Genomic DNA, 57,671 nt, shown 5'->3' with positions numbered 1-57,671 from the left:
TTGGCTTTATTCCGACGGCTCTTGCGTACATCTTCTATATGCAGGGCCTCTCTATGGACCTCGAGACGTCGAAGGTGCCGGTCGTGGCTTCGTTCGAAACCGTGGCGACCGTTCTGGTCGGTATTGGCATCTATGCCGAGTCCGCCGGCGCAATCAAGGTCCTGGGCATTGTGCTGGTGCTCGCGTCCATCCTGATTATGAACACCGACTTCTCCAAGCTGCGCAACAGTGTATTTGTCGGTCATGTCGCTGAGAGCATGACCTTTAAGCCCAACGCGTGGTGGACGGAGAAAACGCAGGACATGGATCTGTTTAAGGAACGCACCGGCATCGCGCTGGAGCCCACCGTGCAGGAAAGCCCCTGGTACTTCGTGCGATAGGGGATTGCGCGCAGGGTCCGACTTGGGGTTATCCCGCCAGTGCCGGCCTGCCCAGCCCCAACGTTTCAAGTACGTTAAACCCGTCAACGGTCGATTTTCACCCGCGAACGGTCTTTATACTAATTAGCAATATCCGCAACGTATAAGACGTTATAATGACCATAACGAAAAGGAGGAGGCAAGATGAATCAGATCATTCTCGCATCTCATGGCGGCCTGGCCGCAGGCGCCAAAGACACGCTCGAGATGGTTCTCGGCGACGTGTCGAACGTCCACGTCGTGTCGCTTGCTCGTGACGACAAGGAGCCCATCACCAATAAGGTGGACGCCATGATCGCCACGTTCAACGCGGACGACACCGTCTATGTGCTGACCGATATGCTCGGCAGCTCGGTCAACAACAGCATGGTCGAGCTTTCCAAGAACGGCACGAAGTTCACGGTTGTCAGCGGTTTCAACATCCCGCTGGCGCTCACGCTCGCTATGAGCCCCGTCCCCGTCAAGGGCGCCGAGCTCGCGGCCCTCATCAACGAGGCCCGCACCGGTCTGACCAACCCCAACGCACCGGTCGAGGTCGCCGCGGCTCCCGCCAAGAAGGCCAAGGCGTCCCGTCACAGCTCCGGTCCCGCCAAGATTGTCCTCGCGCGTCTTGACTACCGTCTGCTGCACGGCCAGGTCGTCTTTACCTGGACCACCAAGGTCCAGGCCGAGCGCATCATCGTCGTCGACAACGCTGCCGCCAACGATGACATCAAGAAGGGCGCTCTTAAGCTGGCCAAGCCCCAGGGCGTGCGCCTGAACGTCTTCACCGTCGAGCGTGCCCTCGCCAAGATGGACAAGCTCAACACCCTCGGCGAGCGCGTCATGTTCGTCTTTGGCAACACTGCCGAGATGCTGCAGTTCTGCCAGGGCTACAAGCTCGACGCCATCAACCTGGGCGCCACCGCCAACCACGACGGTGCCGAACAGGTCGGCGGCAAGGACAGCTCCGTCTTCTTCGACGCCACCCAGAAGGCCGACGTCAACCAGCTGCTCGACATGGGCATCAAGCTCTACGTCCAGCAGACCCCTACGTATCAGAGCGTCGACATCGACGCCAAGCTGTAATCAACCAGGCTTTTGCCTGACTGAAAGGAGAAGGGTATGAATACGTTCATCAGTGCGGTGCTCGTCGGCCTCGTCGGCGTGTTCTGCATGTGGGACTCCCGCCTGCTCGGTCGTCTTAACTTCGAGCAGCCCCTCGTTGGCGCTACGCTCGTCGGTCTGCTGCTGGGCGATGTGCCCACCGGCCTTGCCGTCGGTGCCGCCGTCGAGCTCGTGTCCATGGGCCTGGTGCAGGTCGGCGCCGCCGTTCCGCCCGATATGGTCCTGGGCGGCATCGTGGCAGCTGCCTTCGCGTGCCTGACCGATGCTTCTGCTGAGACCGCCATGACGATCGCCATCCCGGTCGCCGTCCTGGGTCAGCTCCTCGGCATCGTGTTCCGTTCCATCATCGCCGCCCTCACCCATGTGGCCGATAGCGCGATCGATAACGGTAACTTCAAGACCGCCTACCGTATGCACATCTGCGCCGGCTCCGGTCTGTACGCCATCATGTACTTCCTGCCGATCTTCCTGGCCGTCTTTGTTGGCACCGACCTGGTTCAGGCCATCGTCAACATGGTTCCCGAGTGGCTGTCCGTTGGTCTGAACGTTTCGACCAAGATCATGACCGCCTACGGTCTGGCTCTGCTGCTCACCATGATGATCAAGAAGGGTATGACCCCGTTCCTGTTCATCGGTTTCCTGCTCGCCGCCTACCTCAACCTGTCCGTCATCGCGGTCGCTCTGATCGGTGTGTGCCTGGCTATCGTCTTCATGGGCTTCAAGTTCAATGGCTCCCATGCAACCGCCGGTGTCGATTCCGACTACGATCCGCTCGAAGACGACGAAGACTAAGGAGGAACACACTATGGCAACCGCAACCAAGGACGTGTCCCTGAACAAGAAGGTCAGCCAGTTCTTCTGGCGCTCCTGGGCCATCCAGGCCTCTTGGAACTACGAGCGTCAGATGAACATGGGCTTCCTCTACGGCATGGTTCCTACGCTCGACCGCCTCTATCCGGACGAGTCCGACCCCAAGCAGCTCGCTGCTAAGAAAGAGGCTTACCACCGTCACATGGCGTTCTACAACTGCACCCCGCAGACGAGCGCTTTTGTCCTAGGTCTCGCCGCCTCCATGGAGGAGGAGTACGCCAAGGATCCCGAGAACTTCGATCCCGATTCGATCAACGCGGTCAAGACCTCCCTCATGGGTCCGCTTTCCGGCATCGGTGACTCCCTCTTCCAGGGCACCATCCGCGTTATCGCCTTTGGCCTGGGCGTTCAGCTGGCTCAGCAGGGCTCCATCATGGGCCCGATCCTGGCCATGCTCATCTCCATCGTCCCCTCTGTGCTGATCACTTGGTTCGCAGCCAAGATGGGCTATCAGGGCGGCCACGAGTGCCTGAGCAAGCTTCAGGGCGGCGACCTCATGGAAAAGCTCATGTATGTCTGCGGCATCGTAGGTCTTATGTCCGTGGGCGGCATGATCGCTACGCTGATCGGCGCCACCACCCCGCTGCAGTTCGCTGAGGGCACCGTCGTTATCCAGGACATCCTGGACGGTATGATGCCCCAGATGATCTCCCTTGGCCTCACTGGCCTTATGTACTGGCTCATCAAGAAGAACGTCAACACCGGTTGGCTTCTCGTGATCGCCATCGTGGGCGGCATCGCCCTCTCCGCGGCCGGCATCCTGGCCTAGTCGCGACCAAGCGCCTAACCGCTTTCCCCCGGGGGCCTGCCTGGCATCCCATACCCCAGGCAGGCTTCCATCCCTAGATGTGTCAAAGGGACAGTTCCTTTGACACATCCTCAACGGGCCGGCGACTCGGTCCAAACCACGGTAACCCTGCGAGCGCCCGGCAATGTGGCGCCGCAAAAAATCGAAAGGAATGTGTCAGATGTACGAGATCGACCTTAACCTCCCTAAGCAGATCGTCGCTGACGTCCTGTCCAACCACGAGATCCACAGCGTCGCCTTCGTCGGCTGCGGTGCTTCCATGTCCGACCTTTACCCTGCCAAGTACTTCCTGGCCAACAACACGGACAAGCTGAACGTTCAGATTTTCACCGCTAACGAGTTCAACTACGACACGCCTTCCTGGGTCAACGAGCACACCTTCGTGATCACCTGCTCCCTCGGTGGCTCCACGCCCGAGACCGTCGAGGCCAACAAGACCGCCAAGAAGCACAACTGCCCGGTCGTCTCCCTCACCAACAAGGCCGGCTCCGCTCTGACCGTCGACGCCGACCACGTCATCGTTCACGGCTTCCATGCCAACTACGCTGCCAAGTGCGAGAAGCCCGGCTACGCCATCGCTCTTGCTCTCGAGATCCTTCAGCAGACCGAGGGCTATGACCACTACGAGGACATGATCACCGGCCTCACCAACGTCTTCGAGCTCTGCGAGAACGCCGCTCAGTCCGCCAAGGGCCTCGCCAAGCAGTTCGCCCAGGACTTCAAGGACGACAAGATGATCTACTTCATGGCCTCTGGTGCCTCCGAGAAGATGGCTTATTCTCACGCCGCCTTCCTGTTCACCGAGATGCAGTGGATCGACGCCGCCGCCTACAACACCGGCGAGTACTTCCACGGCCCGTTCGAGGTTTCCACCGAGGGTAAGCCCTACGTCTTCTTCATGTCCGATGGTGCCACCCGTCCGATGGACGCCCGCGCCCTCACCTTCCTTAAGCGCATGGGCGCCAAGGTCGCTCTGATCGACTCCAAGGACTACGGTCTGGCCGACGCCGTGCCGGCAAGCGTCGTCACCTACTTCAACCCGCTGCTGCACCTCGCCGTTATGCGCGAGTACGGCAACCAGATCGCCGAGGCCCGTCAGCACCCGCTGACCATGCGTCGCTACATGTGGAAGCTTTCCTACTAATCACAAGTAAGTAGACCTTACGGGTTGATTGAGAGGGGATGGGGTTTTGCCCCGTCCCCTTTTTTGCTTTGGGGAGGGCGTGTCTGTCGCGTCGCAAAACACCAGATAAAACCTACCAAAATAAACCTGTCCCTTTTTGGCAGGTGGGAGGAGATGCGTATGATCAAGGCAGTGCTGTTTGATATGGACGGCGTGCTGGTCGATACCGAGTGGTTCTATAACCGTCGCCGCGTGGCGTTTATGGAGGAGAAGGGGTTCCACTTTGACGAGATCCCCGATCTTTCGGGGTCTAACGAGCCTGCCATTTGGAAGTCGCTGGTGCCCGACGATATTGAGCTGCGCGAGCGCCTGCGCGTGGAGTACAAGCAGGTCTACAGCCCGGTTCACCCCGTTCCGTATGCCGAGCTGCTCAACGAGCAGACGGAGCCGGTGATGCGCGAGCTGCACGAGCGCGGCGTGAAGTGCGCCATCGCAAGCTCGTCCTATCGTGAGCTCATTGACGAGCTGGTTGAGATTGCCGGTATCGCCGACGTGCTGGACTACACCATCAGCGGTCACGAGTGCAGTGCGTTTAAGCCCGACCCCGAGATCTACCTGCGTGCCATGAAGGCGCTGGATGTTGAGCCGTCCGAGTGTCTGGTTATCGAGGACTCGCCGTTGGGCATCGAGGCCGGCAAGCGCTCCGGCGCCCGCGTCCTGGCACTGCGTCCGCATGAGGGCGTCAACCTGGACCAGTCCGCCGCCGACGTCGTCATCGACAACCTGAGCGACATTTTGGCCGCTCTGTAGTGTCAATCCACCGCGAGAAGCACTGGTTCACGCGTCATTTGCTGCGGATTGGCTTAATTTGTCATCTATTTGGATCCGTTTGGCTTCGATTCGGACTAAGTGAGTAGACTTTTTGGTGCAGGACGAGCACAAAGCGCATCTGCTCTAGTAAAACCGCAGGTCACAGGGGTGGCGGTTTTGGGTGTGCTCTGCAGATCGCGTAAAGTCTACTCACTTGTAATTTGGGCCTTTGGTCGTGGGGTTGCTGGTCCCGCTTTGGTTGTCGAGAGAGGGTGAATTGAAGCGCCCCCGCATGCTCCATGCTACAATCGCGGCCACGCCCCACAACTACATCTGCCTTCGAAAGGAGCCTACGTGGCGAACGCCATCGATCAGCTCACGGACCGCGTGCTCGTGCTCGGCCGCCTCACCATCGTTCGCCGCGCCATTACTGCCGTGGCGGTCACCATTTCTGCCGTTCTCCAGACATTCCTGATCCAGGCGTTCATTCAACCCGCCGACCTGCTTCCGAGCGGCCTTACCGGCGTCGCGGTCCTGCTCGATCGCGTTACCTCGCTCGGTGGCGTTCACATCGACATCTCGCTCGGTATGCTCGCGCTCAACATCCCCGTGGCGCTCCTATGCTGGAGCGGCATTAGCAAGCGTTTCGTCATCTTCTCGATGACGCAGGTCGTGCTCTCGTCGCTGTTCCTCAACGTCTTTCACTTCGCGCCGTTTTTGGGCGACAAGATCATGCTAATCATTTTTGGCGGCGTGGTCTCGGGTCTGGGCGCTGCCATCGCGCTTAAGTCCGGCGCATCTACCGGCGGCACCGACTTTATCGCGCTGTGGGTCTCCAACCACACGGGTAAGACCATCTGGGGTGTCATCTTTGGTTTCAACTGCTTTATCCTGGCGATCTTTGGCTTTATGTTTGGCTGGGATAACGCGGCGTACTCCATAGTGTTCCAGTTTATTTCGACCAAGACCATCGACAGCTTCTATCATCGCTACGACCGTGTGACGCTGCAGATCACAACGCGCAAGGCAGACGAGGTCATGACCGCCTATGTTGACCATTTTCAGCATGGTATTAGCTGCGCCGAGGTCATCGGCGGATACAGCCGTGAAAAGATGTACCTGCTGCACACCGTTGTCTCGACCTACGAGAGCCAGGACATTATCAAGCTAGTGTGCGACATTGATCCCGGTGCCGTGATCAACGTGTTCCACACGCTCAGCTTTGTGGGCGGCTGGTGGGGTGGTCATGTCGACGAGCCCATGCCCACGGCCGTTCCCGATCCCGACAAGCCCGCACGCATGGCCAGCAGGCAGGCGCGCCTCAGCGAGCAGGACAGTCTGCAACAGGACGACGGCAAGTAAGGTTTTGCTGTATGTGGTGTATCGTTTTATCCAACTGAGGTAACATATAAAAAGACGTTATATACGTATTAGTTATTTTAATATTTCGATAAGAGTGATTAGATATGCCTGCGCCCAAAAATGCACCGCTTTACCAGCAGATTTACGACGAAATCAAGGATGCGATCGAGAAAGGTGTTTATGCACCCAAGGAGCGTATTCCGTCCGAGCTCGAGCTAGCCGAGCAGTACGAGGTGAGCCGAATTACGGTGCGCCGCGCCGTCGAGGAGTTGTGCTCCGATGGCTACCTGGTTAAGCAGCAGGGCCGCGGCACCTTTGTTTCCACGCCGCACATCAATCGCCAGTTTCACGCCTCGACGCTGCAGACGTTTACCGCGCTGTGTGCCGACAACGGCATGAAGGCGGGCGCACATGTGATCGATCGTCAGATTGTTCCGGCGCGCCAAAACGAGATGGAGTTCTTTGGCCTGCAGAAGGATGCGCTGCTGCTGCATATCAAGCGCGTGCGTACGGCCGACGGTGAGCCCATCTTTGAGGAGAACATCTTTGTGCCGTTTGACGCCTACCGTGAGCTGTTGACGGCCGATCTTGAGGACAAGTCGATTTTTGCCGAGGTCGAGCGTGTTGGCGGAACGCCGATTGTCTCGGTTGGCTACCGCACGGTCGAGGCCGTTCGCGCCAATGCCGAGCAGGCGGCTGAGCTGGGCATTGCTCCGCACGATCCGCTGCTCAACCTGCGTGCCGGCTTTATCGGCCCCAATGGCGAGCCGGTCCTGATGGGTAAGCAGTACTACGTGGGATCGCGCTACGTTATGGTCATGTAAGTTACGCGGTTTTACCAAACCGCGTAACGGGCCGACGCTGCGCCCTTGGTTCCGCCGTTCTAGCGAACGGCGGACCGGTCGACGCTGCAAACGCCCCTAAGCGGCAATCTGACGTTCAATCGTCGGTCGCGTACCGAAGTACGCTTCCCTCCTCTTTCACGTCACCTTGCTCGCTTAGGGGCGTTTTCGCTGACTTATGCTCAACCTGAGACGTTTCCACGCCTGTCAAGAGCTTAGCCGTTGGGGACGTTCTTAAACGACTAGTCATTCAAGAACGTCCCCAATGACTACCCGCAGAATGAGCGTGGCTGACAGCCGTACGGCAGCGGTCCGCGTGGCGGCGTATAATCGGCGGCAGATGACTTGGACGTTAGGAAACCATGACCGATAGCATGCAGCAGATGGCGCTCGACACGCTCGGCGCCTATTTTGGCTACACCTCGTTTCGCCCGGGACAGGACCGCATGGTCGATGCGATCCTTGCCGGTCGCGATGCGCTGGGTGTTATGCCCACAGGCGCCGGCAAGTCCATTTGCTACCAGGTGCCCGCGCTCATGCTGCCCGGCATCACCTTTGTGGTGAGTCCGCTGCTGTCGCTTATGGAGGATCAGACCCGCGCATTGCTCGCGGCGGGTGCGCGGCCCAGCTATCTCAACTCCAGCCTTACTCCGGCCCAGCAAAACACCGTGCTCAAGCGGGCGCGCGAGGGCCGCTACCAGCTTATGTACGTGGCGCCCGAGCGCCTGCTCGAGCCGCGCTTTTTAGCCTTTGCGCAGGAGGCCGCGGCGGACGGCGGCATCGGCGTGCCGCTCGTGGCCATTGACGAGGCCCACTGCGTGAGCCAATGGGGCCAGGATTTTCGCCCCGCTTACCTGCAGATTCGCGAGTTTATCGATTCGCTGCCGCAGCGCCCCATCGTGGCTGCCTTTACCGCTACGGCGACCGAGCGCGTGCGTGCGGACATTCAGCAGATGCTCGGCTTGCAAAACCCCGCGACGGTGGTGACGGGCTTCGATCGCAAGAACCTCTACTTTGGTTGCGAGGAGATGGGCGACAAGGCCAAGACTGCCTGGGTGCGCGACTACGTGATCGCGCATTCGAGCGAGAGCGGCATCGTGTATTGCTCCACCCGCAAGACGGTCGATGCGCTGGCAGGCGAGCTTGCCGAGGCGCTGGGACCCAGCGGCATTCGCGTTGGCCGCTACCATGCCGGCATGGGTAACGACGCCCGCCGCCAAAGCCAGCGTGCCTTTATCGACGACGATATCCAGGTGATGGTTGCCACCAACGCCTTTGGCATGGGCATCGACAAGCCCAACGTGCGCTACGTGATTCACAACAACGTGCCCGAGAGCATCGAGGCATACTACCAAGAGGCGGGTCGAGCCGGCCGCGATGGCGACCCGGCCAGCTGCCATCTGCTGTGGAACGGTAACGATTTTCGCATGCGTCGCTTTTTGATCGACCGCGGCGATGCTGCCGATGAGGCGCTCGACGACGAGCAGCGCGCGTGGGCGCTCCAGAATCGATATCGCCTGCTCAGCCAGATGGAGGGCTACTGCAATACCACCGGCTGCCTGCGCGAATACATGCTGCGCTACTTTGGCGACGAGGCCGCGGCCGAGCATGCTGCCGCGGCTGGTGCGGGCAGCACCGCCACGGACGACGCCGAGGGCTGCGGCAACTGCAGCAACTGCCTCACGAAGTTCGAGGTCGAGGACGTCACCGATATGGCCCGCGCCGCCGTGCGCTATGTGGCCACGCGTCCCATGCGCTTTGGCAAATCGCTGGTCGCCGATGTGCTCCACGGCGGCAACACCGAGCGCATTCGCCAGATGCATCTGGACGAGGACCGCGGCTACGGTGAGCTGTCGAGCGAATCGGTCGGGCGCATCAAGGATATCATCGGCCAGCTGTGCGGCCGCGGTTATTTGGCCACCTCGCAGGGGCAGTACCCGGTCGTGGGGCTGGGCCCGCGTGCCGGCGAGGTCGAGAACGAGGCGTTCGCCTTTACCGTTAAGCGTCGCGCGTCCAAGCGCAAGGCCTCGGCCCGCGCCCGCCGTGCGGTGGATCTGCTGCGCGAGGAGGCCGAGCTGGATCAGCGCCCGCGCGTGGGCGACGATGCCGAGCTGTTCGAGCGCCTGCGCGCCCTGCGCAAGGAAATCTCGACCGAGCTCGAGATGGCGCCGTATATGGTCTTCTCCGACAAGGCCCTGCGCGGCCTGTGCCGCCTGCGCCCGCAGACGCGCGACGAGCTTATCCAGGTCAACGGCATCGGCGAGAAAAAGGCCGACGCCTTTGGCGAGCAGTTTATGGCGGCGATTGAAGAGTTTGAGTCCGAGCATGCGCGGGATGGAGCGTAACGATGGCAACCGACGATAAAACCGACCGCGCTGGCGTATCCGCCGTACCACTGTACCAGCAGGTCATGGACGACCTGAAGGGCGAGATCGCGCGCGGCGTGTATGCGGCCGGCTCGCGCATTCCTTCCGAGATGGAGCTCGCGAAGTCTTACGGCGTGGGGCGCATCACCGTGCGCCGCGCCATCGAGGAGCTGTCGCGCGCGGGGTATCTCAACCGCCAACAGGGGAGGGGCACTTTTGTGTGCGCTCCCAAGCTCAAGCGCAAGATTCGCCAGAAGGGTGACGTTCAGAGCTTTTCCGAGGGTTGCGCTGCCAACGACATGGTTGCCGGAGCGCGCCTGGTGTCGCGCACGGTGGTCGCGGCGACGCGCGAGGACGCGGCGTTCTTTGGCGTGGAGCCCGGCTGCGAGCTCATCGTAGTCGAGCGCGTGCGCACGGCAGATGGCGTGCCCGTCATGCTCGAGAACAACTCTTTTGTGCTGGCCGACCATCCCTACCTGCAGACGCTTGCCGACGAGGACCTTGCCGATAACTCGATCTTTGCACTCGTTGCCGAGCATTCGGGCCGCGCGCCGCTCAAGTCCGACCCCTGCACCGTGGAGATTGCGCTGGCGGATGCCCAGGCGGCCCCGCTGCTGGAGGTGCCGGTCGGCGAGCCGCTCTTCTATATGGAGGCGTACTTTACCGATGCGGACGGGCGGCCCCTGCTGCTCGGGCGCCAAAAGATCGTGGGCTCGCGCTACGTGTTCGACATCTAACGTCCATAGATAGAACAACATAGAACAAATTTGCTGAAATGACTTCACGGGCACCTGCTTGCATGCTATAAATAGAACAACATAGAACGACTGCAGGTACGAGCTGCCGTCGTCCAAAGCCGCCACACAAGGAGGAGCGTCACCGTGAACGCACACGATCTGATTCAGGAAATCATCGAGCGCAAGGGCAAGGTCGAGAATGTCTTTTGGATCGCCTGCGGCGGTTCGATGATCGACCTCATGCCGGCTAACGAACTGCTCAAGCGCGAGGCCACCACGTTTACTTCGACGGTCTACACAGCGCGCGAGTTTTGCCTGATGGCCCCCAAGAGCCTAGGGCCGAAGTCACTCGTCATCGCCTGCAGCCACAGCGGCAATACGCAGGAGGTCGTCGACGGTTGCGAGATGGCGCTGGCAGCCGGCGCCGAGGTCGTGGCCATGACAGACTGCGAGGGCTCCAAGATTGATAACGGCAAGTGGACCCCCTGGGTCTACCCTTGGGGCGAGGGCGTGTCGCAGGCCGAGGTGCCGCAGGGCATCGGCGCTCTGATCGCCGCCGAACTGCTCCACCAGCAGGAGGGTTACGAGGCGCTCGCCGATATGTACGCCGGCCTTAAGCAGATGGATGCGCTGTTGCCCGCTGCCCGCGAGAAGGTTAATGCCGAGCTGGGCGATCGCTTTGCCGAGCTCTGCCAGCAGCACGAGTTCTTCTACATCCTGGGATCCGGCCCCAACTTTAGCCAGACCTACGCCATGGCCATCTGCTCGCTCATGGAGATGCAGTGGCAGCACTGCTGCTACATCCACTCCGGCGAGTACTTCCACGGCCCGTTCGAAGCCACCGAGCCCGGCGTGTTCTACTTTGTACAGCTCGGATCGGGCGAGTGTCGCCCCATGGAGGAGCGGGCGCTCGCATTCCTCAACACGCATACCGATACGGTCATGGTGCTCGATGCGCTCGAGTACGGCGTGGGTGAGGTGCCCGCCAGCGTGCGTTCGTTCCTAGAGCCGATCTTCTTCTACGCGATGAGCCGCGAGCTGCGCGCCGCTCGCGGCAAGGTGTTCGACCACAGCCCCGAGGTTCGTCGCTACATGGGCATCGAGCAGTACTAGGTACCGGGAAAAGTATTCACCTTCGATTCGCAAGGGCACTACGTGAGTCAAAAAAGCGGGCCGCGCCGGGGATTTCCGGCGCAGCCCGCTTTACATTGCGTCCGTATTAGCGAGTTGTCGCGTCAACAGGCGGCCTACTTCGCGTCGTATGCCTCGGCGTCCCACCAGTCGAGCTGGGCGATATTGTCGCGGATGTGCTGGCAGCTCTTGTGGAAGCCCTCGAGCTCGTACTCGGACAGGTCCAGCGTGTAGACCTCCTCGACGCCCTCGGCGCCGATCACGCACGGCAGGGAGGTGAAGATGCCCTCCTCGCCATATTGGCCGGTCATGAGCGTGGAGGCGGAAAGCACGGCGTGCTCGTTGTGCAGCACGGCGGCACAGATGCGCGCGGCGGAGTTGGCGACGGCGTACTCGGTGCACTGCTTGCCCTGGTAGGTCACATAGCCGCCCTTGCGCGCGAGCTCCTCGACCTCCATGTGGTCAAAGGCGTACTTGTCGGGGTTCTCGGCCTGGAGCTCGTTGAGGCTCTTGCCGGCGATGGTCGCAGCCTTAAAGGCAGCCAGCTGGCTAAAGCCGTGCTCGCCGATCATGTAGGCGTCGATGGACTTGGGGCTCACGCCGACCTTCTTGGAGATCTCGGTGCGCAGGCGGGCGGGGGCCAGACCGCAGCCCGAGCCGATAATCTTCTTGGGATCGTAGCCGGTCAGGTGCCACAGCTCGGTGCACACGACGTCGCAGGGGTTGGAGATGCTCACGAAGATACCGTCAAAGCCGGCGTCGACGATGCGCTTGGCAAAGGTGCGGGCGGCGTCGGTGGTAAAGAACAGCTCGCCGTCGCGGTTGCCAGCGGCCAGCGCGACCTTGCCGGCGGCGTTGACGATGACGTCGCAGCAGGCTAGCTCCTCGTAGTGGTCGTAGCAGTTGACGATCTTGGTGTTGTACGGGACAAACGAAAGGGAGTCGCGCAGGTCCTGGACCTCGGACGTCACCTTGGCCTCGTTGATATCGCACAGGTACAGCTCATCGGCAATGCCCTGCATGAGCAGACTGTTGGCAACATGTGCTCCTACGTGGCCCTGGCCGACCACACCGATCTTACGCGTCTGGTACATATATGCATCCTTTCGGCCGAGTTTTTCGCGTCGAACCATTGTAGCGTCCTGCTGCCACTTTGCTAGGCTAAAGCGCCGTAGATTTTTTGGGACATGCCTTAATCTCTATTTTTGGAGTGATTCGGGCCGCTGACGGCATCGCTGGGCGATGTGCTCGCGCGGATGGGGTCGCTCGTTGTACCATAGCTGCAACTGACTCGTAAGGAGCATCCATGCCCATTCGCATCCCCGACGCCCTCCCTGCCGCCGCGCAGCTCGAGAGCGAGAACATCTTTGTCATGACCGAGTACCGCGCGCTGCATCAGGACATCCGTCCGCTGCGCGTGCTCATCCTCAACCTCATGCCCACCAAAATCGCCACCGAGACGCAGATCATGCGCAAGCTCTCCAACACGCCGCTACAGGTGGAGGTGGACCTGCTGCGCACCAAAACGCACGAGGCCACGCACGTGAGCGCCGGCCACCTGGAGACGTTCTACCGCACGTTCGACGACATCCGCGACATTCACTACGACGGCTTGATCATCACAGGCGCGCCGGTGGAGCAGATGCCGTTCGAAGAGGTCGACTACTGGCCCGAGCTCTGCCAGATCATGGACTGGTCCACCACGCATGTGCACTCTACGCTGCACATTTGCTGGGGCGCGCAGGCGGGGCTCTACCATCATTACGGTATTCAGAAGTACGACCTGCCGGCAAAGGCGAGCGGCGTGTTCGAGCATTATCTGGTGAAGCCGCAGAGCCCGCTGGTCCGCGGCTTTGACGACCGTTTCTATGCCGTGCATTCGCGCAATACCGATGTGCGCCGCGAGGACGTGGAGGCCGAGCCGCAGCTCGAGGTCGTGGCAGTGTCCGACGAGGTGGGCCTGTATATCGTCAAGTCGACCGACAGTCGCCGCTTCTTTGTCTTTGGCCATCCCGAATACGATACCGACACGCTGCGTCTGGAGTACGAGCGCGACGTGAAGCGCGGGCTTGATCCTGATGTGCCGGCACATTACTTCCCGGGCGACGACCCCACCGCCGAGCCGCGCAACGTCTGGCGCAGCCAAGCTCAGCTGCTCTACACCAACTGGCTCAACTACTACGTCTACCAGACCACGCCCTACGACCTGGCCCGCGCCGGCGAGGAGCACTAGACTGCGGTGGTACTGCTGTAGCCGTGGCTGACGTGGCGGCGATTAGGCGCTGATGATGTGGGGTAGCGGCAGGTCGTGGGCGTCGGTGGGAACGTGGTCGACACGCTGTTCGTCAAAGGCGATGCCGATGATTTGACATGCGGGCGAGAGCATGGGCAGGTAGCGGTCGTAGCAGCCGCCGCCGTAGCCCAGGCGCTCGCCGGCGCGGTCGAAGGCTACGAGTGGCACGATGGCCATGTCGAGGGCCTCTGCAGACACGATAGGGAAGTGGTCGCTGTCGATGTCCATGGCCGCGAAGGCCCGCGTGGGGTGGGCGATAAACGGAGCCGCGGACGCATCGTCGACAGCGACTGTCCGCATGCACATGCGCTGGCCACGAGCTGCGGCATCAATTGCCGAGAGCATGCACGGATAGGCCACGCGCCAGCCGCGTTTGGCGGCAGCTGCGGCAAACGCGGCTGGGTCGACTTCGGAACCCATCGCGGCATAGACGGCAACGGTGTGCGGTGCCGCGGCACCCGAGCTGCCCAGCAACTCAACAAGCCGCGCGCAAATGACAGTAGACTTTGCCGCCCGAACATCCAAATCAATCGCATCGCGCCGAGCAATCACCGCCCGCCGCAACTCAGCCTTATCCATCCCAGCCTCCTCTCCCAAACCTACCAAAAAGGGACAGGTTTATTTTGGCAGGTTTTATCTGGGCAAACGTCAAAACCACCACGAGGGTGCAGTTCACTGCCTCCTTCGTGGTGGTTTGTGCCTATGCGATAACGCTACAACGCCGCAGCGATCGCTTCAGTCACAAACTTATTGAGTGACTCGCCCTTCTTTGCCGCTGCCAGCGCCGCCTGTTTGTGGAGCTCAGAGCCCGTTCTTACGTTGAACGAGCCCTTAAAAGCCCGCTCGGGCTCTTTGCCCTTCTCGGCGCAAAACTCAAGGTAATCGTCGACGGCGTCGTGGAAGCATTGCTCCACTTCTTCAGCCGTGGAGCCTTCAAATACGATTGCGTCCCTAATGCCGGCGACCATACCTGTTAGCACGCGCTGCTCGGCATCGAACTCGACTGGGGCGAAATAGCCCTTGTATGCCAAAACGTTACTCATGAATGCCTCCGACATCCTGCAGAAATCGAACGATGTTTCGAATGGTCCCCGCTGTCAATTCGTCAGATGGATGGGGTGCGTGCATCACGAACATCCTGCCATCTGATGGCCTGTAAAAGCGAACGCGCGATCCGGATGTCTTGCCCTTGCTGTCCATTTCAAAGCCATATAAGGCCATGACTTTTAAAAAATCGGCATACCGATACGTCGAGGGGCAGCTAAACAGTTGGGCGATGAGTTTATCGGCTCGAGTCATCCCGCCTCACATTCTGCAACTACATTCTAGTTGCAATTTAAGTCCGATGCAATCAATCATACTATAGAACACATGTACGTATGGAACAAGTGTTCGAACCACCACAAAGGTGCCTGTCCCCTTTGTGGTGGTTTGGGCTGAAGAGGAGCTTTCGCGGCAGTTTGTCTAAATCTGTAACAGTTACTCGGCAAAAATGGGCCTAGGTGTTACAGATTGAGATAAAGGGCCGGTGTCGCCCAGAACTGTCTCGATCTGTAACGTTTGGAGCCCATATTCCTGTCTAACTGTTACAGATCGAGACAAACCGGCAGACTGCGGCAAAAGAAAAAGGTAGATTTTTAGGCATGTCCCAAAAATCTACCTTTGTGCGTTAGCCCAGCAGGTCGATGACGGTAAAGCCGGCGTTGCTCTTGGCGATGACGTCGCGGCCGCCAAAGACGCAGGTTGGCGATTCGGCTGCGATGCGCGTCACGTCGGCGCCGAGCGAGCGCAGCTCAGCGGGCGTGGCGGCGAGCATCTGGGCGCGGCGCTTCTCGCGCGCATGCGGATCGAGTCCGGCCAGGTAGGTCGTGTTGCGGCGCTTGGTGAGCGCGTACGGCTTCACCGGCGCGTCCATGCCGCTCACGCAGCTCACGATAAAGCCCTCAAAGGCGGCTTCGTCGGGCTCAAAGCTGCCAAGCCATGCACCCGCGCGCTCCACGCGCTCAATCGAAGGATCGATTGCCGGGTCGCGGTAGGTGTAGAACGCCGCCTGACGCTCGCCGGCTGCGCGGAATCCGCAACCGTACGCACCAGCCTTCACGCGGATCTCGTTCCACAGGTAGTCGTAGGAGAGCGCGTTGGCAGCTACGGCCCAAGCGCCTGTCACGTCAATGCCCAGGCGACGTGGATCGCACGCACGCGCGGCAAAGCAGATGTCGCTGGGGATCACGAAAGCCTCGTGGCGGTCGCACGGCGCCGGCACCACGAGCGCGTCGCGGCCGGCGCCATCGCCAGCGTCCAGCCCCAGGTCGCCCGCGGCGGCCCAGTACGCGTTAAAGTCCTCATCGCTGCCGGTAAAGCTCGCCAGGCAGCCGTCGGCCACAAAGATGCGGTCTGCCAGCTCGGTGAGCTTGGCGCGCAGGTCATCCAGTCGCTCGTCAAAGTGGTCGAGCAGATCGCGCAAGAACAGATAGAAGTCCACGCCCGAAAGCTGCTCGCGCACCACGGCCGAAGGCGAGCTGTAGCTCATCGCGCGACCGAGCGCCGCCGAGTGACCGTTGTTGATAAAGCCCTGCTCAAGTCCAATGCGAATCTGCGTGAGCACGTCGCGCACGCGGTCGGCGTCGGCGTCGAGCAATAGCGTGCTCGACCACACCTCGCGCGGCAGGCTCGCCAGCGCATCGATCTTCTCGGATAGGGCTCCGGCGCTCACCAGCAGATAGGGGCGCACGCCGTCCACGTCGGGCTGGGTCATGACCTCGGTCGTAAAGCTCAAAAAGCCCAGCTTGCCGGCGAGCAGGTTGTCGAGTTCCTCGGCCGAATGCTCGCGCGTGGGCAGCTGCTTAAGCAGGCGGCAGAGCAGCGTCACATAGGGCAGGTCCTCAAACGCGACGCAGCTCAGGTCGAAATACTGCATGGCGTAGGCCAGGCGGTTGGTAGGGATGTCGTGGCGCAGACAGACGATGGGCGCGGTCGTGTCCACGACCAGCGGCGGTTCGGGGCGCGCCTCGCCAATGTCGGACACGCGCAGGCGCGGCAGCGTGGCCTTGGCCTCGGGCGTGTCCTCCGCCTCCTGCGCGGCACGCAGCGCGGCCGTGCGCTCGACCACGTCGGCCAGCTCGGCATCGGTCATGGCGTCGCGTTTGGCTGCCAGCTCGGCGGCTCCGGCGCCCTCCGAACCCTCGGCGGCATCCACCGGTACCAGCTCGACCAGCGCCATGTGATCGTTCTGCAGCACCAGCTCGCGCAGCAGGTCCTCAAAATAGCTGCCGTCCAGCTCGCCGCGCAGTTCCTCGTACACCGGACCGTACTTGAGCGCCAGCGTTGCAGCATCGTCATCGTAGAGCCAGGTGCTCAGCGCGTCGCACGCAATGGCCACGCCGTCAGCGATACCGTAGTCGCGCTGGCGCAGGTCGTATTCGTTGCTACTGATGATAGCTTCCAGGCGCTCGCGCGGAACGCCGTGCTCGCACAGGTCGCGGCAGGCGTCCTGGAACACGCGACGCAGCTCGCGCGCCACGCCGGGCTGCGCGTTTTGCAGCATGATGAGCTCGTAGGGCTGCAGGCTCTCGGCCGCGGTATAGCTCACCACGTTGCCGCCCAGGCCGGCGGCCAGAATGGCCTTCTTAACTGGCGCCTCGTTAGAACCCAGCAGCGCCTCAAACAGGATATCCGCCGCGATCGTACGCTTGCGGTCGAGCGCGCTGCCCAGCACAAGGCCCAGGCCCACCAAGGCGTTCTCGGGTGTGGTGGACATCTCGATGCGTTTGTACTCGCAGGTCACGGGTGCCTGCACGACCAGCGGATTGGGCGCCAGCATGGACGGGTCCTCGCCGGCGGCAACGGCTGCGTCCATGCGGCAGCTCGCGGCACTCGGCTGCGACAGATAGCGCTCGTCCAAAAAGGCCAACGCGCGGTCCACGTCCAGGTCGCCGTAGAGCGTGATGTAGGAGTTGGAAGGATTGTAGTGGCGCGCGTGCGTGTCCAGGAACTGCTCGTAGGTGAGCGTGGGAATCGCGCGCGGATCGCCGCCGCTCTCATGCGCATAGGCGGTGTCGGGATAGAGCGCGGCGTTGACGGCGTCGTCCAGCACGCTCATGGGGTCGGACAGCGCACCCTTCATCTCGTTGAACACCACGCCGTTATAGCGCAGCGTGCCCTCGTGCAGGCTCGCGGCGCTGCCATCGCCCTCGCCCTCGGCGCCCTCCGGCAGGTCCAACTCGTAGTGCCAGCCCTCCTGCTCAAAAATGGTGGGTTTGGTATAGATGGCCGGGTTGAACACCGCGTCCAGGTACACGTCCATCAGGTTGTACAGATCTTGCTCGTTGGTGGTGGCAACGGGGTAGATGGTCTTGTCGGGGTAGGTCATGGCGTTGAGGAACGTCTGCATGGAGCTCTTGATCAGGTCGACAAACGGCTCCTTGACGGGAAACTTAGCCGATCCGCACAGCACCGAGTGCTCAAGAATATGGAACACGCCGGTGGAGTCGGCCGGCGGCGTCTTAAAGCCAATGGCAAAGGCTTTGTTTTCGTCGTCGCACGCCAGGTACAGCAGGCGAGCGCCCGAGGCGGTGTGGCGCAGCACGTAGGCGTCCGAGTCGAGCTCGGGCACGGTCTCGCAACGCTCGACGGCAAAGCCGTGGCAGGTGGTGCCGGGTGCCAGCAGCGCGGCGGCTGCGGCGCGCGGGTCGGTTGAGGTGGTGGGCATATGCAGTCTCCTTTGACGCCCCAGCGGGGGCGAATCGAGTCGAATCCCCGAGAGTATACCCATATGGGGCCGCGGCTCTGCGACGAACTGAAGACGATGCCAGCGGATTGGACAAAGGCCCCGCGCGTTCACCGCACGAGCGTGGAAACTTGGACGCCTATCGAATGAGAGTGGATTTTCGGACGGAATCAGCCTCAAAACGCCCAAAAACCGTCCAAATATCCACCCTCATTTCCCGACCGTCCAAAATCCACGCTCATCCGCCGCCCGCACATCTCTCATATCTCATTCGTCTCTAATACGAGAGATAACAGAAAGATGAGAGATAAATATGAGAGATAACAATGCTGCAAAGAGACAGACAACCATGGTATTGTCTCAATATAGATTGTTTTACCAGCGAAAACATGTTTAAATGAAACAGATGACAGACATCTTATCTTTCATCTCTCACTCCTCTCTAATATGAGAGATAACAGAAAGATGAGAGATAATTACGAGAGATAACTGAGAGACGAAGGAAATCTATTCGCGGCATTCTTCGCAGAACCGAGCGAAAGGACGTGCAGATGAACGAAAACGAACTGACCGGTCTGCTCGAGTCTTTAAGGCGCATGGGCTCGGACGATCTTAACGTTGAGGTCAAGGAGAGCGCCACGACGCTTTCCCGCGACGTATGGGAAACGGTCAGCGCTTTCGCAAACACCGCCGGCGGCATCATCGTACTCGGAGTGAGCGAGCGCGCGGGTTTTGTCCCAGTTGCAAACTTTGAGACCGAGAAAGTGCTCAACCAATTCGTGGCGGGCATGGGTGATGCCGGCGGTCGCGGAAAGCTGGCCAATCCGCCCAAATACACCATTGAGCGCGTGGAGCTCCAGGGCACCGTGGTTCTGGTCATCACGATTGAGGAGCTCGACCCGTCGAGCAAGCCTTGCTATGTCATAGAGCGGGGCGCTCAAGGTGGCAGCTACAAACGCATCGATGACAAAGATGTTCCGCTTTCGTCGACCGAGGTTTTGGCACTGTCGTCATATGAACGGACGAGTCCTAGCGATCGCGATGCGGTGCCCGGCACGAGTGCGGGCGATCTCGACGAGTCGCTGGTCGACCGCACGATAGAGCGTGCCTATTCGTTGACGCCTCGAGCGATGCGCGGTGCGGCGGACAAGAAGACAAAGATGGAGCGTCTGAATTTCCTCGACTTCCGGGGCAATGTTACCAAGGCTGGACTCCTAGTTGTGGGCACCTACCCTCAGCAGTTCTATCCCAAGCTCTTCATTGACGTGGCTGTCCATGCGGGAACTCAGAAGGGCATGGCGGGGTCGCTGAGGTTCATGGACCGCACAATCTGTGAGGGAACGTTGGGCGAGATGATCTCGGATGCTGTCGCGGCTGTCGCCAAAAACCTGCGCCGCACCGTGACCGTCCAAGGCATTTCGCGTATCGACTCGCTGGAGATTCCCGAGGAGGTCCTGCGTGAGGCAATCGCCAACGCGGTTATCCACAGGGAATACGGGAATCGGTTCTGTGGGCAATCGATCGCCGTCGACGTTTTTGACGATCGTATCGAGGTGGTGAACCCCGGCGGCCTATACGGAGGAAAGACTCGCGAGAACCTGTTTGACGGCAGCTCCCGATGTCGCAATGCGACGCTTGTGAAGCTCATGTCGCTTGTTCCATTGCCCGACGGTGCGGGCTCTCCTGCCGAAGGCAACGGATCGGGCATTCCAATGATGCTCGATGCCATGCGTGCGCACGGTCTGGCCGAGCCATTGTTTTGCCCGGGTTTCGACCGGTTTAAGGTTGTCCTCTACCGAGCGAAGGTTGAGCAAATCGATCATGGCGGGGACTTAATTGTGGCGGCACTCAAGCGCAACGGCGAACTGGGAACACGTGAACTGGCAGAATGCACGGGACTCACCGTCTCCCAGGTTAGGACGCGCGTCAATGCGCTTATCGCGCAGGGCAAGCTAGAGCCTACGGCCGCGACGACGAGCCGTAACCGCAAGTATCGACTAACAGGGCGTGCAGGGCAGATGCGCTAGCGGCTGCCGCGCCTCACATCCGCGCCATTTCACGCAGCGCACATCGAAACCTGCGGCAAAGCAGTTACAATAGCCCAATGCGCATCGCGCACGACGATGATATCGGCGCCCGCGACTAGGGGAGAATACATGGCAGAGCAACAGATAGCGCCGGGGACCAAGCTTCAGGTGGCATTCGACGTGCCCATGGGCCAAAAAACCGACTTCAACATGCTCGCCACGTACAAAGAGGACCTGGACGAGGCGTACTTCCTTATGAGCGCGCCCATGCTTGCCGGCAAGCCGCTGCTCATGGACGAAAACCAAAAGCTGCTGCTGCAGTACAAAGTAGGCGAGGAGACGTTCGTGCTCGCCGGCTATCCCGAGGCAGTCGAGAAAAAGGGCATCCGCACCTATTGGAAAATGCGCAAAGTCGCCGAGCAGCGCAGCTTCGTCAAGCGCCGCGACGAGCGTTTTAAGGTCGCCATGCGCCTGACCTACCAGCGCGACAACGCGCCGACCCCTGAGCCCGAGGACGCCATGACCATCGACGTCTCGGCCGGCGGCCTGGCCGTCTACCTCAACGACTACCCCGACGTGGGCGAGGCCCTGGCCGTACAAATGCCCACGATCCGCCTGCAGGGCGAGCGCCACGAGCTGCCCGAGCAGCTGGGCATCGTGTGCTGGGTGCGCCGCGCGCCCAAGGGCAGCCTGTATCGCAACGTCTGCGGCCTGCAGTTCCGCTACGCCGACGACATGGAGCGCGAGTTCGTCAAAGAATACGTCGGCTACATCCGCACCAAATATAAGATCTGATCGCCATGGCACTGTTCAAGCGTAACGACAACAAAGATCAAGCCGCCGAGGATTTGGCCGAGAATCGGGCCGAGGACACGTCGCAGGATGCGCCCGGCGCCAATGCCGAGGATGCGCCCGGCGAGGATTCCGCGCCCGAGCAGGTTCCCACCTCCCGCAAGCGCTTCGGCAAGCTCAAGCCCAAGCCCAAGCGCGACCTGCGCGGCGTGGTGCGCATCGAGGAACTGGAGCAGGCACTGGCCGACCAGGACCTTGACGACATCGATCCCGACGCGGTCGTGTCCATGTATATGCCCAAGCGCCGCATGGAACGCATCGGCGCGGCGCTGCTGCGCATGGACAAGCTGCAAAAGGCCCTCGTGGTGCTGGCGCTTGCCTTTGGCGTGCTGTTCGCCCTGTCGTTTATGCAGGAAAACATGGGCAACTTCACTATCAACCTCAACCGCCTGGAGCTGTTCCGCCGCGGCGTGGCCATTGCCGACAACGGCGACTTTAACAACGCCACCGCGCGCCTGGCGGCCGACGCCGTGGACAACGGCACCAATATCGCTGCCGAGGACCTGCCCGATAACCTGGACGACATCGACGGCAGCCACAACGGCAAAAACTACGTGGCGTACACCTTCTATATCCGCAACGCCGGCAAGACCGATCTGGGCTATAGCGCCAAGCTCAAGGTGGTCAGCGCCAGCAAGGGCGTGGATAAGGCCGCGCGCGTGCGGGTGTATCGCAACGGCAAGCCCACCACCTATGCGGCGGCTGCGGCCGATGGCAGCCCCGAGCCCAACACCGAGCCGTTTGCGTCCAAAGACGTGGTGACGACCATCAGCCACAAGAACTTCCGCGTGGGCGATGTGGACAAGTACACCGTGGTCATTTGGCTGGACGGCGACGATCCGGAGTGCGTGGACAAGATCATTGGCGGTGCGGTGGAGTTCGGCTTCGACTTTGATTCGTCCGAGACCGACGACTCGAGCCTGTTCATTAAGTTCGTGCAGGATATTGCCGACACCCTGACCGGCAACGACCCCATTAGCGCGAGCGGCAACGAGGCGCCCGATTACTACAAGGAGCACAACGTGACCTGGAGTAACCGCCGCAACCAAAAGAACTCGCCCGTAGGGGACGGGGATAAGTAGAACGAACAAGCGCCGGGCCGGGATCGATTTCCCGGCCCGGCGCTTTTGCGGGTAGATTGAGACAACGGACCGAATTGGCGTTTGGGCGGCGGTGTATGTTGTCAGTCGCATGACCTCGCTGCCGTATTTCTAAATGTGGCTGCCGCTTGGTGGTTTGAGATCTTGATCGCCCTAATGAGTGGTGATCTAATTTCGCTTAAGCACATTTAGGATGGAGTGGCGTATGGGCATCACGTTCGACAGATCAGAGTTTAATGCGGATATCACATCAAAGATGGACGATATTCGTGAAAACTATTTGGATGATGGCGTAGGGGATGATGTCGCCTTCGCCTATACCGTTGCGGCCGTTTTTGAAGGCGAAGATATTCTTTCCGATGAGAATAGCTTTATCTATACCGATGGGGCCAATGACCACGGTGTTGATTTTTACATTGCGCGCGATGATGGCTACACGTTCTATCAATGCAAATCGTGCAATTTGGATAATTATCCAGAGGGAAAAGTGTTTGACGCAACACCTGTTAATGAGTTGCAAGAAGCTGTTGAGTTTATTACTTCGGATAATGATGCTGGTTCGAACGCCGGTGTGAGGAAACTGAAGCAGGGATATCAATTCAAAAAGGCTAATTGCACCTTAACTGCCGTGCTTGCGCTTGAGGGTAGACTCAGCGACTCTGCAAGAAAGCGTTTTGAGGAGGTACGTTCTCAAAAAGCCAATGAGGGAATAAATATCTGTCTTTACGAGGAGAATGATATTTATGATTGTTGGCACAGAAATGATGAGGTTGCCAACCGAACCCATATCGAGTTAAAGCTGACTACGCGTGATATTAATGATTGCGTCATATGGCAAAACGGCTGGTTCTGTGCTGTCTTGGATGTCAAACCGTTAATTGACGCTATTGCAAAATACGGATATGACTTGTTTGACATGAATGTTCGATCAACGTTGAAGGGGTCGAACGTGAATGCGGCAATCAAGAAGCAGCTGTCGACTGAAAAGGGTAGAAAGCGTTTCGTCCATCTTAACAATGGAATCGTGATTACCTGCAACAACTATGTGAAGCCAAGTCAAGGGGACAGGAAGCCCTCGATTAAGGTGGCTGATGCCCAAGTAGTGAACGGCTGCCAGACCCTGAGCACTATTTTTGACTTTTACATGGCATCTAACGATAGCGTGAAAGAGAGCATCTGTTCCGATGTGAAGATCATTGCTAAGGTCTTAAATAGCAGTACGGCAAATCAAGATGAGCTGCTCGACGACATCATCGTCGCATCGAATCACCAGAACCCAATGAATGATCGTAATCTAAAGTCCAATTCTGCCGAGCAGCGAAAGCTGCAGTCTTCTTTCTATAAAGACCCACTTAAAAAAGAGATGCGTTACTTCTATATCAGGAAGGACGGAGAGCTCGATTCCTTCCTTCAGTCGAACAAGCGTGAGCCAAAGAAAAGTTACTTCGAGATTAAGGGATCGACGAGAAGGGGCAAGAATCGTTACAGGCATATCGATAACGAAGACCTGGCAAAAATCTGGTGGGCATGGATCGGAAACGCTCCTAAAGCCAATGCTGGCGGAGTTAAGTACTTTCGAGACCCGGAGTATTCCTCCGTGTTTGCGAAGAGGCCTTCTCCTGCCCTCTGGGAGCAAATGAAAAAGCCCAACTTTAGCTATAAAGCCGATTTACTTGAAGATGGACAGCCCACTCAATATCAATTGCTATTGGCAATGGCGGTCGGGCGCTATCTTGAATACCGCGTCAAGCCTGTTGGGACGACGAAGCTGAAAAACGAGGCTCTGGCAAGGCTTGAGGAAACTGGTGTTGTCAGCCCGAGGGCGACTCAACAGGAGAAACTCATCGCACTAAATGAAGATAATGACTTTTTGTTTGGTGTTTGGAAGGCTCAGATGGCATTGTCGGTTGCTGAAATTGGATCATTTTTGCTTTGCAATAAATATGGAACCCTCGATTCTGATACATGCAAGCGCCTTCTAGACCTCAATGATGTTTCATTTTGGCTAAAGAAGGGCATGGACAAATCTGTCATCGAAGACTCTGACATTACTGAAGGGCCCAACCGTTTGCTCGTTCCGCTATATGAGCTGGTTAATCAGGGGCTTCGGGGTTTCCTGAAGGACAACAGGAGGCTAATTCTGGGCCAGAGCAGACCAAAGATGTATCTGGGAAGGCGCGAGAATCTTATCGAAATAAAGAAAGAGTGTCTTGAAAGAAACGAACTGTATAGAGAAGACAAGTTTGAATTTAAGCCAAGCGGCTGCTCTTATCTTGAGGCATTTCCAGAGGTTTAGTGGGCGCCGGGTTGGGATTGATTTCCCGGCCCGGCGCTTTTGCTATGCGGAGGCGTTGTCTGCGGAGGTAGCGCCGTTGCCAGCAGCGTCGTCCAGCAAGAACAGCCGCAGCGCGAACTTGATCGCGTAGCCCGGTTTGACCTGGGCCGCGTCTCCCATACGTTCGTCAAGGTCGCCGCAGTAGGCGTAGAGGTCGCGGATCAGATCCGCGCCCGAGAGCGTGAACATATAGCCCGTGTCCGAAAGCGCGTTGGGCGCTGCAGGCAGCCCCGCAGCCGCACAAAAGTTCGCGAGGTCGGGGCCCATGACGGCCTCGTAGTCAATCGCGGCGCCACGGTCCCGTGCGGCCTGCTCCTGCTTGCGGGTGTACGACAATGCTGCCGCCAGTACAAAGCTGGGCGTGGGCGCGTTGACGTCGTCGGTGGTGGCGACGAGCTTACCGGCCGCTTGCGTGACCAGCCAAGCGACTTCGCGCTGACAACGAACGGCTTTGCGTGTCACTGGTTTGATGGATCCGGTGGAAACGCTTCCCTTGGGTTGATTGGCTAAAGCCATGGGGCCCTCCCAACAAATAGCCCGTCTAGCAGGCAAAAATAACACGTGCCACACCAGTATAGCGAGTGGAGAAAGGCTAGGGTTAAGCTCGGCAGAGGACGTATGTATGCATTGACGTGGCGCTGCGGTCGCAAGGCTTAAGAGGGACTTACGGCTTTGCGGGAGAGAGGTCAAATAAGGAAAACGATGTTCACATAGCACCACATATAACCCGAGGTAGACCTATGAATCTGCCGGAGTGTAGGTTGCCGAAAACTCATAAGGAAATCGTAAGAATTATGGTATTCTCAATTCCATGTCTAAAGGATGGGCAAGCAACATCCAACACGAAAGCGCGGGCTCCCCTTCCGGGCTTCTCGAGGGTCATCCGGGATGAATGGGGAAAGAAAGGGGTCCGTATGGATACCAAGGCATTAAAGAAGCAGATGGGCGCCGCCATCGCCATGGTCCTCGTGGCAGCCGTAGCCCTCGGCTCCGCCACCTTCGCATGGTTCGTGACGAACAACAAGGTTGACGCCACCACTACGAATATCGCCGCTCAATCTAATGCTGCGTATATGACCATCGAGAATGGCACTGCTGGTGCAAAAGCTAGTGATAAGACTAGCGTGGTAACTACAATCACTGGTCCGATCAAGCTTTATCCTGCTACATTTGGCGAGCAGTCTGGTTCCACCGAGGGTACGTTTGCGACTGGTTACGGCAAGGATCTCGATAACGCCACCCTTGCCAGCAATTTGACCACTGTTGGAACTCCTGACCAGGCAGACGAAAAGGGATATGCCAAGAAGGAGCAATTCAACATCAGCTCTAAGGGGCAGAACCTTAGCGATCTTAAGGTAGAGAGCGTCGAGGGCTCGACGGATGCAGCTGATGGTCAGCTTTTGAAGACTTCCTTCCGTGTGCTTGTCACTAATGCGGACGCCTCTGCTTGGGTCGTTTATGGTCTTGGGGATAATGGCTACGAAATTAAGCTTTCTTCTGCGGGTAATAAATCCAAGCCGGCTCTCGGCTCTGTGACCGCTGGTGAAGATACGCTCGTTAATGTTTACGTGTTCTACGAGGGCTCCGATACCAATATTCATACGAAGAACCTTCAGGAGAATAAGCTCGATGCGTCACAGAGTGTGAAGATCAACTTCACTGCCACGCCGGATAACAAGTAATCGCAGCTACGATTTATGACTTGCGAGGGGCAGGTTCCCGGCCCGGGACCCTGCCCTTTTCCTTAGCGAAGGGAGGCGACGGGTATGCACGATTCAGTAAAAAGGCTTAAGGTTCAGCTTGTTGGGGCGGCGTTGACCGTCGTCGTCTCGGCGGTCGCGCTTTCTGCAACTACTTATGCATGGTTTGCTGCGAACAATAGAGTTCACGCCAATACGAGCACTATTTCCGCTCAGGCGAACGGGATGGTTCTTCAGATTGCTAAGGGTAATAACGTTACCCATGACGGTTCGGACAAGCAGACCACTGCCAGCTCGGCCGGCCACGAAATAAGCCCTTCATCGACCAACGACGCTCAATCTTGGTTCGTTCCCAAGTCCTGGAAAGGCACCGATGTCTCTGGCTACCAGAAGGCCAATACGGACGCCAGCGGCAAGTACACGCTGACGAGCGGTACCGATTCCTATTATGCCTACGTCGCCGCTGACTACACCCTCTACACCGTGACGAACACTGGTATCGCGGACGTTTATCTGGATGGCACGAATCCTGTCACCATCAGGCCTTCCGGCAACGAAACGGATGAATGGTTCAACAAGATTAAGGGTAGCCTACGCGTCGGCATTGTTATTAATGACGAGCTTAAGGTCGTTTATGCCCCCGTCGAACCTTCGGCTACTGAGCGTGGCAACGATGTCTTATCAACGATTGGTTGGAGCTGCGTTGCATCCGAAGGAACGACGACCCAAGCGCCGTCGTACGCGCATATTGCCGGCACGACCCTAACTGACCAGAGCGGCGGCGATTGGGCCGCTACCGGATCGGGCGGCTCTTATTCCAAACCTGCTGGAGCAAATCCGCGAGCCATCGCGAAGAACGTTGGCTACAACGGCACGAACATGAAGATTGTCATCTGGATGGAAGGCACCGACTCCGACTGCCAAAACTGGTCCGAGCAGGACAAGAACACCGCTGCTCCGACCTTTGACGTAACGGTCAGTTTGGTCGGTATCGTTCCTGACGGTAAGTAATATTGCGTCAGATCCAATTCATCAATTAAGCCTGCCTGAAGGGCCACTTCCAAGGAAGTGGCCCTTTTTCGTATGGTGCTCTCACTGCATCGGCGATAATGTGAGGAACTGTTCTTCCTGGAGGTTCCTTATGGACGGCATCGCTTCTAGTGTTCCGCTGATTGCTCGGCCGAGTTTCGACCGCGCTTGCAGCTTTGTACCGTCCGAATATGTCCAGGCTTGGGAGTGGTTCTTGCGCGAGGAGCAGCGTGGCGGCCTGTGGGACAAGCTCCCGCATCGCACCAATGCCGACAACCCTCAATATCCTTTTCGTCTGACGATTGATTCCGAGCTATTTCCGGTGTCGCGCGATTCGGGCATCTATTGGCCGGGTCGTGGGCGCATCAAGCACCCGGGTGAGAAGACCTTCGCCCTCTCGGTGCATAACTCTGCCAACGGTCCTTATTCCGATGTTCCTCCGCTCTATCTCGAGGATGGCACTTGGGTGTTTAAGTACTCGTCGCAGAGTGCCTCGGTCGAAAACTGGCGTGACCAGGACTACAACCAAAAGATGATCAACTGCATGGAATGCGGCGTTCCCGTTGGCGTGTTCTTTGCAACGAGCGCCGGCTACAAGGTGCTGGGCCTCGCATTCGTCGAGCGTTACGAACCCGAGAACAGCTGGTTTGTGCTGCACGGCCCCGTCCATAAGGGTGGACCCGACGCCCGTTTCTTCCCTGATATGAGCTACATGAAGGGCGCTCCGGTCGCGGCGGAGTTTTCCGGTGCTCCGGCGAGCGACGACGAAAAGGTCCGCTACGCGCTGCGTCGCGAGCGAATCGGCCAGCAGCGTTTTCGCACTGAACTCTTTGAGGCCTACACTGGTCGATGCGCCGTCTCGGGTTGCAATGTCGACGAGGCGCTCGAAGCTGCACATATCGAGAATAACTCGGGTCCCAAATCGCAGGTTGTTAGCAACGGTATCCTGCTGCGTCGCGACCTGCACTCGCTGTTCGATGCTCATCTAATTTCGTTCGAAATGGTGCGCGGCGATTATCAACTTTGCGGGTCGTATCTTCTGCAGAATACGGATTATGCGGCGTTTGCAGGTTCGGTGTTGCGCGAGCCGGATGAGCATCGCCTGCGCCCCAATGCCCGATTCCTCGAAGCTCACCGCGCCGAGTTCGATTTCTCGGAATCGCGTCGTCATGCGGAAGCCGTTGCTCCGTATTAGTTAGGTGCAGCCCATCGCAACCCAATCATGTCGATTGATCGGATCGCAGCGGACCGCCACCCGAATCCGCTCGATCCTGCCATCCTCTCCTCAACAGTTAAAACGGGAAAGGGGAGACCATGGGATGGCGAAGCGATATCGCGCGAGGCGTGTACGGAAACCTGCCGCGAGCGTTGATGGACCGGAGCCTGTTCCCGCTCGTCGAGGCCACCTGCAGCCAAATCTGTCTGCCGTGCCCTTGCTGCAGCGCAAACCTCACATGCCTAGATATCAGCTTCATCGACACCCGCGACAAACACGCTGCTGACCTACGGGCCCGAACAGGCCTGCGCCTCCCAATTTATCCTCAGCAATGCCCAACCTGCGGATGTGCCATTACCTATGACGAGCCGGAGCCATAGCCTCGAAGACTGAATATCTAGCCGGGCAAACCCGGTGATTCGACATTTTCTGCGTTATACCAACAACTCAGCTACCTGCGCATACTCGATTTTCGAGGAATTCCACACTCGATTTCCGAGGATAACTGGACTCGGTTTTCGAGCTTTGCCCTATAGGTAGATCCCTTCGCACAGGGGTTTGTGGAACTGGGTGTGGTGGTCGCGTGCCCAGGTGAAGAGCGCCTGGTCAAAGTTGTCCTGACTGTCGGGGATGCCGTAGACGCCGGCGACTTCCACGCGCACGAACTCCAGCGCGGGCAGCTTGTTGATGGCCGTGAGTGCAAACGGCGACGTGGGCTCCTCGAACAGGTAATGGCTGCCTTGCAGCACGCCGCAGCCGGTGCAGGTGCTGGCGAGCGATGCGGTCTTGGTGGTGCGCGACGTTACAGGCTTGTAACCGCAGCGCTCGCGCAGGTAGTCGCGGATCTCGGCCGGCACGCAGCCTAGCGCGGGGACGATGGCCACGGCGTTGGCGCGGGCGGTGTCGATCGCGATGTGCCCCGTGTCGTCCATGGTGGGCGCGGCGCTGGGCGCAGCCTTGCTGCCCGAGCCATCGGCCGCCCAATACGGAATGCCAAAGGCCGTGACCGTCGTCTGCTCGTGGCACTTCCAACATTCGCGCTTGCCAAGCACCAGATAGATGTAGGGCGCGCTGGGGTCGGAACGATCCACGCCGGGCAGCCACGCGGCAAAGGGCTCGGGGTTGACGCCATCGGGCACGTACCAGATCTTCTTGACCCGGTCCCACTTGGCGCCCAGGGCCTTGGCCTCGTCTTTGTGCGAAAAGGGAACATCGAGCTCGGTGCGCATGGCGGCTCCTTTGTGCGGCTTGCGGTGCGTGTGCTCCAAGGATACCCCAGCGCCGGGTGTGTGGTCGCTAAACGAGCATTTCGACCGTCCAAGAAGTCGTGGAGCATTTTGGCGAGGGCGTGCCGTCAAGCAAATGGGCAAGCAAATGGTCAGCTTTTGGTCAGTTGAGCGGCAACCTTGCCAAAAGCTTGACGGATTTGCATTTAGACGTCGACGAATGAACACTTTGAACGCGCCGCGGCAAAAAGCCGCCGGTCGTTTGCCGAAAACTCGCCAGGGTCGCGAGCCGCCGCCGACGCACATGCTATCTTCGCGCCATGAGTTACTTCATCGTTTCACATAACGCTGCACTGGCGCTCTTGGCGCACATCCCGAACCCGCGCTTTGGGGATTCGGAGCCAGAGCTCGTGTCGATCGCGGGCGCCTGCACGCTCTCGGATCAAGAAGCGCAGGAGTTCATCGATCGCTATGACCTGGGGATCGAAACGCTGGATTTGCTGGTGTCGTCGCGCGCCGACCGTCGGCGGAGCAAGCATGTTAAGACGCATCTGTGCACCAACGAGCTCCCGGCGGGTTCGTTTATCTCGCTGGGCCACTGGATGGGCGACCTGGATGCATACGTGTGCTCTCCCGAGCTGGCGTTTTTGCAGGCCGCGCACGATGGCGATGCGGCGGCGGCCATCTATGCCGGCTATGCCATGACATCGGACTACCGGCTGGATAACCTTGCTCCCGGTGGGGTGACAAGCAGGGATGCGGGCATGCGCGATGGGAAGCTCACGACTAAGGAGCTCATTGCGGCGTACCTTGACCGGGCGTCAAAGGTGAGAGGCGCCGCCAAGGCGAAGGCGTTGCTTCCGTACGTGGAAGAGGGCTCACGGTCTCCAAGGGAGTCGGGGCTTTGCATGTTTATGTCGCTGCCTGCATATTACGGCGGGCTTGCGCTGGGCAAGGCCGAGCTGAACAAGAAGTACTTCATTCGCGACGGTTACAACGATGGGCGCAACCGCAAACTGCGCGTGTTGGAGCGCACGCCCGATATAACGCTTACGGCGAAAGCAGAGGTGGGCCTGGATAAAGTAAGGGCTGGCTTGCTGCCCGAGGTGCTTACCGCGCTGGTCGATTACGACAGCGACGCCATCCATGACGGACGCGAGAAGATCCGCATGGATGCCGAGCGCCGCAACGAGCTGCAGATGCTTAATGGGGTCGCGTACTTTACGGTGACAACTGACCAGGCAAGCGACTACGAAAAGCTCGTTCGCCTGTGCGAGCGCATCCGACGGAAGCTGCATCGTCGCAAGCGGCCCATATTTTACAAGCCTATGACTGAGGAAGCGCGATATTTGGCACAGACGCGCGCCGAGACAAAGCGGTTTAAGCTCTGGCAGACCGTTATTGAGGCACATCAGCATTGGTAAGTGGACCTTTGGCGGCGGAGGGGCGCTGCCGTATTGAAGGTGAATGGTTTCCCGTGAAGTGAACGAGTGTTTTTGGACCCCCGAAGCATCCACACTTTTTGGCGCCAAAACCGCAGGATTCTAACGACAAAACCGCAGGAAATGAGCCGCCAAAAGTGTCGATGCTCCGGGGGTTCATTTTGGCTCGTTCACTTCGCGGGAAACCATTCACCTTCGATTTGCGGGGGTCGCCCGGATATGGCTGCGAGGCCCATTCGGGCCTGATCGGGGCGCTCGCTGGGGTTGTTTGGGCGACTTTGGGCTTGGCTGGGGTGGCCTTCGGTGTTGTCGAGACCACTTTGGGCTCGATTGGTGTGGTTGCTGGCGTTGTTGAGGCGGCTTTGGGTGCCGCGGCGCCCTTTTGGCTTGGCGGCGTAAAACAAAACAGCTCAGAGGCGAAGCCTCTGAGCTGCGAACATTTGGTGGGCGTTAGAAGATTTGAACTTCTGACCTCTTCCGTGTCAGGGAAGCGCTCTCCCCCTGAGCTAAACGCCCGATCAAGGGTGCGCGAGTGCGCAGGGAATAATATAACGGAGCTCCCGCTCAGTGGCAAGAACTATTTTTATAAAAGTGGCGATTTGCGACCCTGTCCGCCCCGATGCAGCGCGAACAGCACGCGGAAAGTCGCGTTTGTACCCCCGATGAACTGCACGTTCGCGTAAAATAAGCCCATTATGGGCAAATGGTGCCTGGGCAGTTTACAACGTGGCAAATGGGGGAGGGGCATGTCGGACGCGCGCTCGCTGCGAAAACAGTTCAATCGCATGCTCGCCACGTTGCTGGTGGCCCTTGCTGCTGCCGGAGCTGTAACGTACGCCTGGTACATCTACAACGCCAACCGCCATATCACCGACGTCAAGATGGCCGCGGGCACGGGTGTGACCTTCCTCATCTCCAACGAATACGACGGCGAATACAAAACTAACGCCGGTCTGAGCTTTGCGGGCCTGCTCGACCCCGTCTCGACCGACAACGTGCTCAACGGCTTCCAAAAGGTAACGGGCTTTACCGGCGGAACCACCCAGGACTCGCTTTTTGCCAGCATGTTCGGCGCGGCAGAGCATTCCGACTACTATAAGACTTCCCTGTACCTGGCCACCAACTCGGCCGCGACCGACGTGTACCTGTCGGGCATCGACTTTACCGAGCAGGACCCGGCAAACCCCATCTCCACTGCACTGCGCGTGGGGCTGGTAGCCTATGCCCCAGGGCAGGGCGACACCGTTACGGGTCAGTACGTCTTTGAGGTCTCGGGCGAGCACAACCCCCAGGCGCGCTACAACACGCTCGACGGCAAGGACGCTGGCGCCAGCGAGCAGAACCACCTGGTGCTCGACAGCACCCGCTCCGATGGTGCCACGGTCCATTTTGACCAGCTGACCAGCGCAAACTTCTGCGACTACAACGAAGACACCGGTATCGTGAGTCTCAAGGAGGCCACGACCAAGATCTGCAGCTTGCCCGCCGCTGCCAAGGGCGCCGACCGTAGTACGCCCGTGCGCGTGGATGTGTACGTGTGGCTGGAAGGCTGCGATCCCGACTGCACCAACAACCTGGCAGCCACCAGCCTGCAATCGCTGGCGCTGCGCTTTGCCGGCAAGCGTTCGTAAGGGGGCCAGGGATGAGTACATCGAACATCAAAGACATCCTAAGCTCGCGCCGTCGCATGGTTGCCGCGGCCGCATGGATGCTGGTGCTGGTAGCTGCCCTGAGCGCCGCCACCTACGCCTGGTTTAGCAACTCGCGCTATACCAACGTGACGCCCGTGGCGCACACGGTAAGCGACGAGGACTCCGACCTACAGATCGGTCTTTCGGCCAACGGGCCCTGGGACACAACGGCCACGCTTGCCGCCGCCGATAAGACGCTCTATCCCATCTCGACGGCAGATCTTTCCCGCTTTTGGCGCGGCACGTTCCAAAACGCCGCGGGCATCACGACCGACTACGCCGACTGTACCGCACAGCTGGACGACTATGCCCTCACTGGCACGCTGTACCTCAAGGGCAGCGATAGCGCGCTCAACGTGTATCTGTATCAGGGCCAGATGAGCGTGACGAGTGATCCGCAGCTGCTGGCCGCGCTGCGCCTGGGTCTGGTAATTACGACCCAGTCGGGTACGCAAACGCATATCTTTACCTGCGACGACCTGGGCAGCACCGCGGGTGCCACCAGCAAGCGCACCACCGCGCAAGACGGCGTGGTCGTGGCAGCGGGCGCCTCGGGCTGGACCTACACCGCCGACCCTGCGCGCGCCATAAGCGCTTACAGCATGGACGGCACCGGCGACACGCCCACGGCGCGCGCGGGCGCCACGCCCATCTGCACGCTGGCCGCCAACGAGGTAGCAAGCGTTCGCTACGTTGTGTACATGGAAGGCTGCGACGCCAATTGCATCGACGAGGCCCAGGCCCGCGATGTGGTGCTGCAGCTTGCCTTTGCCGCGGCCAATGCATAAGGGGGCGAGCGATATGGAAGATCAGAAGCACATGCCAGCAGATAGTTGCGAGGCCAAAACCCAGAGCACGGGCTCCGCGACTCCCTCCGGCGCAGCCGCCGAGCACCAGGTCCTCGAGGGCGTCGCCGCCCGCCGCCACGCCCGCCGCGCGCGTGCCTACATCGCGCTCGTTATGGTGGCGCTCGCCGCCACCTTGGGCGCCGCGACCTACGCCTGGTTTACCAACAACATGAAGGTCAACACCAACTCGGTGAGCGTGCACAGCGACACGTCCAAGTTGGTGCTGGAGCTGGGCGATGCCGACGCCGGCGGCTGGTCGCAGCAAGGCGATGCATCTCTGGCCTCCACCGCGAGCGGGGCCGCGACGCTCTACCCGGTCTCGACCTTCGACCTCAACGGCTTTGCTGCCTGCGCGCAAAACAACTCCGCCGGCGATGCCACGGTGTTTGAGCAGGCAAAAGACAACGGCTCCGCGTTCTACCACGGCTGGATCGATCTGCGCCCCACCATTACCGGAACGGGCGCCAGCAAAGTAAAGGGCAAGGTCAACTTGTATCTGTCCGAATCGCTGGCCCCGCAGGGCGCCGACGCCGAGCTGCTACGCGCGGCCCGCGTGGGCATCAAGATCTCGAGTGGCAACCAGGTGCTTGCCACCAACATCTTTGAGCTCGACAGTTCCGACAGCGGTCATCGCGGCGAGCATCCCGCGACCGCGCCTGTGGGCCTGGCGGGCTACACCGAGGGCATGCTCCTGGGTTGGCAAAACGGCCAGCTTGCTTGCGGTACCAACGTAACGCAGGACCCAGCCGCCTTTACGCTGGACACGAGCGAGACGGCCGCGCGTCCGCAAAACACGCTTGCCACGCTTGGGCTTGGCCAGACCTATCGTTTGGATATCTATTACTACATCGAGGGCACCGATCCCGATAGCGCCGACTATCTCTATCAAGATCCGGGCACCTTGCACCTGGCGCTCTTTGCGACCCTGGATGGTGAGGCGTAATGGCACGCATCATGCCCGACGACCGTCGGCCCATCGCCAACGGCGCCCAGACACAAGCCGCCGCGCCCGCCGACACCGACCTGCGCCGCAAGCTCACCACCACCGTGGTGCTTGTGCTGTTTGCCCTGGTGGCAATAGCCATGGCAACCTTTGCCTGGTTTTCCATCGCCGATAGCGCCAAAACCCGCATGCTCATGATCGACGCCAACGCCGACGGTTCGCTGCGCTTTGACCTGGACGAGCATGCCACCTTCGAAGAGTATGTCCACAGCCTGGGCTTCGACCAGATCTCGGCGCGCATCGCCAGCGAAAAGGGCGTGGACATCGATGCCTCCAGGCTCAAGCCCGTCACCACGAGCGACTACCAGACCTTCACCTTCGAAGACGGCTCTAAAGCCGATCCCGCCACTGGCGCCTACCTGGAGTTCACGCTGCACTTTATGAGCAGCACGGACCTGCGCGTTCGCCTGACCGGGCAGGACGGCGACGGCGGCGTGTCCGGCACGCGGTTTAGCTCCGACACGCAGGGCATGGCCAGCGCCATGCGCATGAGCTTTACCGCCGATGGCCACACCTGGGTCTACAACCCCAACGGAGGCGGGGGCTCGTCTGGTGCGGCCACCGTCTTTGGGCTCGACTCGGGCGAAGCGACCGCGGCCGGCGACATGTTCGACCTGATAAAAGAAACGGACAAGCCGGTAACCGTTCGCATATGGCTCGAGGGAACGGACCCAAATTGCACTAATATGCTAAAGGGAGCTAACTATTCGGTTTCGATGCGCTTTGAGGGTATCGAGGAACAGTAGATATGCACAGCGGCCACCGGGCCGCGCACGACCTAGACAGACACGGTAGTAAGGGACATCATGCAATCTGTTAAAAAAGCCGCATCCATCGCACTGAGCGTCGTCATGTGGATCATCATCCTGGTGGCGGCCCTGTACGCGTTTACCACGCTCGCCACGCACGAGGACGGCAGTGTCTCGGACATCGCCGGCTTCACCCCGCTCGCCGTGCAGTCCGACTCCATGGCGCCCACGTTTAACAAGGGCGACCTCATCGTCATCCAAAAGTGCGACACCTCCAAGCTCGAGGTGGGCGACATCGTGACGTTCCACACCATCATCGACAACGAGTACGCGCTCAACACGCACCGCATCGCCGCCATCGACGAGGTCAACGGCATGCGCAGCTTTACCACCAAGGGCGATAACAACGACGTGGCCGATACGCACATCATCAGCGACGGAGACATCGTGGGCAAGTACCTGTTCGCGCTGCCGCAGATGGGCAAGGTCATGGACTTTCTGTCCAGCTCCATGGGCTTCCTCATTGTGATTGTCCTGCCCATGCTGCTGTTCTTTATCTACCAGGTGTATCACCTCATCGTGGTGGGCATGAACCTTAAGCGCGCTATGGCCGAGGAGGACCGCCTGGCCGCCGCGGCTGCCATCGTGGACGCCGAGGGCAAGGGCGCTGACGCCACCGTCACCGCCGATAACGCCGCCGAGCAGCTCGCCCAGGCCGAGGCCAAGCTCGAGGAAGCCCGTCGTCTGAAGGCCGAGGCCGAGGCGGCGATGAACGCGACCAAGCAGGAGGATACCGACGGTGAGTGAGTTTCTGGGATTTGCCTGGGAGCTGCTGGCAAAGGTTGTCTACAACGTCGTTGCCGTTGTGAGCTCCATCCTTAACCTGCTGGTGTTTGGCTGGGTTGAGTACTTCAACATCTTTATGACCTACTTCACCACGTTTGACCTGGTGGGCAAGATCGGCGCGGTCATTCTGTTTGCCATGCTCATCGCGGTCCCCGTGCTGATCGTGGCCATCCTGGTCCACCGCTACCGCATCAACCGCCGCCTGCATCGCGACGACACGTCCAACAAAGCGCTCTATCGCGAGATCGGCCGCCTGAACAAGCAGGTGCTCGATCTTATGGACGAGAAGAACAAGCTGCTGGCGCTCAAGGTCAATGCCATGGGCGGCACCAAGCAGATTCCGTACGTGGGCGCCTCGGCCTTGGCCGACGACCACCTGCCCACGGTGGGCAACGTGGTGGGCGCCGCCGCGGGCGCGCCTGCGGGCGAGGGCGCCACGGCTGCCGTGGTGTCGGGCAACGCGTCGCTCGCGCTCGATGGCGAGGGCGTCAAGGACGCCGCGGCCGCCATGGCCAAGGCCACCGTCGAGGCCAAGACCCTCGCCGAGGAAAAAGAGATCGCCCAGGCCAACCGCTTCCCCAAGCTGTCCCTTGTGGACCTCAAGTACCGCGACTGGCAGTCCCCGGTTTACGACGATGCCATCTCACTGGAGGACTTTGTCGACAGCTTCCGCGCGTTCGCCTGCAGCCAGATGAAGCTCTACTACACACCCGAGGTCATCCGCCGCTTTGTGGCCGGCATGGCCGCCTCCAAGCTGCTGATCCTGGAAGGCATCTCGGGTACCGGTAAGACCTCGCTGCCCTACAGCTTTAGCCGCTATCTGGACAACCCCGCGACCATCGTGTCGGTGCAGCCGAGCTTCCGCGATCGCACCGAGGTGCTCGGCTACTTTAACGAGTTTTCCAAGCGCTTTAACGAGACCGAGTTCCTCCGCGCCGTGTACGAGGCGGGCCTTCGCCAGGACCCGTCCATGATCGTGCTCGATGAGATGAACCTCGCCCGCGTGGAGTACTACTTTGCCGAGATCCTGTCGGTGCTCGAGATGCCCAGCCACGACGAGTGGGTGCTCGACCTGGTGCCCACCCAGTGGGCTGCCGACCCCAAGGCTCTGCACGACGGCAAGCTCACCATCCCCGACAGCCTGTGGTTTATCGGCACGGCCAACAACGACGACTCCACCTTTACCATCACGGACAAGGTGTACGACCGTGCGATTCCCATCGAGCTCAACGAGCGCGCCGATGCGTTTGAGTGCGAGCCGCACGAGCGCGTGCACGTGACGGCCGAGCATCTGCAGTATCTGTTCCAAAAGGCCAAGGTCGAGTACGTGATCGACGAGGAACTGCTCCAGAAGATGCACAAGCTGGACCAGTACCTGCAGACCCGCTTTAAGCTGGCCTTTGGTAACCGTATCATCAAGCAGATGTACGACTTTATCCCCGTGTACGTGGCGTGCGGCGGCACCGAGCTGGGCGGCATGGACTACATCATCGCCCGCAAGGTGCTTAAGAAGTTTGAGTCCATGAACGTGAGCTTTGTGCGCGACGAGATGAAGGGCCTGATCGAGTACATCGAGAAGACCTTTGGCGAGGGCGGCCTGCCCGATTCCGTCATGTATCTGCAGCGGATCCAGAACTTCTACTAATGTCGTAAGCGCGGGGCGATGTGATGTCGCCCCGTCCCTTTCCGATCGATCCAATCTATGGAGTAACCCATGTCCGAGACCATTCAGGACCTCTATACCAGCTTCTCCGAGCAGATGGAGCCCATCCAGGAGGACAGCCGCTACTTTCGCTATCTGTTTGAGATGGCGCAGGCCTCGGGCACCACGATCGAGCAGCAGCGCGAGGAGCTCGTCAAGGTGGTGGACGAGGAATGGATCAGCATGATCGAGGACTCACTCGACGCCATCAACACCATTATCGAAAAGCCGCGCCGCTTTATCACCACCGAGGAAGAGGTGGTGCCGGTCTCGCTCGCTAAAAAGATCAGCGCCGACAGCGTCCGTCATCTGAGCCAGAACACGCAGTTTTTGGCGCCGAGTGAGGACGGCGGCGTTCACCCTACGCGCATCCTCAACGTCAATACCGTCGAGACGTACGACCTGTACGAGAACCGCTTTATCTACCACCTGATTCAGCGTCTGCTGACGTTTGTAGACAAGCGCACCGACGTGATCTTTTGGTCGACGGGCAACGAGATTCGCAACCGCTTTAAGATGCACAGCAAGATCGACGACGCGTACGAGCAGATCGAGTACAACGTGGAGATGACGGTCAAAAACCGCCAGAGCTTTGCCGAGAACGACGCCGACAACATGGACGTCTTTATGCGCATCGACCGCGTGCGACGCCTGGTCATGGCGCTGCGCGGCGCGTCGTTCTGCCAGATTATGAACGGGTGCAGCGCGGTCCGTAGCCCCATCCAGCGCACCAACCTCATCATGAAGGACCCCAACTACCGCAAGTGCTACCAGCTGTGGCAGTTTATGGAGCGCTACGACAAGGTGGGCTACAACATCGACATGCAGCAGCAGGCGCTGGCGTTCGATGACGAGTACATGGTGCAGATGTACACCAACCTCATCAACAACTACACCGTCTTTAAGAGCCTGACCGACGACGAACGCAACCTGGAGGAGCTTGAGAGCGTGCAACACGCGCCGGTGGCGCCCAAGTTTATTAAAGAGATTAAGGAGGTGCAGGTCGATAGCCCCGACCTGCCCGATGTCGAGGTCCGTCGCGTATTTGTGGAGGAGGTCACGCAGGCCCAGCTCGATGCCGAGCAGGCGCTGGCCGAGGCTCGCGAGCAGATTGAGGAGCTGCAGGGGCAGCTTACGTCCTGGAAGGTGCAGGCGCACGCGCTGACCGACGAGCGCGACGACCTGGCCGACGAGCTGGACGAGGCAAAGACGCGTGAGCTGGCGTTGACGCAGCGCGCACAGATTGCCGAGGCCGATGCCGAGGAGCTGCGTGGCTCGCTGGAGGACGTCGAGGCCGGCAAGAAGGCTGCCGAGGATGCTGCCGTTGAAGCACGCTCGACCGCGGCGGCGCAGCTTGAGCGGATGCGCGCCGAGGCCGATGCCGAGGTCTCAGTCGCCCGCGCCGACGCAGATGCTAGGGTCGCGGCTGCCGAGCAGGCTGCTGCCGAGCAAGTCGCGCGGGTCAAGAGCGAGTCCGCCGCAGCCCTGGCCGCCAAGACGGCCGCCGATGCCGCCGAGCTGCAGGCCGCCAAGGACGCCGCCGCAGCCGAGCTTGCCGGTGTGCGCGAGGCATCTGCCAAGGAGCTCGCCGAGGTGCATGCCAAGCTGGACGCCGCCAAGCTGCAGATCGAGGAAGTGCGGCTGGCGGCCGAGCGCGATGCCCGTGCCGCGCAGGAGACTGCCGACGTCGCCGCGGCCGAGGCGGAGCAGAAGCTCGCCGACACCGTTGCCGCGGCCGAGGAGAAGGTTGCCGCCGCCCAGCAGGCCGCCGATGCTGCGATCGACGCCGCCCGTGCTGCCGCCGATTCTGCCGTTGAGCAGGCTACGGTGGATGCCAGCGAGAAGGTCGCCGCTGCCGCTGCCGAGCGCGATGCCGCCGCGCGTGCCGCCGAGGAGGCTCGTGCCGACGCCGATGCACGCATTGCCGCGGCCGAGCTCGAGGCGGGGGAGCGCATCGAGCAGGAGGTCGCCGCCGTCCGTGCCGCTTGCGAGCGCGAGGTCGAAGCTGCTCGCGCGGAGATGCAGCAGCGCCTGGACGCGCTGGCGCAAGAGCTGGAGCGGGCCGAGCGCAACCGTGAGCGTGCCGAGCGCCGCGCCGAGGGCAACAGCCTGTCGCGCTATCTGCTGGCTCGCTTGCGCGGCGAGGCTGGCGAGGGTGTGGCCACCGCGCCTGACGAGGATGGCGCTTCTGCGGCGGATGCCACCGAGGCCGAGGTCGCTGCCGACCCCGAGACTTCCGCAAAGGACGCCGACAAGTGATGAAACACGTGCTCCGCGTGATCAACGTGCTGGCGACCGTGGTGATCCTCGTCGCCTTTGTGGTGCTGCTGCGCACGGTGTTCACGCCCGCCGGCGAGATCCCCACCATCATGGGCTATGGCTTTATGCGCACGCTGACCGGCTCTATGGAGCCGGCGATTCCCGTGCACTCGTTTATCGTCGTCGATACCGACAACAGCCAGGCCTACCAGGTGGGCGATATCATCACCTTCCATTCGTCCGATGACGCACTGGAGGGTTCGCTCAACACGCACCGCATCGTTGCCGTGGAGGCTGCGGCCGACGGCACGCCGGTCTACCGCACCAAGGGCGATGCCAATCCGGTCGAGGACGCCGCGCCCGTGCCCGCCGCCGACGTGGTGGGCCGCGTGGTCTTTATCTCGGCGGGACTGGGCGTGGTGGTCTCGCTGCTCACCAATCCGCTGCTGTTCTTTCCGCTTATCGTGGTGCCGCTGATCGTGCTGCTGGTGCTCGAGATTCGCCATATGGTCAAGACAACGCAAGAGGTGGCACGCGCCGAGGACGAGGCCGCCCTGCGCGCAGCCGTGGAGCAGATTCGCGAAAAGCGCCGTCGCGAGCAGGAAGGCCGGGACAGTGCCAAGGACCCAGGCGATGACGATCGTGCCCAGGGGCGTGCGGAAGCCGACCCCGACGCCCTCGACGATTCCAACCACTCGGCATAGCACGTCTGTGCCTTTCGTCCCTGCAAATTGGACGCCCGTAGATGTTCCGAATCGTCTGCTTTTCCATACCAATATTCGTGCTACAGTTTGAGCGCTTTGTTGCCAATTGATTTCGGGGAGTGGAATGGAACAGGAGCGCTCAGCTCAGCGTACACGCGAAAAGGCTTCGGTACCGATGACGGCGGCGTCCGATTTTGTCGTGCCCGAGGGCACCGATGAGCTCAGCCGCAGCACCCGCCGTGCATGGCGCGACCGCCTGAACAGTGCTTCGTCGCGCAAGATGATCACGGGCGTCTTGGCTACGCTGGTGGGCGGTTCGTTTTGGGGCTTCTCGGGCACCAGCGCGAGCTTTCTGTTCGATACCTTCCACGTCGACACCTTGTGGCTTATGAGCGTGCGTCAGATTCTCGCCGGTCTACTCTTTATGGCCGTGGTTGTTACGCGCGACCGCGAGCGCCTGATTAAGCTCTGGACCACACCCGCCGATCGCAAGCAGCTGCTGCTCTTTACCGCCTTTGGCCTGCTGTTCAACCAGTTTTGCTATCTTTCGGCCGTGCGCCTGACGAACGCCGGGACCGCGACGGTGCTCCAGTGCCTGCAGCTCGTTATCATCATGGGCTACACCTGCGTGACCGACCGCCGCATGCCGCGTACTCGCGAAGTCATCGGCATTGGCCTGGCTCTGGGTGGAACCTTTTTAATCGCCACCGGCGGCGACCCCACCAGCCTGAATATCTCGCCGCTTGGCCTGGCAGCAGGTCTTATGTGTGCGGTCAGCGCCGCGTGCATGGCGGTGATTCCCGCCAAGATCCTGCCCGAATACGGCAGCCCCATCGTCACGGGCTCGGCAATGCTCGCGGCGGGCGTGGTCTCGTGCGTCTTCGTGCAGCCCTGGGCGCATATGCCGGCGCTCGACGCCGCCGGCATCGAGGCGCTCGCGGTGTTCGTGGTTATCGGCTCGTTTTTTGCTTACATGCTTTATATGCAGGGCGTTAAGGACATCGGCTCGGTGCGCGCGAGCCTCATCGGAACTGTGGAGCCGGTTTCGGCGACCATCACCAGCGCCGTTATGCTGGGCACGGTGTTTTTGCCGACCGACCTTATCGGCTTTGCCATGATCATCGTGATGATGTTCCTCACGGTGTAGCTGGCGCCGCCGCCAAGACGGAAAAGGCGTTGTGCCACATTTTCGCCAATTGATGTCCGTGTCTGGAGTTTAGCTGTCGATGCTCAAAATGCCATAAACTAGTAACGTTATGGACTTTTTCATTGCGACTCAATTGCGAGGATTTCTTTATGGCTGGTAATCACTTTAAGGGCAGCGATAGCGGCCGTCCTGCAGTTCCGCCGCGTCCGAACGGGGCTGGTAAGGCCGGCACGCCGGGCGGCGCTGGGCAGGGCGGTTCCGGTAAGCGCGTGTCCCCGGGCGAGACGGCGATGTTTACCGCTCTGTACGAGCAGTCTCAAAAGGCAAAAAAGACCGGCCGTGCAAGAGGGAATGTCTTTGCGGGCGGTGCAACCTCCACGTCGCAGCCGAGCGGGGCCCCTTCGATACCTGCGAACAACGCAGGTGCTGCCAACGCCGCGAATACCGCCGGCAACGTTAATGCCGGCAAGGCCGCCAACAATACTCCCTCTGCCGGTGGCGCGGGGCTTACGGGTAACCTTGGCACGATTTACACCGGCGCCTCCGAGACTGGCACGTTCGCCCGCCTGGATGATAGCGGTGCCCAGTTTGCGGGCTCGGGTTCCAAGGAAGATTATTACGATTTTGGCTTGAACTACGGTAGCGACGCTTCGTCGAGTTCGACCTCTGACGGTCTGGTCCGTCATCGCCATCGCAAGGGCGAGCGCAAAAAGCGTCACACTGGCGCCATTATTGCCGCTGTAGTCGCGGTGCTTCTCGTTGCGCTTGGCGCAAGTGGCTTTATGCTGCTTAACTCGGCAAAGACCGTAAAGAGCGAAGCGAAGGAGGCTGTCGAGATCGTCGGTGGCCTTAAGGACAAGGTCACGTCGGGCGATTTTTCGACGCTGCCTGACGACGCGAAGAAGATCGATGGGCTCTGCGATAGCATGAAGGCGGAGACCTCGAGCCCGCTGTGGACGGTGGCTTCGTTTATCCCGGTGTATGGCAGCGACATCAGTGCGGCCCGCACCATGATTGATGCCCTGTCCGATGTCTCGAGCAACGCGCTGGTTCCCATGGCCGACAACCTTTCGCAGGCCACGCCCGGCAAGCTGTTCCAGGACGGCATGATTAACGTGTCCGCGCTGCAGGCCGTTGCCGATTCGCTTTCCGATAGCTCCAAGGTGTTCAAGAGCGCCAACGAGAAGATCCAGGGCATTGGCGATACTCATATTTCCCAGGTGACCGAGCTGGTCGATAAGGCCAAGGACGGCTTTGCCACCCTCAACGGCGCGGTTGACGCGGCGGAGAAGGTCGCCCCCGTCCTTCCCCAGATGCTCGGCGCCAACGGCCAGACGCGTAACTACCTTGTGTACGCCATGAACAACGTCGAAATTCGTGCCTGCGGCGGCTTTGGCGGTTCGCAAGGTTTGATTTCGGTCACCGACGGCCAGATGTCGATTGGCGAGTTTGTTCCCCGCATTGGGCTCAGTGAGGATGAGGCAGTCGAGAGTGTCGACGAAGAGGATGAGGCGCTGTTCGGCAACCACAGTAACCTGTACAACTCGGGCAATACCTATTCGCCTGATTGGCCCCGCAACTCGCAGCGTGTCGCCGCGCTGTGGAAGTCCCAATATGGGCAGGACGTTGATGGCGTCGTCGGCATCGACCCGGTGTTCCTGCAGTATCTGCTGGGCCTGGTCGGTAACGTGTCGCTGCCCGACGGAACGGTTGTCGACGGCACCAACGCCGCAAAGGTCCTCATGCACGATGTGTACTGGAACTATCCGGTCGAGGAGTCGGACGGCATCTTTGCATCCGTCGCCAGCGCTGCCTTCGACAAGATCCTTGGCGGTATCGGCGATGTCGATGTTACGAAGCTTGTCAGCGCCGTTGAGCGCGGTGCCGAAGAGGGCCGCCTGATCGCGTGGATGAAAAACGATGACGAGCAGAACGCTATCAAGGAGATGAACATCGACGCCTCGCTGCCCGATCCGGATGACCCGAGTGAAGATCCCGTTGCTGGTGTCTACTTTAACAACCTGAGCTTCTCCAAGCTCGACTGGTACCTGAATGCCGATACGCAGATTGGCCAGGGCATCAAGAACGGTGACGGCACATGCTCGTATCGCATCGCCGTTACCCTGACGAACATCATGACGCAGGAGGAGGCCGGCAAGCTGCCCGACTACGTCGCGGCGAGCGCGCCCGATGCCGCGCGCGACGACGAGCGTCTGAATGTCTCGTTGTTTGCCCCGACGGGCGGCAACATTACTGATCTGACCGTCGAGGGCACCCAGTTTGGTCTTGGCGCCGCTACGTGGCATGGAATCCCCTTCTATTCGGGCACCGTTGACCTGCATGCTGGCGAGACGACGACGATCACATATACGCTGACCACGTCAGCCGAGGCGGGGGACAAGCCGCTTACGCTGCGTCAGACTCCTACATGCCAGGCGGCTCGCGACAGCGCGTCGGCGTAGGGTTTTTCTGGTAGCGCAGATAATCGAGTACCATTTTGGGGCGGACAGGCAATCTGTTCGCCCCTATTTTGTAAGGAGAGCGCATGAAGTACTTTGGCACCGACGGCTTTCGCGGTGAGGCTAACGTTGGGCTGACGGTAGAGCACGCTTATAAGATTGGCCGTTTTGTGGGCTGGTATTACGGCGCCAACCGCGAGCGCAAGGCGCGCGTCATCGTGGGTAAGGACACGCGTCGCTCGAGTTATATGTTTGAGGCGGCGCTGGTGAGCGGCTTGGTCGCGAGCGGCGCGGACGCCTATATGCTGCACGTGATCCCCACGCCGGGCGTAGCGCATCAGACCGTGGAAGGCTGCTTCGATTGCGGCATCATGATCAGCGCGAGCCACAACCCGTTTTGCGATAACGGCATTAAGCTCGTCAATAGCGACGGTTTTAAGATGGACGAGGACGTACTGGAGCTCATCGAGGACTACGTCGATGGCAAGAGCGAGGTGCCGCTGGCCACGGGCAACCACATCGGCGCCACGGTGGACTACATGCAGGGCCGCAACCGCTACATTGCCTCGCTCATCGCCAGCGCGAACTTTTCGCTGCAGGGCGTCAAGATCGGCATCGACTGCGCCAACGGCTCGGCGTCCTCGGTGGCCAAGCCGGTGTTCGACGCGCTGGGCGCCGACGTGCGCGTGATCAATGCCGCGCCTGATGGTTTTAACATCAACGTCGACTGCGGCTCCACGCATATGGAGCGTCTGCAGCGCCACGTGGTGGAGCAGGGCTTGGACGTGGGCTTTGCCTATGACGGCGATGCCGACCGCTGCCTGGCCGTGGACGAGCGCGGCCGCGTGGTCGATGGCGACCAGATCCTGTACGTGTGCGGCGTGTACCTGAACAAGCACGGTCGCCTTTCGGGCGGTACCGTGGTTCCGACGATTGCCAGCAACTTTGGCCTGATCAAGTCGTTGGAGCTTGCCGGCCTAAGTGCCGTGACCAGCGGTGTGGGCGACCGTCACGTGTATGCCAAGATGCGCGAGGGCGGTTACAGCCTGGGCGGCGAGCAGACGGGCCATACGATCTTTGGCGATATCGAGCGCACGGGCGACGGCATTATGACCTCGCTGCGCGTGATGGAAGTGATCCGCGCCGAGCGCGAGACGCTCTCGCAGCTCACGGCTCCGTGCAAGCTGCTACCGCAGGCGCAGGTGGCCGTGCGCGTGGCGGACAAGGACGCCGCGCTCGAGAACATGGGCGTGCAGAACGCCATCGCCGAGGCCGAGGCTGCGCTGGCAGGCGAGGGCCGCGTGCTCGTACGCAAGAGCGGAACCGAGTCGGTTATCCGCGTGCTGGCCGAGGCGCCCGACCAAGCATCCGCCGATGCCGCCATGAAGCGCATCGCCAACGCACTCGAGGCTCTGTAGTTACGCGGTTTTACCAAACCGCGTAACTGCTCGACGCTGCAAACGCCCCTAAGCGGCAATCTGACGTTCAATTTCAAGGGCGCGACCAGAAGGTCAGCGCCCTTTCATTTCACGTCACCTTGCTCGCTTAGGGTCGTTTTCGCTGACGTTGCCAAGACATTGGCGTCAACATAGTTGGCGTTGGCGACGGCGTGCTGGTCAATCCTTACAGCTCGTACAGTGTGGTGAACTTGTCCTGCAGGTAGCTGCAGTAGTAGCGGGCGTCAAAGGCCATGCCGCAGGCGCCCTTGATGAGTTCCGGCGCGTCTTTGGCGCGGCCCCACTGCCAAATGTGCTCGCCCAGCCAGGCGCGGACGGGCGCCAGATCGCCGCTCGCGCAGGCACCGGTAAGGTCGACGCCGTCGCGGCACATGGCCGGCACAAACATGGCATCGTAGGCGCTACCCAGCGCATACGTGGGGAAGTAGCCAAACGAACCGCCGCTCCAATGCGTATCCTGCAGACAGCCGTGCGTGTCGTCGGGAACGGGAATGCCCAGGTACTCGTCCATAAAGCGGTTCCAAAGCGCGGGGATGTCCTTGGCCGCAGCCTCGCCGGCAAACAGCATACGCTCAATCTGGTAGCGCACCATAATATGCAGCGGATAGGTGAGCTCGTCGGCCTCGGTGCGGATCAACGACGGCTGCGCGATGTTCACGGCGCGGTAGAGCGTGTCTTCGTCGACGTCGCCGTAGACCTCGGGCGCGTGACGACGCAGCACCTCGAGCAGCGGGCCCATAAAGGCGCGGCTGCGACCCACGGTGTTCTCAAAGAAGCGGCTCTGGCTCTCGTGGATGCCCATGGAGGTGCCGCCCTCCAGGCAGGTGCGCGCGTAGGCGGGATTGACGCCCAGCTCGTACATGGTGTGCCCCGCCTCGTGGATGATGCTGTAGACGTTGGAGATGCAGTCGTCCTCGTAGATGTGCGTCGCGATGCGCGCATCACCCACGGCAAAGCCCTCGCTAAACGGATGCTCGGTAAAGGCAAGCGTGGTGTCGTCCAGGTCCAGGCCGACAAGCTTCATAAGGTCGAAGCTCATGGCGCGCTGGGCAGCCTCGGGCACGTGGGCGTGCAAAAAGTCGGCAGCCGGCTGCTGGCCGCGCTCGCCGATGGCATGCACGAGCGGCACGACCGTGGCCTTGACCTCGTCGCAAAACGCGTCGAAGCTCTTGGCGGAAAGGCCGCGCTCGTACTGGTCGAGCCAAACGTCGTATGGATCGCGCTTGGGGTCCATGAGCTCGGCCTGATGCTTAAGTTGGGCGACGATTCTATCCACATAGGTCTCAAAGCTCGCCCAGTCATTGGCTGCCTTGGCCTTGTGCCACACGGCGTCCGCCTCGCAGGTGAGCCTGGTCCAGGCCTCGGCTTCTTCGGTGGGGATGGCACTGGCCTCACGTTGATCGCGGCCGAGCACACGGATCTCGTCGAGCAGCTGAGGGTCGTCGACTTTGCCGCCGGCGACGGTCTCGCGCGCTAACGAGCGTACGAGCTCAACGGACTTCTCGCTGGTCAGCAGCTTGTGATGCTCGCCGGCAAGCGTGCCCATGGCGTCGGCACGCGCTGCTGCGCCGTTGGCAGGAGCAATCGTCGCTCCATCGAACTCGGCAATCTTGAGCAGGTATTCGCGAGTCCACAGCTTGCCTTCGAGCTTGCGGAATTTTTTGACGGCCTTATCGACCTTCATGCCTTTGGATGTCTTGCCCGCTGCAGGCTCGGCCTTCTTATCGAGTTTCTTTCCCATACCATATCCTTGATCTCGTGAGCCGAGCGCTTCGGGTGGGCGCGCGGCCAGTTTGCACAGCTACCTGCCTTGTACCCAGTGCGAACAAAACGGAACGCGGCGATGCACACGCAGAATGTGTTATCCTATAGCCCAATGCGTTGACGGAGAGGGTTTTGCCCGCCGCGTCGCCGGCAAGAGAGGGAAGGTCATGGGCTGCGAGCCTTCCTGCGGTGACAAGGGCCAAGCGTTCACTCCCGAGCAGCGACCTCAACGGGCACGCGGCCAGCGGCGGCGAAGCCCCAGTAGGGAAGCCGTGAGCCTCGCGACAAGGGGCACAGAGTGGGCGCGGCGGGCCAGACATCCGCCGGGTCAAACAAGGTGGTACCGCGGAATTCAACCGTCCTTGGGCAATGCACATGCCCGAGGGCGGTTTTTTTGTTACCGAACCGGGCCGCACATCCGCAGCTCCGGGTGGCTCCAGCCGCCGCGGCAAGTGGATGCGCGAGAGACGAAAGGGAAGACATGAGTCTGATTGATGATCTGGTCAAACTCGAGGAAGAGGCCAAGGAGCTCGTCGCAGGCGCCGATGACGCCGCCAAGCTCGAGGCTGCGCGTGTTGAGCTGCTCGGTCGCAAGGGTCGTATCACCGGCTTGATGCGCATGATGGGCAAGCTCGCCCCCGAGGATCGTCCCGTGATGGGCAAGCGCGCCAACGAGATGCGCCAGCTGATCGAGGGCATGCTCGACGAGCGAAACACCGAGATGAAGGCCGCCGCCCTCAAGCGCGCACTCGAGCACGACGCCGTCGACATCACGCTGCCGGGCATCCGTCCGCAGATCGGCCACCAGCACCTGATCAAGCAAATCATCGAGGAGGCCGAGGACATCTTCTGCGGCATCGGCTACACCGTCGAGTCCGGCCCCATGGTCGACACCTCTTACTACAACTTCACCGCGCTCAACGCTCCCATGGATCACCCGAGCCGCTCGGCCCGCGATACCTTCTACGTGGTCGACAACAACCCCGGCAGCGTCGCGCACCCCGAGGCTCACGCCCACGGCGAGTCCGACGTGCTGCTGCGCACCCAGACTTCGGGCGTGCAGATCCACACTATGGAGTCGCAGAAGCCGCCCATCTACATGATCTGCCCGGGCACCGTCTACCGTCCCGACACGGCCGATGCCTGCCACCTGCCGCAGTTCAACCAGATCGAGGGCCTGGTCGTCGACGAGGGCATTACCTTTGGCGATCTTAAGGGTACGCTCGACTACTTCGTCAAGTGCATGTTTGGCGAGGACCGCAAGACGCGCTACCGTCCGCACTTCTTCCCCTTCACTGAGCCTTCCTGCGAGGTGGACGTGAGCTGCCACGTCTGCGGCGGCAAGGGCTGCAACTTCTGCAAGCACAGCGGCTGGATCGAGATTCTGGGCTGCGGCATGGTCGACCCCAACGTCCTGATCAACTGCGGCATCGACCCCGAGAAGTACACCGGCTTCGCTTTTGGTATTGGCGCCGAGCGCGTCGCGGCCCTGCGCTACGACCTGCCGGACCTTAGAACTCTGATGACGGGCGATATGCGTTTCCTGAATCAGTTCTAGGCTGCGGCTTGCCCAAGCACGGCACCTCGGCGCTCATTCGTCGCTTGCGTACCAAAGTACGCGGCGCTCCTCTTTCGGGCCGATCTGCCGCACTTGGACAACCCTCGCTTTGTAAGGAATGTTCACAAAGTTGAAGTTTCCACCTGCATCTCTTCGCAGGCTTTCAGTATGAAAGGAGAGCTAGATGCGCGTTTCTTACGACTGGCTCAAGACCATGATCGATATTCCGGAGGATCCCAAGACCCTTTCGGACGAATATATCCGTACCGGCACCGAGGTCGAGGCGATTGACACCGTGGGCGAGTCCTTCGACCACGTGGTGACTGCCAAGGTGCTCACCAAGACCCCGCACCCCGATAGCGACCACATGTATGTGTGCTCGGTCGATGTGGGCGACAAGAATCTCGACACCGACGGCAACCCCGCTCCGCTGCAGATCGTCTGCGGCGCGCAGAACTTCGAGGCCGGCGATCACATCGTCACGGCCATGATCGGCGCCGTGCTTCCCGGCGACGTCAAGATCAAGAAGAGCAAGCTTCGCGGCGTCGTGTCCATGGGCATGAACTGCTCCGCGCGCGAGCTCGGCCTGGGCGGCGACCACTCCGGCATCATGATCCTGCCCGAGGACACGCCCTGCGGCATGCCGTTTGCCGAGTACGTGGGCTCGAGCGACACCGTGCTCGACTGCGAGATTACGCCCAATCGCCCCGACTGCCTGTCCATGATCGGCATGGCCCGCGAGACCGGCGCCATCTTCGACCGCGATTTCCACGTTGAGCTGCCCGCCATCAAGGCCGAGGCCGGCCGCGCGACCGACGACGAGCTTTCCGTCGAGATCGCCGACGAGGGCCTGTGCGACCGCTATGTCGCCCGCATCGTGCGCAATGTGAAGGTCGGCCCGTCGCCAGACTGGATGGTCAAGCGCCTCAACGCCCTGGGTGTGCGCCCGCACAACAACATCGTCGACATCACCAACTACGTGATGATGCTCACCGGTCAGCCGCTGCACGCCTTTGACCTGGACGCCTTTGCCGCGCGCGATGGCCACCGTCGCGTGGTGGTTCGCGCCGCCCAGCAGGATGAGAAGTTCACGACGCTCGACGGCGAGGAGCGCACGCTTGACGCCGGCATGGGTCTCATCACCGATGGCGAGCGTCCCGTGGCGCTGGCCGGCGTTATGGGTGGCATGGATTCCGAGATCGAGGACGACACCGTCGACGTGATGGTCGAGAGTGCTTGCTTCAACGCCGGTCGCACCTCGCACACCAGCCGCGATCTGTCGCTGATCTCGGATGCCTCCATTCGCTTTGAGCGCCAGGTTGACGAAACCGGCTGCGTGGATGTTGCCAACGTCACGTGCGCGCTTATCGAGGAGATCGCCGGCGGCGAGGTCGCTCCCGGCTACGTCGACGTTTTCCCTGCGCCCAAGACCATCGACAGCATTAAGCTGCGCCTGGCCCGCGTGCATGCCATCTGCGGTGCCGACATCGAGCCCGACTTTATCGAGCGTTCGCTCACCCGTCTGGGTTGCACCGTCGAGCTCGACGGCGAGGACTTCATGGTCACCCCGCCGAGCTTCCGTCCCGACCTGCCGCGCGAGATTGACCTGATCGAGGAGGTCCTGCGCCTGTGGGGCATGGGCCGCGTGACGGCGACCATCCCGGCTGCCAAGAACCATATTGGCGGTCTGACCCGCGAGCAGAAGCTCACCCGCAAGGTCGGCGAGATCCTGCGCGCCTGCGGCCTCAACGAGACCACGACTTTTGGCTTTGCCGCCCCGGGCGACCTGGAGAAGATCGGTATGTCCACCGAGGGTCGCGGTTGCCCCGTGGTGCTCATGAACCCGCTGGTAGCCGAGCAGACCGAGATGCGCCGCTCGCTGCTGCCGGGCCTGCTGCAATCCGTGGCCTATAACGAGGCGCACGGCACGCCCAACGTGCACCTGTATGAGGTCGGCAGCCTGTTCCACGGTCGCGCGAACGCCAGCCTGCCCAAGGAGACCAAGTCCGTGGCGGGTGTGCTCTCGGGCCAGTGGAGCGAGCAGTCCTGGAACATGAAGTACCGCAAGCTGCGCTTCTTCTTTGGCAAGGGTATTGTCGAGGAGCTGCTCGCCCAGCTGCGCATCGAGAAGGTTCGCTTCCGTCCCGTCGAGGGCGAGAGCTATGCCTTCCTGCAGCCGGGTCGTGCTGCCGAGGTGCTCTCGGGCGGTACCGTGCTGGGCTGGGTTGGCGAGATCCACCCCGAGGCACGCGAGGCTATGGGCATTGACGAGGTCGTCGTTGCCTTTGAGCTCGATCTGGACAAGCTGATCAAGGGCGCCCGCAACCAGGAGAACTACCGTGAGTTCTCGCAGTACCCGGCCGTTGAGCACGACCTCGCTATCGTGGTCGACAACACTGTGACCTGCGAGGATCTTGAGCGTCGTATTACGAGTGCCGGAGGCAAGCTGCTCGAGGGCGTGCGCCTGTTCGACGTCTACCGCGATCCCATCCGCATCGGTGCGGGCAAGAAGTCCATGGCCTTCGCGCTTACGTATCGCTCCGACGACCACACGCTCACCAGCGAAGAGGTCGAGAAGGCGCACCAGAAGATCGTCACCAAGGTGTGCAAGGGTGTGAACGGCGAGGTCCGCGGCTAGGACTTGCGCTGGGAGCGTAGGGCCTGATGGCGGTTGCTGTGGGCTCTGCGTGACCGCGGTGTTCGGAAAAGGCATCGCTGAGCCTGCATATATGACACACGCATTACATAACGGCGTGCTGCTTTGTCGGCAGCGCGCCGTTTTGCTATGATAGCCCGCGGCGTGTTACGAATCTGGCAATGCGTAACACTGGCAAGGTGATTCAAGCGGCGTTGCAATTCTGTGCGCCGACAACCGGGAGGCGTATATGCACATTCCAGACAACTACCTGTCCCCGCAGACCGATGCCGTCATGGCGGTGGCGATGGTGCCCGTATGGGTCCACTGCATCAAAAAGGTGCGCGCCACGCTCGATCGCGAGCATATGGCGTTCTTGGGCATTTGCGCCGCGTTCTCCTTCTTGCTCATGATGTTCAACGTGCCGCTGCCCGGTGGCACCACTGGTCACGCTGTTGGCGGCGCGCTCATCGCGTTGCTGCTGGGCCCCGAGGCTGCGGCTATCGCTGTCTCGGTCGCGCTGGCGCTGCAGGCGCTGCTGTTTGGAGACGGCGGCGTTCTGTCGTTTGGCGCCAACTGCTTTAACATGGCCTTTGTGCTGCCGTTTGTCGCTGCTATCGTGTTCCGTGCGCTCAACAGCCGTCTGCACGACAAGAGCTGGGGCACCTCAGTTTCTGCCATCGTAAGCGGCTGGGTCGGCCTGTGCCTGGCGGCCCTGTGCGCGGCAATCGAGTTTGGTATTCAGCCGATGCTCTTTACCAATGCTTCGGGCGCGCCGCTGTACTGCCCCTTCCCGCTGTCCGTGGCTATTCCGGCCATGTTGATCCCGCATATGCTGGTTGCCGGCGTGATCGAGGGCGTGGCGACGGCCGCGATCTACGGTTTCATTAAGAAGACGGCGCCGAGCATCATTGTCGGGCCCGAGGCCGTCGATGGCCAACTTGCTGCCGAGGGCGTTGCCGCCAAGAAGACCTCGCTGGTCCCCACGCTCATCCTGGTTGCCGTGCTTGTCGTAGCAACACCGCTGGGCCTGCTGGCCACGGGTGACGCCTGGGGTGAGTGGGACGCCGAGGGCGCCGCGACCGCCGTTCAAGAGGCTGGCGATGACAGCCTGCAGGCTTCGGTCGGTCTCGATACCCCGACCTTTGCCGATGCCCTGCCCACGGGCGATTATCTGCAGGCCTATTCCGAGGAGCAAGGCCTTGGCTTTGCCGGCCAGGCTACCATGTATATCCTTTCGGGCGTGATTGGCGTGGCGGTGCTCACCATCGCATTCCGTCTGATCTCGCTGACGGTCAAGGAAAGCGGTGCTCATGGCAATAGCCGAGCTGCCTAGCTGGCTTGCGGTCGAGCAGCGTTACGAGCCCGCGGGGGCTCGGCATCGTGTGATGCAAAAGAACGTCCTGCACCTGGCGAGCCTGCTTGAGCGGGTTCGCCTGGGTGGAGGCGCGCACGAGGGCGGGTCGATGGTCGACCGCGCCCTTTCTTGCGTTTCGGCTCCGGTGCGCCTGGTGGGGATGTTCGTCTGCGTCCTGTGCGTGTGTCTGACGCAGAGCCCGCTGTACCTGATGCTGATGGCGGCTATCGCGCTGGTGTTGGTCGCGGTGCGCCCCGCTCGCGGGCTGCGTGCGACCTTTGTACCGGCGCTCGGCGCCACGGGGCTTGCGGTGGTTCTGGCACTGCCTGCCCTGCTGCTGGGCGCGTCTGCCGCGGGCGCCATGCTCAAGATCGCGCTCAAGACGTTCATTAATGTGTCGCTGGTGCTGGGTGTTTCGTGGACGCTTACCTGGAGCCGCATGTCGGCGGCGCTCAAAATGCTGCACCTGCCCGACGAGGTCATCTTTACGTTTGATATGGCGCTCAAGCATATTGAGGTGCTGGGACGCACAGCGCACGATCTGTGCGAATCGGTCATGCTGCGTAGCGTCGGTTCCGCGCCTGCGGGTTTTTCGCGCACCGACTCGCTGGCGGGTATCATGGGCATGACGTTTATCAAGGCGATGGAATGCAGCCGCGCGATGGACGAGGCCATGCTGTGCCGCGGCTTCGCCGGCGTGTATCCGGCGCCTGCACTGAGCGGCTTTGGCTGGCGCGATGCGGTTTATGCGGCCGTTGTGGCGTTGTTCGCCGTGTTGTGCGCGGTGTTGTAGTGCGGACGGTCGAACCGTCGATGTGAGTAGGGAAGGGCGGCGTTTTGGCAAACGATACGAATAACGCGATGGGTGCGAGCGGTGCTGCCGGCGCCGAGATCACGCTGCTCATCGAGTTTCGCGACGTGGTGTTTTCCTATGCGGGTCATACGGTGGTCGATGGTGTGTCGCTGCAGGTCGATCGTGGTGAACTCGTTGCCCTGCTCGGTCCCAACGGCTGCGGTAAGACGACGATTATGCGCCTTATTAACGGCCTTGAACTCGCGGACGCAGGGGCATACCTGTTTGACGGGCACGCGATCGACGCGGCGTTTCTAAAGGATTCCGCGGCCGCTCAGCGTTTTCATCAGCGCGTAGGTTTTGTGTTTCAAAATGCCGACGCCCAGCTGTTCTGCGCTACGGTGGGCGAGGAAGTTGCTTTTGGTCCCGCGCAGATGGGGCTGCCGGCAGACGAGCTCGAGCGCCGCGTGCGCGATGCCATGGAGCTGTTCCAGGTTGCCGATCTGGTCGATGCCTCGCCCTATCAGCTCTCGGGCGGGCAAAAGAAGCGCGTGGCGCTGGCTGCCGTCGTGTCGATGAACCCCGATATCCTGGTGCTCGACGAGCCTACCAACGGACTTGACGAGGACTCGTGCGACATCGTGGTCAACTTTCTACTGGCCTATGTTGCTGCCGGTAAGACGGTCTTGATGAGCACGCACCATCAGGATTTGGTACGACGCCTGGGTGCCCGCGCCATCTATATCGATCGATATCACCATGTGGTCGAGGCGCCGGTGTCTTCGTATGGAACCGAGAGCGGCGCTGCGGAATAGTTGCTGCGTAGAGCGTGCGTAGCGGCCCGCGCGGCTTTGCCGTGATGGTATAGTTATCCAGGTTTTTATGGGGGTGGCTATGCCAAGCTGGAACATTCATATCGCTCAGACGGAGCGTTTGCTGGAGTGCACCGGCGCGCTTGCCAATAGCGTGCGCGACCGCAATGCCTTTTTGTTTGGCTGCGTGGTTCCGGATATCTTCGTGGGCTATATGGTCCCTGGTATCGCTGATCCCATTCCGTATCGCATTACGCACTTTGCCAAGCCCGAGCCTATCCCTAAGCCTCGTGAGCATGAGTTCTGGGATACCTATGTGGCACCGTTGCTTAAAAGTTCGCCCACCGGTGCGCCGGCCGCGGCGACCTCGATTATCGAGGAACGCGAGCGACTGAATCGCGTGCACTATCCCCAGCGCTACAGGGATGCCGAGCCGGTTGTCGGTCCCGGCGCCTGTGAGTTCTCGCTTGCGTCCGAAGATGTGGCGCAGTCGTTGCTCGATTTAACGCTGGGCGTCTGGTCGCATCTGGTGGCCGATACCGTATGGAATACGCGCGTGAATCAGTACCTGGAGGCGCACGGCGGCAAGCCGTGCGAGGAATTCCGCATTAAAAAGCAAGGTGACTTTGACTGGTTTGGTAAGACGCTCGGCATTGTTTCCATCCCGCGTGCGACCGATCGTCTGTATACTGCGGCGATGCGTTTTGGGCAGTATCCCATCCATAAGGAGTATGTGCTCAAGACCATCGGCGTTATGCACGAGATTGTGCGCGAAAACCCCGGTGAGCCCGATCATCCGCCGTATCGCCTGCTAACCGAGGAGTTTTTCGATGCAACGTTTACCGAGGTCATCGAGCTGACCGAGGCGGGATTTGCGGCTCGCGTTGCTGCTTCTGACGTTCCCGCAGTCCCCCTGATCGCTAGCTGCTAGCCGGCCGGCTTGACGGCGAACAGCTCATCCCAATCGACCAATAGCTCCCGCCGCAGGGCATCTTCGGTGGTGCGTTTCTGATCGGTCTTTGGGATGTAGGGGAGCCCTGCCTTTTTATGGATGAGTTCGGCGATGTTGTTAAAGCTCTTCGTGTCTTTGATTTGCTCATAGGTTATCTGGATAACGTCATAGCCCATGCTTGTGAGGGCGGTGGTGCGCTCGGCATCGGAGAGACTTGCGGCTTCGCCATCGTGGGCGGAGCGGCCTTGGCATTCCAAGATGACGCCCATGCTGTCGGTGTTGCTCTCTATGAGGATATCGGCGTAGCAGCAGGTTTTGTCATACAGTGAGCGCGCGGCGTCGCTGAGTGGGATGCGCACGTTGTTTGCGATGTTGATGCCCATGCCGCCCTCGTTGCGGGGGAGCGAGACAAGCATAGAGGCCTGTACTTCGAAGGGCGAGGCGGTCTGCCCCGTCATGTGCTCGGCCGCCCAGCGCAGTTGTTTAACGCCGCGCAGGCCTGCAGCCTGCTTGGCGAACGCGGCGATATCCGCCGCGCTGAGGAGCGGCGGGCGCTTCCACAAATTGGTGTCATTGCCCTTGGTGTCGACAACACGCTCCCAGCAGCAGTTGGGTGGAATGAGCTTAAGCGAAATAGCTTCATCAAGATGTTGTTGCGTTCGCTCGCAGGGCTTAAACACTGCAAAGGAGCCGCACATCTCGTAGCAAGCCATGAGTAGCTGGTTGCGTGAGACCTGCGTAGCAAGGCTGAGCAGCGTAAACTCGGGCGACGTGACATCAAATCCATGTTCAGTTTGCCTAAACGACCCGGGAGGCGGCTCTTGGGTCAGGAGGTGCGATTTAAACAGGCTTCGCGACCCGGATTGTGCTCGAGTGAATACAAACCTGTGAAGCGGTGCGTGAAGTAGGTCTTTTACAACTGCATGACTTCCGAGGCCGCAACATCTGCGATCCATATTGCCAAGGCTAATGGCGGGGTAAAGCCCTAATACCTGCGGCGGGATACAGTGATAGTAAAAAGCGGATTGACCGCATAGCGTCAGGTCCATGATATCCTCCTGGTCGAAATGTGCTTTTGGACCGTGCGATGCCAGCGTCAATTCGGAAGTATGCGGCAAAATCTGAACCCTGTGAGCAGACCTGGCTTTTGAGGCCAGTTTATCAGGCATTTTGTTGCGAAAAAACGGGGTGTGCTCGGAGGTCTCAGAATTTGCCGCATACTTCCGAAAACGCGGTCGATCTGGCTCTTGCTAAAACGATTTAGCAGCGTCGGGTAAGGTGTGGTTTCGCCATCGGGCGAACACTTTTAGCGCTTGGGACTTTATTTTTGGGCCTCGAAAGGTGGATTTCGCGCTTTTGGTAAAGAAATGGGTGCGTGTTTTGCCGTGTGCCGGCATTGACACAGAAAAAGGGC

46 protein-coding genes and 1 tRNA gene (1 of these 47 running past the window's edge) are annotated in these 57,671 nt (G+C 60.4%); 37 read left to right on the top strand and 10 right to left on the bottom strand.

From position 1 onward, the window contains the following. From DXC67_RS03905 to DXC67_RS03855, 11 genes are all read left to right on the top strand, one after another. Positions 1 to 380 carry the final stretch of a DMT family transporter gene (locus tag DXC67_RS03905; protein ID WP_158551280.1) on the top strand. 703 nt of this gene lie to the left of the window's left edge, so 380 of the gene's 1,083 nt are visible here — the last part of the coding sequence; its start codon lies beyond the left edge, outside the window; its stop codon occupies positions 378 to 380. Positions 381 to 563: 183 nt separating this feature from the next. Beyond that, on the top strand, positions 564 to 1,487 hold the full coding sequence (locus DXC67_RS03900) for a PTS mannose/fructose/sorbose transporter subunit IIAB (protein WP_117637433.1): 924 nt from the start codon (positions 564 to 566) through the stop codon (positions 1,485 to 1,487). A 36-nt stretch (positions 1,488 to 1,523) separates the two neighbouring features. After that, a complete protein-coding gene (locus DXC67_RS03895) occupies positions 1,524 to 2,318 on the top strand; it encodes a PTS sugar transporter subunit IIC (protein WP_117634395.1) in 795 nt (264 codons plus the stop codon). A 13-nt stretch (positions 2,319 to 2,331) separates the two neighbouring features. Beyond that, positions 2,332 to 3,165, top strand: a complete 834-nt coding sequence (locus DXC67_RS03890) for a PTS system mannose/fructose/sorbose family transporter subunit IID (protein ID WP_117637432.1) — start codon at positions 2,332 to 2,334, stop codon at positions 3,163 to 3,165. A 199-nt stretch (positions 3,166 to 3,364) separates the two neighbouring features. Further along, a complete protein-coding gene (locus DXC67_RS03885) occupies positions 3,365 to 4,348 on the top strand; it encodes an SIS domain-containing protein (protein WP_233503150.1) in 984 nt (327 codons plus the stop codon). 159 nt (positions 4,349 to 4,507) lie between these two features. Continuing rightward, positions 4,508 to 5,137 (top strand): HAD family phosphatase, encoded by a 630-nt coding sequence (locus DXC67_RS03880; protein ID WP_158551279.1) that lies wholly within the window; start codon positions 4,508 to 4,510, stop codon positions 5,135 to 5,137. 354 nt (positions 5,138 to 5,491) lie between these two features. Continuing rightward, on the top strand, positions 5,492 to 6,499 hold the full coding sequence (locus DXC67_RS03875) for a YitT family protein (RefSeq protein WP_117637429.1): 1,008 nt from the start codon (positions 5,492 to 5,494) through the stop codon (positions 6,497 to 6,499). A gap of 104 nt (positions 6,500 to 6,603) precedes the next feature. Further along, the gene (locus DXC67_RS03870) at positions 6,604 to 7,323 is read left to right on the top strand and encodes a GntR family transcriptional regulator (protein WP_117637428.1); all 720 of its coding nucleotides are present in this window, start codon (positions 6,604 to 6,606) and stop codon (positions 7,321 to 7,323) included. 380 nt (positions 7,324 to 7,703) lie between these two features. Continuing rightward, positions 7,704 to 9,686, top strand: coding sequence for an ATP-dependent DNA helicase RecQ (locus DXC67_RS03865; protein WP_117637427.1), 1,983 nt, complete (start codon positions 7,704 to 7,706; stop codon positions 9,684 to 9,686). A 2-nt stretch (positions 9,687 to 9,688) separates the two neighbouring features. Further along, positions 9,689 to 10,444: a GntR family transcriptional regulator gene (locus DXC67_RS03860; protein WP_117583848.1), complete on the top strand. Its 756-nt coding sequence runs from the start codon at positions 9,689 to 9,691 to the stop codon at positions 10,442 to 10,444. A 144-nt stretch (positions 10,445 to 10,588) separates the two neighbouring features. Beyond that, the gene (locus tag DXC67_RS03855) at positions 10,589 to 11,557 is read left to right on the top strand and encodes an SIS domain-containing protein (protein WP_117637426.1); all 969 of its coding nucleotides are present in this window, start codon (positions 10,589 to 10,591) and stop codon (positions 11,555 to 11,557) included. Between the two features lie 134 nt (positions 11,558 to 11,691). Here DXC67_RS03855 and DXC67_RS03850 read toward each other — a convergent pair whose 3' ends face one another. Further along, entirely contained in the window at positions 11,692 to 12,669 is a 978-nt protein-coding gene (locus DXC67_RS03850) for an L-lactate dehydrogenase (protein ID WP_117637425.1), read from the bottom strand. A gap of 212 nt (positions 12,670 to 12,881) precedes the next feature. On the opposite strand from DXC67_RS03850, the gene metA reads away from it, so the two are divergent. After that, on the top strand, positions 12,882 to 13,808 hold the full coding sequence (gene metA, locus DXC67_RS03845) for a homoserine O-succinyltransferase (protein WP_117637424.1): 927 nt from the start codon (positions 12,882 to 12,884) through the stop codon (positions 13,806 to 13,808). Positions 13,809 to 13,850: 42 nt separating this feature from the next. Here metA and DXC67_RS03840 read toward each other — a convergent pair whose 3' ends face one another. The 4 genes from DXC67_RS03840 to DXC67_RS03825 form a co-directional block, all read right to left on the bottom strand. Next, a complete protein-coding gene (locus DXC67_RS03840) occupies positions 13,851 to 14,447 on the bottom strand; it encodes a 5-formyltetrahydrofolate cyclo-ligase (protein ID WP_117637423.1) in 597 nt (198 codons plus the stop codon). A gap of 134 nt (positions 14,448 to 14,581) precedes the next feature. Continuing rightward, positions 14,582 to 14,911: a type II toxin-antitoxin system HicB family antitoxin gene (locus DXC67_RS03835; RefSeq protein WP_117634371.1), complete on the bottom strand. Its 330-nt coding sequence runs from the start codon at positions 14,909 to 14,911 to the stop codon at positions 14,582 to 14,584. Then, positions 14,904 to 15,167, bottom strand: a complete 264-nt coding sequence (locus tag DXC67_RS10800) for a type II toxin-antitoxin system HicA family toxin (RefSeq protein WP_117637422.1) — start codon at positions 15,165 to 15,167, stop codon at positions 14,904 to 14,906. The genes DXC67_RS03835 and DXC67_RS10800 overlap by 8 nt, the downstream gene beginning before the upstream one ends. Before the next feature lie 370 nt (positions 15,168 to 15,537). Continuing rightward, entirely contained in the window at positions 15,538 to 18,576 is a 3,039-nt protein-coding gene (locus tag DXC67_RS03825) for an insulinase family protein (protein ID WP_117637421.1), read from the bottom strand. A 569-nt stretch (positions 18,577 to 19,145) separates the two neighbouring features. Here DXC67_RS03825 and DXC67_RS03820 point away from each other — a divergent pair. From DXC67_RS03820 to DXC67_RS03805, 4 genes are all read left to right on the top strand, one after another. Next, a complete protein-coding gene (locus DXC67_RS03820; RefSeq protein ID WP_117637420.1) occupies positions 19,146 to 20,621 on the top strand; it encodes an ATP-binding protein in 1,476 nt (491 codons plus the stop codon). 129 nt (positions 20,622 to 20,750) lie between these two features. Continuing rightward, complete coding sequence (locus DXC67_RS03815) at positions 20,751 to 21,416, top strand: PilZ domain-containing protein (RefSeq protein WP_158551278.1); 666 nt, start codon at positions 20,751 to 20,753, stop codon at positions 21,414 to 21,416. Between the two features lie 5 nt (positions 21,417 to 21,421). Beyond that, positions 21,422 to 22,555, top strand: coding sequence for a hypothetical protein (locus DXC67_RS03810; protein ID WP_117637418.1), 1,134 nt, complete (start codon positions 21,422 to 21,424; stop codon positions 22,553 to 22,555). A 223-nt stretch (positions 22,556 to 22,778) separates the two neighbouring features. After that, positions 22,779 to 24,869, top strand: coding sequence for an AIPR family protein (locus DXC67_RS03805; protein ID WP_158551277.1), 2,091 nt, complete (start codon positions 22,779 to 22,781; stop codon positions 24,867 to 24,869). Positions 24,870 to 24,911: 42 nt separating this feature from the next. Here DXC67_RS03805 and DXC67_RS03800 read toward each other — a convergent pair whose 3' ends face one another. Further along, complete coding sequence (locus DXC67_RS03800; RefSeq protein WP_147327745.1) at positions 24,912 to 25,424, bottom strand: hypothetical protein; 513 nt, start codon at positions 25,422 to 25,424, stop codon at positions 24,912 to 24,914. A 398-nt stretch (positions 25,425 to 25,822) separates the two neighbouring features. On the opposite strand from DXC67_RS03800, the gene DXC67_RS03795 reads away from it, so the two are divergent. The 3 genes from DXC67_RS03795 to DXC67_RS03785 all read left to right on the top strand — a co-directional run bounded on the left by DXC67_RS03795 (position 25,823) and on the right by DXC67_RS03785 (position 28,832). Then, positions 25,823 to 26,590, top strand: coding sequence for a hypothetical protein (locus tag DXC67_RS03795; RefSeq protein WP_117637415.1), 768 nt, complete (start codon positions 25,823 to 25,825; stop codon positions 26,588 to 26,590). An 84-nt stretch (positions 26,591 to 26,674) separates the two neighbouring features. Next, a complete protein-coding gene (locus DXC67_RS03790; protein ID WP_147327744.1) occupies positions 26,675 to 27,619 on the top strand; it encodes a hypothetical protein in 945 nt (314 codons plus the stop codon). 130 nt (positions 27,620 to 27,749) lie between these two features. Further along, positions 27,750 to 28,832, top strand: coding sequence for an HNH endonuclease (locus DXC67_RS03785; protein WP_117637413.1), 1,083 nt, complete (start codon positions 27,750 to 27,752; stop codon positions 28,830 to 28,832). A 551-nt stretch (positions 28,833 to 29,383) separates the two neighbouring features. Here DXC67_RS03785 and DXC67_RS03780 read toward each other — a convergent pair. After that, positions 29,384 to 30,082 carry a DUF5710 domain-containing protein gene (locus tag DXC67_RS03780; RefSeq protein ID WP_117637412.1) on the bottom strand — a complete coding sequence of 233 codons (699 nt, stop codon included), beginning with the start codon at positions 30,080 to 30,082 and terminating at the stop codon, positions 29,384 to 29,386. A gap of 407 nt (positions 30,083 to 30,489) precedes the next feature. Between DXC67_RS03780 and DXC67_RS03775 the strand changes: the two genes are divergently transcribed. Continuing rightward, positions 30,490 to 31,503 carry a hypothetical protein gene (locus DXC67_RS03775; protein WP_147327743.1) on the top strand — a complete coding sequence of 338 codons (1,014 nt, stop codon included), beginning with the start codon at positions 30,490 to 30,492 and terminating at the stop codon, positions 31,501 to 31,503. 459 nt (positions 31,504 to 31,962) lie between these two features. Here DXC67_RS03775 and DXC67_RS03770 read toward each other — a convergent pair. Continuing rightward, a tRNA-Val gene (locus DXC67_RS03770) sits at positions 31,963 to 32,037 on the bottom strand. 230 nt (positions 32,038 to 32,267) lie between these two features. On the opposite strand from DXC67_RS03770, the gene DXC67_RS03765 reads away from it, so the two are divergent. From DXC67_RS03765 to glmM, 11 genes are all read left to right on the top strand, one after another. Continuing rightward, on the top strand, positions 32,268 to 33,152 hold the full coding sequence (locus tag DXC67_RS03765) for a hypothetical protein (RefSeq protein WP_117637410.1): 885 nt from the start codon (positions 32,268 to 32,270) through the stop codon (positions 33,150 to 33,152). A gap of 11 nt (positions 33,153 to 33,163) precedes the next feature. Beyond that, positions 33,164 to 34,000 carry a hypothetical protein gene (locus DXC67_RS03760; protein WP_117637409.1) on the top strand — a complete coding sequence of 279 codons (837 nt, stop codon included), beginning with the start codon at positions 33,164 to 33,166 and terminating at the stop codon, positions 33,998 to 34,000. Positions 34,001 to 34,013: 13 nt separating this feature from the next. Further along, on the top strand, positions 34,014 to 35,003 hold the full coding sequence (locus DXC67_RS03755) for a hypothetical protein (RefSeq protein WP_117637408.1): 990 nt from the start codon (positions 34,014 to 34,016) through the stop codon (positions 35,001 to 35,003). Further along, a complete protein-coding gene (locus DXC67_RS03750) occupies positions 35,003 to 35,809 on the top strand; it encodes a hypothetical protein (protein ID WP_117637407.1) in 807 nt (268 codons plus the stop codon). The genes DXC67_RS03755 and DXC67_RS03750 overlap by 1 nt, the downstream gene beginning before the upstream one ends. 60 nt (positions 35,810 to 35,869) lie before the next feature. Next, a complete protein-coding gene (locus tag DXC67_RS03745; RefSeq protein ID WP_117637406.1) occupies positions 35,870 to 36,619 on the top strand; it encodes a signal peptidase I in 750 nt (249 codons plus the stop codon). Continuing rightward, the gene (locus tag DXC67_RS03740) at positions 36,612 to 38,303 is read left to right on the top strand and encodes a hypothetical protein (protein WP_117637405.1); all 1,692 of its coding nucleotides are present in this window, start codon (positions 36,612 to 36,614) and stop codon (positions 38,301 to 38,303) included. Before DXC67_RS03745 ends, DXC67_RS03740 begins: the two co-directional genes overlap by 8 nt. Positions 38,304 to 38,372: 69 nt before the next feature. Beyond that, positions 38,373 to 40,619 carry a DUF2357 domain-containing protein gene (locus tag DXC67_RS03735; protein ID WP_117637404.1) on the top strand — a complete coding sequence of 749 codons (2,247 nt, stop codon included), beginning with the start codon at positions 38,373 to 38,375 and terminating at the stop codon, positions 40,617 to 40,619. Beyond that, on the top strand, positions 40,619 to 41,323 hold the full coding sequence (locus tag DXC67_RS03730) for a signal peptidase I (protein ID WP_117637403.1): 705 nt from the start codon (positions 40,619 to 40,621) through the stop codon (positions 41,321 to 41,323). Before DXC67_RS03735 ends, DXC67_RS03730 begins: the two co-directional genes overlap by 1 nt. Before the next feature lie 124 nt (positions 41,324 to 41,447). Next, positions 41,448 to 42,470, top strand: a complete 1,023-nt coding sequence (locus DXC67_RS03725) for a DMT family transporter (RefSeq protein WP_233503149.1) — start codon at positions 41,448 to 41,450, stop codon at positions 42,468 to 42,470. Positions 42,471 to 42,619: 149 nt separating this feature from the next. After that, on the top strand, positions 42,620 to 44,932 hold the full coding sequence (locus tag DXC67_RS03720) for a DUF4012 domain-containing protein (RefSeq protein WP_117637401.1): 2,313 nt from the start codon (positions 42,620 to 42,622) through the stop codon (positions 44,930 to 44,932). Positions 44,933 to 45,015: 83 nt separating this feature from the next. Continuing rightward, positions 45,016 to 46,347: a phosphoglucosamine mutase gene (gene glmM, locus DXC67_RS03715; RefSeq protein WP_117637400.1), complete on the top strand. Its 1,332-nt coding sequence runs from the start codon at positions 45,016 to 45,018 to the stop codon at positions 46,345 to 46,347. Between the two features lie 205 nt (positions 46,348 to 46,552). On the opposite strand, the gene DXC67_RS03710 is transcribed toward glmM, so the two are convergent. Beyond that, positions 46,553 to 48,127 carry a carboxypeptidase M32 gene (locus tag DXC67_RS03710; RefSeq protein WP_117637399.1) on the bottom strand — a complete coding sequence of 525 codons (1,575 nt, stop codon included), beginning with the start codon at positions 48,125 to 48,127 and terminating at the stop codon, positions 46,553 to 46,555. Between the two features lie 504 nt (positions 48,128 to 48,631). On the opposite strand from DXC67_RS03710, the gene pheS reads away from it, so the two are divergent. The 6 genes from pheS to DXC67_RS03680 all read left to right on the top strand — a co-directional run bounded on the left by pheS (position 48,632) and on the right by DXC67_RS03680 (position 56,236). After that, complete coding sequence (pheS, locus tag DXC67_RS03705) at positions 48,632 to 49,708, top strand: phenylalanine--tRNA ligase subunit alpha (RefSeq protein ID WP_055250566.1); 1,077 nt, start codon at positions 48,632 to 48,634, stop codon at positions 49,706 to 49,708. A gap of 184 nt (positions 49,709 to 49,892) precedes the next feature. Further along, complete coding sequence (gene pheT, locus DXC67_RS03700; RefSeq protein ID WP_117637398.1) at positions 49,893 to 52,346, top strand: phenylalanine--tRNA ligase subunit beta; 2,454 nt, start codon at positions 49,893 to 49,895, stop codon at positions 52,344 to 52,346. 247 nt (positions 52,347 to 52,593) lie between these two features. Beyond that, entirely contained in the window at positions 52,594 to 53,679 is a 1,086-nt protein-coding gene (cbiM, locus tag DXC67_RS03695; protein ID WP_117637397.1) for a cobalt transporter CbiM, read from the top strand. Beyond that, on the top strand, positions 53,657 to 54,493 hold the full coding sequence (locus tag DXC67_RS03690) for an energy-coupling factor transporter transmembrane protein EcfT (protein ID WP_117637396.1): 837 nt from the start codon (positions 53,657 to 53,659) through the stop codon (positions 54,491 to 54,493). The genes cbiM and DXC67_RS03690 overlap by 23 nt, the downstream gene beginning before the upstream one ends. A gap of 44 nt (positions 54,494 to 54,537) precedes the next feature. After that, on the top strand, positions 54,538 to 55,308 hold the full coding sequence (locus tag DXC67_RS03685) for an energy-coupling factor ABC transporter ATP-binding protein (protein WP_147327742.1): 771 nt from the start codon (positions 54,538 to 54,540) through the stop codon (positions 55,306 to 55,308). 79 nt (positions 55,309 to 55,387) lie between these two features. Continuing rightward, complete coding sequence (locus DXC67_RS03680) at positions 55,388 to 56,236, top strand: hypothetical protein (RefSeq protein WP_117637394.1); 849 nt, start codon at positions 55,388 to 55,390, stop codon at positions 56,234 to 56,236. Here the strand turns inward: DXC67_RS03680 and DXC67_RS03675 are convergent. Further along, the gene (locus DXC67_RS03675; RefSeq protein ID WP_147325191.1) at positions 56,233 to 57,306 is read right to left on the bottom strand and encodes a hypothetical protein; all 1,074 of its coding nucleotides are present in this window, start codon (positions 57,304 to 57,306) and stop codon (positions 56,233 to 56,235) included. The two genes, DXC67_RS03680 and DXC67_RS03675, sit on opposite strands and share 4 nt — an antisense overlap. Positions 57,307 to 57,671 lie beyond the last annotated feature (365 nt).

The sequence above is a fragment of the Collinsella sp. TF07-1 genome, assembly GCF_003437235.1.
In the GTDB taxonomy this organism is placed as follows: Bacteria; Actinomycetota; Coriobacteriia; order Coriobacteriales; family Coriobacteriaceae; genus Collinsella.
This window is presented reverse-complemented; position numbering and strand designations above follow the sequence as displayed.

Coding starts and splice junctions, on each gene's coding strand:
- DXC67_RS03900 (WP_117637433.1), top strand. CDS start 564: ATGAATCAGATCATTCTCGCATCTCATGGCGGCCTGGCCGCAGGCGCC.
- DXC67_RS03805 (WP_158551277.1), top strand. CDS start 22,779: ATGGGCATCACGTTCGACAGATCAGAGTTTAATGCGGATATCACATCA.
- DXC67_RS03690 (WP_117637396.1), top strand. CDS start 53,657: ATGGCAATAGCCGAGCTGCCTAGCTGGCTTGCGGTCGAGCAGCGTTAC.
- DXC67_RS03710 (WP_117637399.1), bottom strand. CDS start 48,127: ATGGGAAAGAAACTCGATAAGAAGGCCGAGCCTGCAGCGGGCAAGACA.
- DXC67_RS03795 (WP_117637415.1), top strand. CDS start 25,823: ATGGATACCAAGGCATTAAAGAAGCAGATGGGCGCCGCCATCGCCATG.
- glmM (WP_117637400.1), top strand. CDS start 45,016: ATGAAGTACTTTGGCACCGACGGCTTTCGCGGTGAGGCTAACGTTGGG.
- metA (WP_117637424.1), top strand. CDS start 12,882: ATGCCCATTCGCATCCCCGACGCCCTCCCTGCCGCCGCGCAGCTCGAG.
- DXC67_RS03815 (WP_158551278.1), top strand. CDS start 20,751: ATGGCAGAGCAACAGATAGCGCCGGGGACCAAGCTTCAGGTGGCATTC.
- DXC67_RS03880 (WP_158551279.1), top strand. CDS start 4,508: ATGATCAAGGCAGTGCTGTTTGATATGGACGGCGTGCTGGTCGATACC.
- DXC67_RS03780 (WP_117637412.1), bottom strand. CDS start 30,082: ATGCGCACCGAGCTCGATGTTCCCTTTTCGCACAAAGACGAGGCCAAG.
- pheS (WP_055250566.1), top strand. CDS start 48,632: ATGAGTCTGATTGATGATCTGGTCAAACTCGAGGAAGAGGCCAAGGAG.
- DXC67_RS03790 (WP_147327744.1), top strand. CDS start 26,675: ATGCACGATTCAGTAAAAAGGCTTAAGGTTCAGCTTGTTGGGGCGGCG.
- DXC67_RS03850 (WP_117637425.1), bottom strand. CDS start 12,669: ATGTACCAGACGCGTAAGATCGGTGTGGTCGGCCAGGGCCACGTAGGA.
- DXC67_RS03755 (WP_117637408.1), top strand. CDS start 34,014: ATGGAAGATCAGAAGCACATGCCAGCAGATAGTTGCGAGGCCAAAACC.
- DXC67_RS03865 (WP_117637427.1), top strand. CDS start 7,704: ATGACCGATAGCATGCAGCAGATGGCGCTCGACACGCTCGGCGCCTAT.
- DXC67_RS03820 (WP_117637420.1), top strand. CDS start 19,146: ATGAACGAAAACGAACTGACCGGTCTGCTCGAGTCTTTAAGGCGCATG.
- DXC67_RS03735 (WP_117637404.1), top strand. CDS start 38,373: ATGTCCGAGACCATTCAGGACCTCTATACCAGCTTCTCCGAGCAGATG.
- DXC67_RS03860 (WP_117583848.1), top strand. CDS start 9,689: ATGGCAACCGACGATAAAACCGACCGCGCTGGCGTATCCGCCGTACCA.
- DXC67_RS03720 (WP_117637401.1), top strand. CDS start 42,620: ATGGCTGGTAATCACTTTAAGGGCAGCGATAGCGGCCGTCCTGCAGTT.
- DXC67_RS03675 (WP_147325191.1), bottom strand. CDS start 57,306: ATGGACCTGACGCTATGCGGTCAATCCGCTTTTTACTATCACTGTATC.
- pheT (WP_117637398.1), top strand. CDS start 49,893: ATGCGCGTTTCTTACGACTGGCTCAAGACCATGATCGATATTCCGGAG.
- DXC67_RS03745 (WP_117637406.1), top strand. CDS start 35,870: ATGCAATCTGTTAAAAAAGCCGCATCCATCGCACTGAGCGTCGTCATG.
- DXC67_RS03810 (WP_117637418.1), top strand. CDS start 21,422: ATGGCACTGTTCAAGCGTAACGACAACAAAGATCAAGCCGCCGAGGAT.
- DXC67_RS03870 (WP_117637428.1), top strand. CDS start 6,604: ATGCCTGCGCCCAAAAATGCACCGCTTTACCAGCAGATTTACGACGAA.
- DXC67_RS03840 (WP_117637423.1), bottom strand. CDS start 14,447: ATGGATAAGGCTGAGTTGCGGCGGGCGGTGATTGCTCGGCGCGATGCG.
- DXC67_RS03800 (WP_147327745.1), bottom strand. CDS start 25,424: ATGGCTTTAGCCAATCAACCCAAGGGAAGCGTTTCCACCGGATCCATC.
- DXC67_RS03785 (WP_117637413.1), top strand. CDS start 27,750: ATGGACGGCATCGCTTCTAGTGTTCCGCTGATTGCTCGGCCGAGTTTC.
- DXC67_RS03885 (WP_233503150.1), top strand. CDS start 3,365: ATGTACGAGATCGACCTTAACCTCCCTAAGCAGATCGTCGCTGACGTC.
- DXC67_RS03765 (WP_117637410.1), top strand. CDS start 32,268: ATGTCGGACGCGCGCTCGCTGCGAAAACAGTTCAATCGCATGCTCGCC.
- DXC67_RS03725 (WP_233503149.1), top strand. CDS start 41,448: ATGGAACAGGAGCGCTCAGCTCAGCGTACACGCGAAAAGGCTTCGGTA.
- DXC67_RS03890 (WP_117637432.1), top strand. CDS start 2,332: ATGGCAACCGCAACCAAGGACGTGTCCCTGAACAAGAAGGTCAGCCAG.
- DXC67_RS10800 (WP_117637422.1), bottom strand. CDS start 15,167: ATGACTCGAGCCGATAAACTCATCGCCCAACTGTTTAGCTGCCCCTCG.
- DXC67_RS03895 (WP_117634395.1), top strand. CDS start 1,524: ATGAATACGTTCATCAGTGCGGTGCTCGTCGGCCTCGTCGGCGTGTTC.
- DXC67_RS03825 (WP_117637421.1), bottom strand. CDS start 18,576: ATGCCCACCACCTCAACCGACCCGCGCGCCGCAGCCGCCGCGCTGCTG.
- DXC67_RS03730 (WP_117637403.1), top strand. CDS start 40,619: ATGAAACACGTGCTCCGCGTGATCAACGTGCTGGCGACCGTGGTGATC.
- DXC67_RS03835 (WP_117634371.1), bottom strand. CDS start 14,911: ATGAGTAACGTTTTGGCATACAAGGGCTATTTCGCCCCAGTCGAGTTC.
- DXC67_RS03750 (WP_117637407.1), top strand. CDS start 35,003: ATGGCACGCATCATGCCCGACGACCGTCGGCCCATCGCCAACGGCGCC.
- cbiM (WP_117637397.1), top strand. CDS start 52,594: ATGCACATTCCAGACAACTACCTGTCCCCGCAGACCGATGCCGTCATG.
- DXC67_RS03760 (WP_117637409.1), top strand. CDS start 33,164: ATGAGTACATCGAACATCAAAGACATCCTAAGCTCGCGCCGTCGCATG.
- DXC67_RS03680 (WP_117637394.1), top strand. CDS start 55,388: ATGCCAAGCTGGAACATTCATATCGCTCAGACGGAGCGTTTGCTGGAG.